The 57,671-nt window shown below is 46.8% G+C and carries 46 protein-coding genes (2 of these 46 cut by a window edge); 13 read left to right on the top strand and 33 right to left on the bottom strand.

Annotated features, from left to right (window positions below):
* The 11 genes from BMZ72_RS03070 to BMZ72_RS03020 form a co-directional block, all read right to left on the bottom strand.
* Positions 1-662: the 5' portion of an SDR family NAD(P)-dependent oxidoreductase gene (locus tag BMZ72_RS03070; protein WP_089805131.1), read on the bottom strand. It extends 160 nt beyond the left edge of the window; 662 of the gene's 822 nt are visible here — the first part of the coding sequence; its start codon is at positions 660-662; its stop codon lies beyond the left edge, outside the window.
* A gap of 103 nt (positions 663-765) precedes the next feature.
* Positions 766-1,188 carry a DUF433 domain-containing protein gene (locus BMZ72_RS03065; RefSeq protein ID WP_177222664.1) on the bottom strand — a complete coding sequence of 141 codons (423 nt, stop codon included), beginning with the start codon at positions 1,186-1,188 and terminating at the stop codon, positions 766-768.
* Between the two features lie 33 nt (positions 1,189-1,221).
* Positions 1,222-1,989, bottom strand: a complete 768-nt coding sequence (locus tag BMZ72_RS03060) for a DUF2310 family Zn-ribbon-containing protein (protein ID WP_089805128.1) — start codon at positions 1,987-1,989, stop codon at positions 1,222-1,224.
* A gap of 40 nt (positions 1,990-2,029) precedes the next feature.
* Positions 2,030-2,686, bottom strand: coding sequence for a hypothetical protein (locus BMZ72_RS03055; protein ID WP_089805126.1), 657 nt, complete (start codon positions 2,684-2,686; stop codon positions 2,030-2,032).
* Positions 2,687-2,831: 145 nt separating this feature from the next.
* Positions 2,832-3,503 (bottom strand): type 1 glutamine amidotransferase domain-containing protein, encoded by a 672-nt coding sequence (locus tag BMZ72_RS03050; RefSeq protein WP_089805125.1) that lies wholly within the window; start codon positions 3,501-3,503, stop codon positions 2,832-2,834.
* Between the two features lie 32 nt (positions 3,504-3,535).
* Positions 3,536-3,826, bottom strand: coding sequence for a putative quinol monooxygenase (locus BMZ72_RS03045; protein ID WP_089805123.1), 291 nt, complete (start codon positions 3,824-3,826; stop codon positions 3,536-3,538).
* Positions 3,827-3,917: 91 nt separating this feature from the next.
* Positions 3,918-4,499 carry a Crp/Fnr family transcriptional regulator gene (locus BMZ72_RS03040; protein ID WP_089805121.1) on the bottom strand — a complete coding sequence of 194 codons (582 nt, stop codon included), beginning with the start codon at positions 4,497-4,499 and terminating at the stop codon, positions 3,918-3,920.
* A 127-nt stretch (positions 4,500-4,626) separates the two neighbouring features.
* A complete protein-coding gene (locus tag BMZ72_RS03035) occupies positions 4,627-6,012 on the bottom strand; it encodes an efflux transporter outer membrane subunit (RefSeq protein ID WP_089807197.1) in 1,386 nt (461 codons plus the stop codon).
* A 1-nt stretch (position 6,013) separates the two neighbouring features.
* A complete protein-coding gene (locus BMZ72_RS03030) occupies positions 6,014-9,193 on the bottom strand; it encodes an efflux RND transporter permease subunit (RefSeq protein ID WP_177222663.1) in 3,180 nt (1,059 codons plus the stop codon).
* A 90-nt stretch (positions 9,194-9,283) separates the two neighbouring features.
* Positions 9,284-10,492, bottom strand: a complete 1,209-nt coding sequence (locus BMZ72_RS03025; RefSeq protein ID WP_089805116.1) for an efflux RND transporter periplasmic adaptor subunit — start codon at positions 10,490-10,492, stop codon at positions 9,284-9,286.
* 133 nt (positions 10,493-10,625) lie between these two features.
* Complete coding sequence (locus BMZ72_RS03020) at positions 10,626-11,345, bottom strand: superoxide dismutase (RefSeq protein WP_089805114.1); 720 nt, start codon at positions 11,343-11,345, stop codon at positions 10,626-10,628.
* Positions 11,346-11,475: 130 nt separating this feature from the next.
* On the opposite strand from BMZ72_RS03020, the gene BMZ72_RS03015 reads away from it, so the two are divergent.
* On the top strand, positions 11,476-12,111 hold the full coding sequence (locus BMZ72_RS03015) for a helix-turn-helix transcriptional regulator (protein ID WP_089807195.1): 636 nt from the start codon (positions 11,476-11,478) through the stop codon (positions 12,109-12,111).
* Positions 12,112-12,144: 33 nt separating this feature from the next.
* Here the strand turns inward: BMZ72_RS03015 and BMZ72_RS03010 are convergent, their stop codons facing one another.
* Complete coding sequence (locus BMZ72_RS03010; RefSeq protein ID WP_089805112.1) at positions 12,145-13,125, bottom strand: aldo/keto reductase; 981 nt, start codon at positions 13,123-13,125, stop codon at positions 12,145-12,147.
* Between the two features lie 204 nt (positions 13,126-13,329).
* Here BMZ72_RS03010 and BMZ72_RS03005 point away from each other — a divergent pair, with 204 nt between their 5' ends.
* The 4 genes from BMZ72_RS03005 to BMZ72_RS02990 all read left to right on the top strand — a co-directional run bounded on the left by BMZ72_RS03005 (position 13,330) and on the right by BMZ72_RS02990 (position 17,058).
* Positions 13,330-13,746, top strand: a complete 417-nt coding sequence (locus BMZ72_RS03005; RefSeq protein ID WP_089805110.1) for a helix-turn-helix domain-containing protein — start codon at positions 13,330-13,332, stop codon at positions 13,744-13,746.
* Between the two features lie 312 nt (positions 13,747-14,058).
* Entirely contained in the window at positions 14,059-14,517 is a 459-nt protein-coding gene (locus BMZ72_RS03000; RefSeq protein WP_089805108.1) for a hypothetical protein, read from the top strand.
* Positions 14,518-14,687: 170 nt separating this feature from the next.
* Positions 14,688-16,061 (top strand): MFS transporter, encoded by a 1,374-nt coding sequence (locus BMZ72_RS02995; protein WP_177222662.1) that lies wholly within the window; start codon positions 14,688-14,690, stop codon positions 16,059-16,061.
* A complete protein-coding gene (locus tag BMZ72_RS02990; protein WP_089805104.1) occupies positions 16,042-17,058 on the top strand; it encodes a GntR family transcriptional regulator in 1,017 nt (338 codons plus the stop codon). The genes BMZ72_RS02995 and BMZ72_RS02990 overlap by 20 nt, the downstream gene beginning before the upstream one ends.
* An 84-nt stretch (positions 17,059-17,142) precedes the next feature.
* On the opposite strand, the gene BMZ72_RS02985 is transcribed toward BMZ72_RS02990, so the two are convergent.
* Entirely contained in the window at positions 17,143-17,886 is a 744-nt protein-coding gene (locus BMZ72_RS02985) for a DUF2625 domain-containing protein (protein ID WP_218155195.1), read from the bottom strand.
* Between the two features lie 53 nt (positions 17,887-17,939).
* Positions 17,940-18,245: a hypothetical protein gene (locus BMZ72_RS02980; RefSeq protein WP_089805102.1), complete on the bottom strand. Its 306-nt coding sequence runs from the start codon at positions 18,243-18,245 to the stop codon at positions 17,940-17,942.
* A 229-nt stretch (positions 18,246-18,474) separates the two neighbouring features.
* On the opposite strand from BMZ72_RS02980, the gene BMZ72_RS02975 reads away from it, so the two are divergent.
* The 3 genes from BMZ72_RS02975 to BMZ72_RS36245 all read left to right on the top strand — a co-directional run bounded on the left by BMZ72_RS02975 (position 18,475) and on the right by BMZ72_RS36245 (position 20,997).
* Positions 18,475-19,380 carry a helix-turn-helix domain-containing protein gene (locus BMZ72_RS02975; RefSeq protein ID WP_089805100.1) on the top strand — a complete coding sequence of 302 codons (906 nt, stop codon included), beginning with the start codon at positions 18,475-18,477 and terminating at the stop codon, positions 19,378-19,380.
* Positions 19,381-19,480: 100 nt separating this feature from the next.
* Positions 19,481-20,530, top strand: coding sequence for an NAD(P)-dependent alcohol dehydrogenase (locus tag BMZ72_RS02970; RefSeq protein WP_089805098.1), 1,050 nt, complete (start codon positions 19,481-19,483; stop codon positions 20,528-20,530).
* A gap of 122 nt (positions 20,531-20,652) precedes the next feature.
* Entirely contained in the window at positions 20,653-20,997 is a 345-nt protein-coding gene (locus BMZ72_RS36245; protein WP_143087577.1) for a hypothetical protein, read from the top strand.
* Positions 20,998-21,001: 4 nt separating this feature from the next.
* Here BMZ72_RS36245 and BMZ72_RS02960 read toward each other — a convergent pair whose 3' ends face one another.
* Positions 21,002-21,436 carry a GNAT family N-acetyltransferase gene (locus BMZ72_RS02960; RefSeq protein WP_089805095.1) on the bottom strand — a complete coding sequence of 145 codons (435 nt, stop codon included), beginning with the start codon at positions 21,434-21,436 and terminating at the stop codon, positions 21,002-21,004.
* Positions 21,437-21,528: 92 nt separating this feature from the next.
* Here BMZ72_RS02960 and BMZ72_RS02955 point away from each other — a divergent pair, with 92 nt between their 5' ends.
* Positions 21,529-22,953 (top strand): aminotransferase-like domain-containing protein, encoded by a 1,425-nt coding sequence (locus BMZ72_RS02955; protein ID WP_089805093.1) that lies wholly within the window; start codon positions 21,529-21,531, stop codon positions 22,951-22,953.
* A 34-nt stretch (positions 22,954-22,987) separates the two neighbouring features.
* Here the strand turns inward: BMZ72_RS02955 and BMZ72_RS02950 are convergent, their stop codons facing one another.
* From BMZ72_RS02950 to BMZ72_RS02870, 17 genes are all read right to left on the bottom strand, one after another.
* A complete protein-coding gene (locus BMZ72_RS02950) occupies positions 22,988-25,903 on the bottom strand; it encodes a discoidin domain-containing protein (protein ID WP_089805090.1) in 2,916 nt (971 codons plus the stop codon).
* 29 nt (positions 25,904-25,932) lie between these two features.
* A complete protein-coding gene (locus BMZ72_RS02945; RefSeq protein WP_177222661.1) occupies positions 25,933-28,992 on the bottom strand; it encodes a SusC/RagA family TonB-linked outer membrane protein in 3,060 nt (1,019 codons plus the stop codon).
* A gap of 31 nt (positions 28,993-29,023) precedes the next feature.
* A complete protein-coding gene (locus BMZ72_RS02940) occupies positions 29,024-30,730 on the bottom strand; it encodes a RagB/SusD family nutrient uptake outer membrane protein (protein ID WP_089805088.1) in 1,707 nt (568 codons plus the stop codon).
* Between the two features lie 22 nt (positions 30,731-30,752).
* A complete protein-coding gene (locus tag BMZ72_RS02935) occupies positions 30,753-33,830 on the bottom strand; it encodes a SusC/RagA family TonB-linked outer membrane protein (protein WP_089805087.1) in 3,078 nt (1,025 codons plus the stop codon).
* A gap of 24 nt (positions 33,831-33,854) precedes the next feature.
* Complete coding sequence (locus tag BMZ72_RS02930; RefSeq protein WP_089805085.1) at positions 33,855-34,817, bottom strand: DUF4961 domain-containing protein; 963 nt, start codon at positions 34,815-34,817, stop codon at positions 33,855-33,857.
* Positions 34,818-34,838: 21 nt separating this feature from the next.
* Entirely contained in the window at positions 34,839-35,267 is a 429-nt protein-coding gene (locus BMZ72_RS02925) for a DUF5004 domain-containing protein (RefSeq protein WP_089805083.1), read from the bottom strand.
* A 10-nt stretch (positions 35,268-35,277) separates the two neighbouring features.
* Positions 35,278-36,987 (bottom strand): RagB/SusD family nutrient uptake outer membrane protein, encoded by a 1,710-nt coding sequence (locus BMZ72_RS02920; protein WP_089805081.1) that lies wholly within the window; start codon positions 36,985-36,987, stop codon positions 35,278-35,280.
* Between the two features lie 137 nt (positions 36,988-37,124).
* Complete coding sequence (locus BMZ72_RS02915; protein ID WP_089805079.1) at positions 37,125-37,466, bottom strand: RagB/SusD family nutrient uptake outer membrane protein; 342 nt, start codon at positions 37,464-37,466, stop codon at positions 37,125-37,127.
* A gap of 278 nt (positions 37,467-37,744) precedes the next feature.
* Positions 37,745-40,054, bottom strand: coding sequence for a GH92 family glycosyl hydrolase (locus BMZ72_RS02910; RefSeq protein WP_255373086.1), 2,310 nt, complete (start codon positions 40,052-40,054; stop codon positions 37,745-37,747).
* A 4-nt stretch (positions 40,055-40,058) separates the two neighbouring features.
* Entirely contained in the window at positions 40,059-41,429 is a 1,371-nt protein-coding gene (locus tag BMZ72_RS02905; protein WP_089805075.1) for an SGNH/GDSL hydrolase family protein, read from the bottom strand.
* A 10-nt stretch (positions 41,430-41,439) separates the two neighbouring features.
* Positions 41,440-43,935: a glycoside hydrolase family 38 C-terminal domain-containing protein gene (locus tag BMZ72_RS02900; RefSeq protein ID WP_089805073.1), complete on the bottom strand. Its 2,496-nt coding sequence runs from the start codon at positions 43,933-43,935 to the stop codon at positions 41,440-41,442.
* 8 nt (positions 43,936-43,943) lie between these two features.
* Positions 43,944-45,431, bottom strand: coding sequence for a RagB/SusD family nutrient uptake outer membrane protein (locus BMZ72_RS02895; protein WP_089805071.1), 1,488 nt, complete (start codon positions 45,429-45,431; stop codon positions 43,944-43,946).
* A 16-nt stretch (positions 45,432-45,447) separates the two neighbouring features.
* Entirely contained in the window at positions 45,448-48,789 is a 3,342-nt protein-coding gene (locus BMZ72_RS02890) for a SusC/RagA family TonB-linked outer membrane protein (RefSeq protein ID WP_089807189.1), read from the bottom strand.
* Positions 48,790-48,818: 29 nt separating this feature from the next.
* Positions 48,819-49,805 (bottom strand): FecR family protein, encoded by a 987-nt coding sequence (locus BMZ72_RS02885; protein ID WP_089805069.1) that lies wholly within the window; start codon positions 49,803-49,805, stop codon positions 48,819-48,821.
* A 47-nt stretch (positions 49,806-49,852) separates the two neighbouring features.
* Positions 49,853-50,470: an RNA polymerase sigma-70 factor gene (locus BMZ72_RS02880; protein ID WP_089805067.1), complete on the bottom strand. Its 618-nt coding sequence runs from the start codon at positions 50,468-50,470 to the stop codon at positions 49,853-49,855.
* A gap of 83 nt (positions 50,471-50,553) precedes the next feature.
* Positions 50,554-52,821 (bottom strand): GH92 family glycosyl hydrolase, encoded by a 2,268-nt coding sequence (locus BMZ72_RS02875; RefSeq protein WP_089805065.1) that lies wholly within the window; start codon positions 52,819-52,821, stop codon positions 50,554-50,556.
* Positions 52,822-52,922: 101 nt separating this feature from the next.
* The gene (locus tag BMZ72_RS02870) at positions 52,923-54,590 is read right to left on the bottom strand and encodes an RICIN domain-containing protein (protein WP_089805062.1); all 1,668 of its coding nucleotides are present in this window, start codon (positions 54,588-54,590) and stop codon (positions 52,923-52,925) included.
* 168 nt (positions 54,591-54,758) lie between these two features.
* On the opposite strand from BMZ72_RS02870, the gene BMZ72_RS02865 reads away from it, so the two are divergent.
* The 3 genes from BMZ72_RS02865 to BMZ72_RS02855 are packed head-to-tail and all read left to right on the top strand — an operon-like array spanning position 54,759 to position 55,959.
* Positions 54,759-55,082, top strand: coding sequence for an ArsR/SmtB family transcription factor (locus BMZ72_RS02865; RefSeq protein WP_012792431.1), 324 nt, complete (start codon positions 54,759-54,761; stop codon positions 55,080-55,082).
* Positions 55,083-55,088: 6 nt separating this feature from the next.
* Positions 55,089-55,571, top strand: coding sequence for an SRPBCC domain-containing protein (locus BMZ72_RS02860; RefSeq protein WP_089805060.1), 483 nt, complete (start codon positions 55,089-55,091; stop codon positions 55,569-55,571).
* Positions 55,564-55,959, top strand: coding sequence for a DoxX family protein (locus BMZ72_RS02855; RefSeq protein ID WP_089805058.1), 396 nt, complete (start codon positions 55,564-55,566; stop codon positions 55,957-55,959). The genes BMZ72_RS02860 and BMZ72_RS02855 overlap by 8 nt, the downstream gene beginning before the upstream one ends.
* Positions 55,960-56,010: 51 nt before the next feature.
* Here the strand turns inward: BMZ72_RS02855 and BMZ72_RS02850 are convergent, their stop codons facing one another.
* Complete coding sequence (locus tag BMZ72_RS02850) at positions 56,011-56,880, bottom strand: DMT family transporter (protein WP_089805056.1); 870 nt, start codon at positions 56,878-56,880, stop codon at positions 56,011-56,013.
* A gap of 285 nt (positions 56,881-57,165) precedes the next feature.
* On the opposite strand from BMZ72_RS02850, the gene BMZ72_RS02845 reads away from it, so the two are divergent.
* Positions 57,166-57,671, top strand: the 5' portion of a protein-coding gene (locus BMZ72_RS02845; protein WP_089805054.1) for a cytochrome c3 family protein. The gene runs 592 nt beyond the window's last position; the window shows 506 of its 1,098 coding nt (coding positions 1-506); the start codon lies at positions 57,166-57,168; its stop codon lies beyond the right edge, outside the window.

Below are 57,671 nucleotides of genomic sequence, written 5' to 3'. Positions count from 1 at the left end.
GCTGCCGGATAACCGATCATTTCAGGGGTAAAGTAATTATACAAAGCCGTTTTCATATCACTGTACAGCTCCAGGGGTTGTGTTCTGATGGCAGAAGCACCGCTCCAGTCTGTTCCGAAGGCATTCGGCTCAACAATGCTCACATTAATACCAAATGCTTTCACTTCTGCCGCCACGCTTTCACTCAAACCTTCCATTGCCCATTTAGAGGCATTATAAACAGACAGGATGGGTGTTGCAGCAATACCGAGTACGCTGGATATCTGGATGATATGGCCAGCGCCCTGCTCTCGCATAACAGGAATAACAGCCTGTGTCATCCATAATAAACCGAATACATTGGTTTCGAACTGAGCCCTGGCTTCCAGTTCGGTTGTTTCCTCCAGGGCACCAAACAGGCCATAACCTGCATTATTGATCAATACATCAATGCGGCCAAAATGTGCTTTCACCTGCTGTATAGCGGCAAAACAATGTTCGCGGTTGTCTACGTTCAGTTCTAAAGGTAGTATTGCGTCGCCATAGGTGTTAACCAGTTCTTTCAGACTATCAATGTTACGTGCGGTACCAATTACCTTGTCTCCACGTTTCAAAAAGGCTTCTGCCCAGATTTTTCCTAATCCTTTCGAAGCACCTGTAATAAAGATCACTTTTGATTTCATATATCAGAGTTGTGACACAAAATTACCGGGCGGCAGGTGCCGAAAAAGATACAAATGGTCGAATTCCGGATACATTTTTGGGAGGAGGTATCATTTCGGCTGACTATTGAGCTGCCAGCCGCTTATCCACCTCTCTGGCCAGCATCCATCCGGATCGCCCGCATTCTAACGCCTCCAGTTCGTCTACTGACTTTAAATATGCAGCCCCGTCAGCACGTGCGCCAAATATGCCGCCAGTACCCTGAAGATTGCTCTTAACTAATGTCCATCCTTCATGAATACTACTTAAAATACAACCATCACAATATTTATCTGAAGGAAGCTGTATATTTTTACATGCTGTATTCATACAATAAGAAACTGCTGACTTCAGCTGATCTATAGAAACATCAAATTCTTCCAGAAAACTTTCAATAGTTCTTTCCCGCCAACTTGTATGGCTGATTATGTTATAAACAAATAATCTCCCTCCTTTGAGCACGGGCTGACCAAAACCCCTATCCTTATTCCGTTCAATGTAATTCATATCTATGCACATTAAATATTGTTGTTTTTAACCTCACTCATCTGAAGCATCATCATAAAGCGCCTTCTGTGATATAATATTACATTTATCACAGCGCAGATCAAACTTATCAAACATTTTCTCCGATAACACCCAGTCACTATGACAGGAAGGACATTTTTCATCATATCGGGTATTATCATAACTAAAAAGATGATAATAACATTTTTTACCGGTCAGTGCCTCTATCCTCCTACATACATTCGATCCCTGCACAGATAAAGGGCTATCTATTAAAGCAAGATAGTCGCTGAACCGCTCTTCCTCTATTTCACTTCGACGCCAGATATCATAAATGGAATCGTAATTCCCCTCCCAAAAATTGATATCATTATGACAGTAGCCATCATGATAGGTATAAGGAAACATATATAGTGGTATCTGCTCAAAACTATCAAAGGACCGTAAAGGAGATGCTCCTCCCCATTGAAGAATAAATGCACTGGATGCAGCGAAGCCATACGCAGGCTCCTCATCATTTGTCAGCACCTCAAAAGAGAACATCAGTCCATAATTCTCCTTTATCCTAATCAGCCTGTCATTCACATACTTATTATTATATTGAGGCAATAATGAATCAGCAGAAAAGGCATGTACATATGACACTACAGCATCCTGCTGAAACAGATAGATATCATTGGCTGAAACAATCTGCCCATTTCGCCTGAATGTTTGTACGAGACTGGAAGCATCGTCTATAAAAGAATCCTTATCATCTTCGGATACTGCTGCTCCTTTGAATGATAATAAACAAGTAACCATAAGATCTACATTATTATATTATTCTTAGATATCACCATATCTATACATCTGAAAGATCAAACCAGTTATCCCGGATCATTACCTCCTGAAGACGTCTGATCGTTACCCCCTTTAGCAGCCACTTATTTTTTTGAGACATACCCTTACCAGTTACCGGAAACGCCATCCGTAATTCTTCATCTGAAACCTGATAATTAAAGTACCACTGCATCTCTTTCATCAGTTCCCTTGCCTCCCGTCGTCCAATGCCCAGATCATCAAACAATACCGTATCTGGTGTAATATTATGCTGCGGAAACTTCTCCTGAAAGAACAGTATCAGCATCTCTACGGAGGGGAGTGCATGAATATACTCATCACTCATTTTCAAAATTTCCTGAAGGAGATCCACCGCTTTTTGCATGGTTGCTTTCAAAGCTTTCAGATCAGGTGGTACATAATATTTGATATATTTCCGGCACTCATTTTTTTTGCCACCAGTTATTTCTACCATGAACTGATTCCGGGGATCACTTAGGTTCCATTTATCTCCATACCATCCCACACCAAGCCAGAAATCAAATTCGCGCAGCGGATAATGTAAGGCTCCCTGGTCACAGTCCAGGAATAATGCCTGGGAAGATAAGGGTACATCTTCTTCAAGAAGAAAAGCGGTGTATATTTTAGCGTCAAAAACTTCTATTCCAAAGTATTCCATAATATAAGGTCAGGGTATCAAAATGGAAATTTTCCCATTCCGGATATTCCATATAAGGGATTATGTCTAAAAGTAATAAAAAAGGGGACGCCGTACCACTAAAAATGATACGGCGTCCCTCTTTCCGGACAAAATTCAGATACCACTAAGCGCCCATCAACGCAATCATCTTCTGTGCAACACCCTTCGCAGAAGCAGGATTCTGTCCTGTCACCAATCTGCCATCTGCAATACTGTTCGAAGACCATGGCGCCGCTGCATGGAACTTAGCGCCCTGATTAGTTAAAGCTGTTTCCAGTTCAAAAGGCACATCATTTTTCGCGTAATTATCTTCTTCTTCATTCGTAAAAGAAGTGATATTCTTTCCGGCAATCAGATAACTGCCATCGCTCAGTTTCACATTCAGCAGAGATACCGGACCATGACACACGGCGCCCACAATTCTACCGCTATCATAGAAATCCGCGATCACTTTCTTTAGTAATGGATCTTCCGGCATATCTACCATCGGCGCTAAACCACCAGGCACAAACACCGCATCATAACCACTGGTATCTACATCCGCCAGTTTACGGTTGTGTTGCATTTTCGCCAGTCCGCCATCTTTGATAAACCGGGCATTGGAACTTTCCTCACTGGCCGTAAGATTATCAACGGCAGGAACGCCACCCGTGATGCTGGCAAAATCTATCTGGTAATGCGCATCGTCAAATTCTACATAGGGATGTGCTACTTCATCCAGGAATACACCTGTTTGTCTATTATTAGGGCCAATAAAACTGGCATTGGATACGATGAATAATATTTTCTTTGACATACAATCAGATTTTAAGGTTAATGAATACTGGTTTACACTATTTTTTTAACAATGATGACTTCGCGTACTTCAAGCTGCGGAACAACCTTACCCACGACGATCTCCTGATAGTGAGCGGAATTCCTGTGCGCCTCTGCGGCTTCCGCATCCACGTAACGCTCATGTAATATCAGTTCGTTAGGATCGCTTTCCGACTGGTAAATGTGATAGGCCGTATTGCCCGGTTCATTCTTTGACTTTTCAGCCAGTTCCGGCAATAACGCCAGAATTTCACTGGTGGCGGCTGCCTTTATTTTCCATTTAACAATGATCTCTTTTTCCATGGGTAAGTGTTTTTGTTGTTAGTAAATGAAGTCCTTACGAATGCAAAGATGCATCCGACACGTCTCAAAAAAATTGATGTATGGTAAGTTCTTATTTACCCCTGGCTAATTCCTTTCTTATTCGGCTGAGGCTCTCCGTAGTAATGCCTAAGTAAGAGGCAAGATGATAATTCTTGATATGCTTCTCGATATTGGGGTAGGTCTTCAAAAAATTGGCGTATTTGTCTTTCGCAGGTAATGCCAGATCAGACAGGATCCTTCGCTGAAAACTGGCAAAGAAGCGCTCCATCTTAATGCGGTAAAAACTTTCGATCTGCGGTACTTCTTTGTACAATTGCTCCATACTGGCTTTGGAGATCTGATGCACCACAGCATCGTACACACAATCAATATGTAAAATAGAATGGCCTTCAGCAAAGAAGGCTGTGTAGTCGCTGATCCACCAGTCCTGGATCGCAAACTGTAGGGTAAACTCCTTGCCCGTATCAGAAATATAGTAGGCACGCAGACACCCTTCTGCCACATAGTACTGATAAGGCACCAGCTGACCTGCACTTAATACAGCATCGCCTTTTTTCAGATTCAGCGTTTTAAACTTGTCTTCCACCAAAGCCGTTTCGGCTGGCGTAAAACTGAATCCTTTAAAGACATCCTCTATACTAAAGTGCTTCATGAAAAGTATTTTAAAAAAAGCGCATAGGCTGATTCCCTGCAAAAGTAGGAAAAAAGAGCACAGGTATAAGAATATACCCGTGATTGCTTAAACCTACAACTGTTACACTTTTAAATCGTTTATCCGCTTACTGCCAGCCACCACCCAGCGCATGATAGAGGCTGATTACCGCCATCCATTGCTCCAGCTGATCATTGGCCTGCTCCAGTTGAGCCGATAAAAGACTCTGTTCTGAGGTCAGTACGTCAATGTAGTTCGTGTTGCTGCTATATTTTAAAAGGGTCTGCGTAAAATCGACCGACTTTTCCAGTGCCTCGATCTGTTTACTACGAAACGCCTTGCGTTCTTCTACGGATGAATAGGTAAACAAGGCATCAGACACCTCCTGCCCCGCTGTCAGCAAAGACTGCTGAAAATTGTAACGGGCAGTTTGCTGTTCCGCCTCAGCCATCTTCAGCCTGGATTTATTCAGACCACGATTGTAGATCGGCTGGAATACACCCGCCGCGACATTGCCGAACAATCCGGTATTCTTCGTAAACCAGTCCCCGAAACTAAAACTGCTGAAACCTCCGGCCGCTGTCAGCGTCAATGAGGGATAGAATGCCGTCCGCGCGATATTGGTCGATTCAAAGGCCACTCTGAAGGCCAGTTCCGCCTGACGCACATCCGGCCGGTTCGCCAGCAGCTGTGCCGGCACCCCGCTATTGACCATCACAGGAACCGGCTGATCTTCCAGACGTCCCCGTTTTATATCACCGGCGGACTTACCCAGTAAAGTACTCAAAGCATTCTCCGTCTGCCAGATCTGCTTTTTCAATACCGGAATAGCCACCCGCGCGGCATACTCATTTGCCTGACTCTGTACCACCGCAGCGCCATTTACGACATTCGACCGCTGTAACTCCGTCATCGCTTCCACATCTGCACTGCGTATGTCCGCCGCCTTCTCCAGGATCAGCAGCTGATGGTCCAGTACCAGCAACGTATAATAATGCCCGGCAATATCAGCGATCAGGCGGGTCAGTACAGCATCTCTCGCCGCCTCTCCGGCAAGCAGGGAAGCATAAGCGGCTCTTTTAGCACTACGTAGCCTGCCCCAGATATCGGCCTCCCAGGAAGCATTCAGATTCATATCGTACTGCGGCGTTGTGGTGACAAATCCGAATCCCTGCGGATAGGCCAGGCGGGATTGCTTATAACCGGCATTAAATCCGGCCTGGGGTAAAAAAGCGGCCTTACTTTGCTGCCAGGCGGCATTGGCAGCCTCAATACGTGTGATGGCCATCTTCAGATCCAGATTCTGTTGCAAGCCTTCAGCAATCAACACCTGAAGATCGCCATCCTGGAAATAAGTACGCCAGGGCAAAGGGGCGATGTTCATCGTATCGGACAACGACTGTCCCCTATATTGCGACACTGTATCTGTAGCCGGCCGCTGGTATGTTTTAGTCACCTTACAGGCCGCCACCACCGTAACACAGGGCAGCAGCAATAAATATCTTCTTTTCATGTCATTCATGCGTTAAAATCAGATCGGCTGTTTCATGTCCCTTCGCCGTATGACGACTATGCGGCTTCGGCGCTCCACTGATACGCTCATGCAACAGCTGAAACAGAATAAATAGAATAGGTATCACAAAGACACCAAACAGCGTCCCTATCAGCATCCCGCCAATAGCGGCTGTACCGATGGACTTATTACTGGCAGCACCTGCGCCACTCGCGAGCATCAGCGGAACCAGTCCGAAGATGAAAGCAAAGGAGGTCATCAGGATCGGACGCAAACGCGCACCCGCACCCGTAATTGCTGCCCTTACCAGGTCTTCTCCACTCCTCCGGTGCATCAGCGCAAACTCCACAATCAGGATAGCGTTCTTCGCCAGCAAGCCAATCAGCATGATCAGACTGATCTGCAAAAAGATATTGTTATCGACGCCAAAGATCTTTGCGAAAATGAATGCGCCCGCCAGTCCTATAGGGAGTGAAAGCAGTACCGCAAAAGGTAGTACGTAACTTTCGTATTGCGCGCAAAGCAGGAAATACACGAATACAAGACACAGCAAAAAGATAAGTAAGGCCTGACTGCCACTGGAAATCTCCTCTTTCGTGATACCCGAAAACTCATACGTATATTGTTTAGGCAGGGTTTGCGCCGCTACTTCCTGGATTGCCCGGATCGCATCTCCGGAACTGTAACCAGGATTGGGCGCACCGGTAACGGAAGCTGAATTAAACAGATTGAAGCGGTTGAGGAACTCCGATCCGTATACGCGTTTCAGTGTAATAAATTCAGAGATCGGCGCCATACGACCTGCCGCATTCCTCACCATGATCTGATGAATACTTTCCGGTGTCGCACGATTCAGGGCATCCCCCTGCACCATCACCCGGTATTGCTTACCGAAACGGTTGAAGTCAGCCGCATAAATACCGCCAAAGTACCCCTGCATCGTACTTAATACAGTATTGACAGGCACACCGGCTTCCTCACAACGGGCTACATTAACATCCAGCTGATACTGCGGGAAACTGTTATTAAAAGAAGTCGCCGCATACTGGATCTCTGGTCGCTGATTCAATGCTCCCAGGAACTTATAGATCGCCCCTCCAAACTCATTCAGATCGCCGGCAGAAAGGTCCTGTAAAGAGAACTCAAAACCATTTGAGCTACCAAACCCCTGAAGGGTCGGCGCTGCAAAAAAGATCACCTGCGCTCCTTTGATATGCGCGGTCCGGCCAAACAGCTGACCGACCACACTACCGATGTCCTGTCCTTTCTTCGCACGCTGTGCCCAGGGTTTTAAGCGGATAAACAAAGCGGCATACGAACCACCAGGACCACTGATCAGGTCCTGCCCTGCCACCCGGCATACAGACTCCACTTCAGGAATACTACCTGCAATACGGGCGACCTCATTGGATAGTTCCGTCGTCCGCTCGAGCGAAGAAGACGGTGGCAATATGATATCTCCGAAGATCGCCCCTCCGTCTTCATTCGGTACGAAACCGGTAGGAATGGTCTTTACCAGGAACCACAAAACCATACTGAATATTACGATAGCACCACCAGCCAGGCATTTACGTTTGATCAGGAAGTGAACCGACCGACGGTATTTACCCGTCATCGCATGAAAAGCGGTATTAAAGCCCGCGTAGAAACGTTGCAATACACCTCTCTTTACTGGTGCATGCGCATCATGCGGTTTAAGGAAAATAGCGCACAACGCCGGACTTAAAGTCAATGCATTCACCGCAGAGATCACAATGGCAATCGCCAGCGTCAGACCAAACTGTTTGTAAAACACCCCGGCAGAACCGCTGATAAAGGAGACCGGCACAAATACTGCCGCCATTACCAGCGTAATAGATACGATCGCACCGCTGATCTCACTCATCGCATGTAATGTCGCCTTCTTTGCAGAAGTAGCGCCCTGGTCCAGTTTGGCATGCACGGCTTCCACCACTACAATGGCATCATCCACCACAATACCGATCGCCAGTACCAATGCGAATAAGGTCAGCAGATTAATACTGAAACCGAAGACCTTCAGAAAAAAGAAAGTCCCGATAATCGCCACCGGTACGGAAATAGCCGGGATCAAAGTAGAACGGAAATCCTGCAGGAAAATAAACACGACAATGAACACGAGTATGAACGCCTCGATCAGTGTATGTACCACCTTTTCAATAGAGGCGTCCAGGAACTCGTTCGCGTTCAGGAAAGGCACATGATAGACGCCCTCCGGAAACTCCTTTGCACTCTCCTCTATAATCTTTTCACATTGGCTGATCAACTCGTGTGCATTCGAACCGGAAGACTGTGACACAGCAATCGCAGTAGCTGCATAACCATCCGTGATCGTTGAACTGGCATAACTCAATGAGCCCATTTCTACCTTTGCAATGTCATTGAGTCGGAGAAACTGTCCGTTCCCGGATGAACGGATAATGATATCGCCAAACTCCTTTGCGGTCTTTAAACGACCTTTATATTTGATCACATACTGAAAAGCCTGTGCACCGTTCTCTCCGAACTTACCAGGCGCTGCTTCAATATTCTGCTCGGAGAGTTTCGCCATCACATCCGCCGGCATCAAACCATGTACCGCCATGACATCTGGCTTTAGCCAGATACGCATGGAATAATCCCTTGCACCATAAATAAACGCATCTCCTACGCCGTTCACCCGCTTTAAACGGGGCATCAGATTAATATTGACATAGTTCTGCAAAAAGGTTTCATCATAAGATTTATTCTTACTGTACACCTCAAAGATGAAGACCTGACTGCTCTGTTTTTTACTGGTGGTTACCCCTGCACGGATCACATCCGCAGGCAATAAACTGGTCGCTTTAGATACCCGGTTCTGTACGTTCACAGCCGCCAGATCGGGATCGGTACCCAGTTTAAAGTAAATGGTGATCGTCGCGCTGCCATCATTACCGGCAGTAGACGTCATGTAACTCATATTCTCCACCCCATTGATCTGTTCCTCCAGCGGAACGATCACAGAATTCATCACCACATCAGCATTGGCCCCCTGAAAGGCAGCCTTTACCTCTACGGTGGGTGGTGCAATCTCCGGATACTGGGAGATCGGCAGGGACAGGAGTCCCAGCAGACCGAGTATCACAATGATCACAGAGATCACTGTTGACAGTACCGGTTTTTCGATAAATTTCCTTAGCATAATTGATAGATTGAAGACAAAGTGATGCCCGTCCCCCGGGTGACGACAGGTCACGGGAGAGCATACATAAAATTTGCCGGTAGAGGTATGTTATTGCTGTGCGAGTGGTTTTGCGGGAACGGGTTTGATCAGCAGACTATCCTTCAGATTGCCCATCCCTTCTGCGACCACCTTATCGCCTGCCTGTAATCCACTTTCGACTACATAGCTATCACCGGTACCAATGTCCATTACATGTACCTCCCGGCTTTTCACCATACCATCCGCCGCTACGACATACACCATCTTCCTGCCCTGCATTTCAAATGTGGCTTTCTGCGGCAGCAGTAATGCGGATGAAAGGTTCATCGGAATTTCCAGGGTAGCACTGCCACCACTACGGATAATACCGGCCGGATTCGGGAATGTAGCCCGGAAACTGATAGCGCCCGTTGATCTGTCGATCATCCCATTCACCGTCTCCACGTGCCCCTGCTCCGGGTAATTAGTCCCGTCAGGAAGTACAAGACTAACTGCCGGCATCTGCTGCAGTTTCTCCTGGATGCTTTGTCCTTTATATTTAGCGGTAAATGCCAGGAACTCTTTTTCATCAAAAGAAAAATAAGCGTAGATGTTGCGGATATTCGACACCATTGTCAGGGCCTGCGGAGCCGAAGGACTCACCAGACTACCAATCTTATTAGGGATGGTACCGACAACGCCGTCTACCGGACTCACAATACGCGTATAACCGATATTGGTATGGGCATTCGCCAGACTGGCCCTTGCCTGCGAGAGGACGGCCTCTTTTGCTTTCAGATTGTATTGTGCAGCTTCCAGCGCGGTAGCCGTAATGATTTCCTTCTTCACCAGCGGCGTCAGATTGCTCACCTGTAATTTTGCGGCGCTTACCTCTGCTTCTGCACTTTGAATGGCCGCGGTAGCTGTTCTGACTTCCTGTTCATATTGTGGCGCATCAATCACAAAAAGCACTTGTCCTTTTTTAACAACCGCTCCTTCATCCACTAATATCTCCCGGATATAACCGTCAATCTTGGGTCTGATCTCGATATTCTGCTGCCCTTCGAGAGAAGCCGGATATTGCACTTTAAGCGTTGTTGGCGCCTGTTGGATTGTATAGATAGGAAACTCCTGCGGACCGTTATTGGCATATCCGTTTTCGGCTTGTCCGCATGAGCCCAGCAATAACAAAGAAAGCGCAGCTGGAATAATATACATAGCAGAGAAGCAGCCAGTAAGGCACAAAGCGCCGCCAGTGCCGGGAGATGCCTGTCTCCCGGCCTTCATATGATTGGTCATTTCGTAAATGTTTAATAGTTGATCCGATCCTCGTCAAACAGGCATGACAATCCCATGCCGCAGCTTTATTTTTTTGCGGCGTTTAAATGCTAACCTGTATCTGAAGGGAAGAAATAGTACTGATCCTAAACGATCAATACCTGCTGGAAAGGTGGGTTATTCTGGCTTTCTGATAACGCTCATTAGCGACATCCCAGTTGACAAGTTTCCAGAAACCGGCGATATAATCAGGACGTTTGTTCTCGTAGTGCAGATAATAGGCGTGCTCCCATACGTCCAGTCCTAATAAGGGTTCGCCCGGAATGATCTCTGGTAATTTCATTAAGGGATTGTCCTGATTCGCAGTAGAAGTGATCTTTAATTTTTTCTCTTCGGATGACCAGATCAGCCATGCCCAACCGGAACCAAAACGCGTAGTTGCTGCTTCGGTGAACTTCGTTTTGAACTGCTCAAAAGAACCGAATTCTTCATTGATCCCAACTGCCAGCTCCCCGACTGGTTGTCTGTTATCAGGCTTCTTGCCCAGGATAGCCGGAAAATCCAGTTCCTTCATCTTTTTAACCTCTTCCAGCGACACATCAGGTAGCGAAGGAGGAGACAGCAAGGACCAGAAAAGACTGTGGTTATAATGTCCGCCCCCATTATTACGGATAGCCACTGGCAGGTCTTTGATAATGGCGAACAGCTCTTCCAGTGACAAAGGCACATAAGGCGTATCTGCCAGGGCTTTATTCAGGTTATCTACATAGGCCTGATGGTGCCTGGAATGATGTATCGTCATGGTCCGGGTATCGAAAACGGGTTCCAGTGCATTATATGCATATGGAAGCGATGGTAGTGAATGAATAGCCATGTTTATGATGATTTATACTACAAAAGTAGACAAAGAAACTATTAAACCAAATAAACACTTGGTTTATTATGATTATTGGCGCATTGATTTTCTCTATATTTGCATTAACCAAATATTTACTTTGTTTTTTATGAAAATGACACTACCGGATAATGAGAGAGCGGTTTGGATTCTGAAGACAAAAGGTCCTCTGCCATTGATCGAACTGGCTAAAGACCTGAATATCACAACGGAAGGAGCTCGTTTTCAGTTAATTAAACTGGCCAATGAAGGGCTTGTAGAGACAAGGAGCGAGTCCAAGGGAAAGGGGCGGCCGCAACAGGTATGGTCGCTTACTTCATTAGGACACGCCCGTTTCCCGGATGCCCATGCTGACCTGACGGTAAAGCTCATCCTGAAAATGCGGGATACTTTGGGTGAAAATGCCCTGCTGGAAGTCATTGAAGCCAATGGCCGGGATGGGAAGGAGAAATACCTGAAAGAACTGGCCAACGTGTCAGACCTGGAAGGAAGGATCGGCGGACTAGCCCATATCAGGGATAATGAGGGATATATGGCTACTTATGTAAAAGATGAAGAAGGCTATCTGCTGATAGAGAATCACTGTCCGATCTGTGCTGCTGCCACAGCATGTATGGGTTTCTGCAAATCGGAACTGGACACATTCAGGGCTGTTCTGGGGGATAAGGTATCTGTTGAAAGAGTAGACCACATCCTGGCAGGCGCCAGACGTTGCGCCTACAGAATAAAGGACCATGCCAGGTAAGCATCGGGCATGATCCTCCAAATATATCTGATATTATTTACCTACCCTGGCCATCAGGTGCTGTGGATACCTCGCTCCCTGAATAGTAATGGCGTCCGTAGCCTTCTCAATGGCGGTTAATTCATCAGCAGATAATTCGATATTGATAGCACCGATATTCTCCTGTAACCTGCTCAGTTTTGTAGTACCTGGAATCGGGACAATCCCTTCTCCCTGCGCCAGCAGCCATGCCAGGGCAATCTGTGCAGGTGTCGCCTGCTTTTCGGCAGCAATATCCTTTAATAAATCTACTACTACCTGATTCAGGCGTCTGTTCTCCTCAGAAAATCTTGGTACGACATTCCTGAAATCTGTGCTGTCAAACTGTGTGCTTTCATTGATCGCACCGGTTAAGAAGCCTTTACCCAGCGGACTAAAAGGCACAAAACCAATATTAAGCTCTTTTAACACAGGTATAATCTCCTGCTCAGGTTCTCTCCACCACAATGAATATTCGCTTTGCAAGGCAGTCACCGGTAATACGGCATGCGCCCTGCGGATCGTAATGGCACCTGCTTCAGAAAGTCCCCAGTGTCTCACCTTGCCCTCTTTGATCAGCTCCGCAACAGTACCTGCCACTTCTTCGATTGGTACATTTGGATCTACCCTATGCTGATAGAAAAGATCGATATAATCGGTTTTCATTCTTTTTAATGCTGCTTCTGCAACAGCCCTGATATTGGCTGGTGTGCTGTCCATGCCCTGATCCGGCTTTCCCTGTTTAAATCCGAATTTTGTAGCAATCACTACTTTATCACGAAACGGTGCCAGCGCCTCTCCTAACAGTTCTTCATTGGCAAAAGGACCATACGCCTCTGCTGTATCAAAGAAAGTGATCCCTGCATCAAAAGCAGCATGTAACAGGGGAATAGCATCTTTTTTATCAGTCGCAGGACCGTAAGCAAAACTCAGTCCCATACAACCCAGACCCAATGCGGATACTTCCAGCCCGTTCCCTAAAATTCTCTTCTTCATAAAAGTATTTTATCAGATAATTATTTATGTTTCGCAAAAGAAACGATGAAGTAGATTTTCCCTTGCAATAATGCAAAGTTCCGTTGCTTTTAGTTGCAGATTGGTATACCAATTACTGTTTTACCTACCAATATTATCTGCAGGAGCCGGCGGTTGAAGATCATATTGATGGGAGAAGTACCTTTATAATGCAAATTGTCTCCAATGGAAGAAATCATCAGACTTGAAAGTGTTGCGCAATACAATGCAATACGTGGGGTAGAAACCCTTCATCCGCTTATTACCATCGTCGATGTAGAAAAATTTGAAACCCTGCTCAGCGAATATTTTCAATCCACACAGCCACAAACAAACGGACTACCTTCAGTCGCCTGGAGTGCCGGACAATTACATTTATCAGCTAATTATTTCGGAGATCTGATCAGGAAAGAAACAGGTAAATCGGCACAGGATTATATCCAGGCGAAGGTGATCGATATAGCAAAAGAGAAGGTATTCGAACGCGACAAATCGATCGGGGAGATCGCATATGAACTGGGCTTTAAATATCCGCAGCACTTTACACGATTATTTAAACAACGCGTTGGCCATACACCAAATGAATACCGCAGACTCAATTAATAAACAGCTAAAGAAAGAGCTTCAGCTACTCCGTCTGATATCGTGTGTACATATAACTACGCTTTTAAATTCAGCCATTTATAAAGTTATCAATAGTCAAGACCATATTCTCCTGCCAGGTCCCAGTATTTTTCAGATATTCCGGCATACAGTTACCCCAAGGAAGCGCAGGGCCTGATTGATTTTCTCCATTTCAGGATCAACATGCTCACTCCCAATAAAAGCATTGGCATGCTGTGAAACCCAAACCGCCGAAGTAGCTATTTCCTGAAAGAGCAGCATGAAATGTTACAACTTCCGTAATTTTACGCCATGGGATTATTCGACTTCTTATTCAAAAAACCTGTTATTGTGAATGACGCACTTTTCGGAGAGCTACGCTTCATAAATACCAGGGATAAAGCCATGAATTTCTTCGAGGCATATACATTCTTCCAACCTTCCAACGGCAACATTGAAATACACATAGAAGGTAATCTGCCTGGTCCGGATGAGGAGCAAAAGCAATTTTTTGTTGCACTTCAGGAAGACTATGACAAATATATTCCGCAGATACAGACGGCGATCGAAACAGAATTCCGCCACTGGGAAAAAGATTTTACAATAAAACATTTCAAACAGGAATTTACCCCTGTATTTCTGGAGATCCCCCGCTTCAACCAGGAACGCTCCATCTGGTCGATCTCTTTTGACACCACAAATGGCAAAGGTCATGAGATCGTGGTATACTTCCATGATGGCGAAATCGATGAAGTCGTTATTGACGGATGATCCGCTAAGATCACTATTTTATACCAGGACGGCAGGCAATTGTCCTGCCAGCAGATCAATTTATAGTCCAAAATAGCACAAATAACTATTTACAGGCAATAAAAACGATTGTTTGTACCAAAATTATTCAAATGGCAATTCAAATGAAATGTCATTTATACTTTTGCAGTATGAAGTTGTTGAATAAAAAATTGATACTGGTCATCGCCTCTATGGGCATTTTTGTAGAAGCACTGGATATCGCAATCATTAATCTGGCGCTGCCAAAGATCGAAAAGGACCTGGGATTAACAAATGATTCAAGCTATAAACTTCAGAGCGTATATGTCCTTATCTATGGATGTTTCCTTATCCTTGGTGGTAAATTATCGGATTTTACAGGCCGAAAAACGGTCTTTTTATGGGGTGCCACAATATTCCTGCTGACCTCCTTAGGCGCCGGCCTATCTCAGACCTACCATTCCCTCCTGCTCTTCAGGACATTACAGGGACTGGGTGCGGCATTGATCATGCCCTCCGCATTCTCCATCGTCAATTATTATTTCACTGAGTCCCGGGAACGCAGCAGGGCCATCGGGATCTTTGGTTCTTTTGCAGCTACAGGGTCGGCAGCCGGCCTGTCCGTCGGAGGGATCATAGCCAGTTACCTCGGCTGGTCATGGGTTTTCCTGATCAATGTACCGATCCTGCTGATCATCATCGTGATCGCTTATCTATACCTGGAAAAGGATGTAAAGTCCAACAGCAAACTGCCCGATATTCCCGCAGCTATTGCCCTGGTCGTATCGATGCTTTCGCTGACCTGGGCCACCGAACTATTATCAAAACCGGTCGAAAACAGGCTGAAAATCGCCGGATTTCTGTTATTACTGGTCGTGACTACTTTATACCTGTATAAACGCCTTAAAACACAGCCTATACCGCTTTTAGACCTGAAAGTACTGGCCCTGCCCTCCCTGAGAAAAGGAAACACGCTTTTCATCCTGTTGGGCGCCCTTTTTACAGGATATCTCTTCATTATGAGCTTCCTTATTCAGCAGAACTTCCATTTCTCTGCCGCTGAATCAGGATTTATCATGATGCCCTTCAACATCCTATCTATACTGATAGGTCGCTTCGGTCTGCCCGTATTATCCCACAGAATGCCCGCCAGAACGATTGCGCTCCTCGGTGCTGCATCTATGCTGGCAGGAACACTCTCACTGGTTGCAGCTGTACAATACCACAGCCTTTTCTTTCTATTGGCAGGCGGCTCCCTGATCGCCGGTGTAGGCATGACACTCTGTTTTACAGGCTATTCTGTTATCGCTATGGACAAAGTGCCTACCGAGCAACTGGGCGTAAGTGGCAGTCTGACCACCACGGCGTATTTTGTAGGAGGCGGTATCGGACTACCCGTGGTTTCCATGTTCATGAGTAATACAGTTGGTGAATGGAATAGCAGACCGGTACTAGTGCTCTGTGCAATTGCATCAGGCAGTATTACATTGCTCTCATTTCCCAATTCTTTGCTATTTTCCCGGAATGAAAGACTTGCAGATTGATACAAATAGCAAAATTCCCGTTTACATCCAGATCGCGGAGTCCATTATGGCTGCCGTACGCGATGGTCTGTTAACCCGCGACCAGCAAATACCCTCTATCAATGAACTGAGTGAACAATACCTCCTTTCCAGAGGTACCGTAGAAAAAGCGTATAAAGAGCTGAGAGATAAGAAGGTCATCATCTCTGTGAAGGGAAAGGGTTATTTCATCAACCGGACCGATATAGCGATCCCGCTGCGCGTCCTACTGCTATTCAACAAAATAAGTAACTATAAAAAACAGGTCTATAATGCTTTTGTAAAGACATTGGGCGACAATGTATTTGTAGACCTGCATATTCATCACCATAGCGTGGCACTCTTTGAGAATCTGATCAGCAATCACCTGGGGGACTATGATTATTATGTCATCATGCCTCACTTTTACGAACAACCGGAAAAAGTGCTGGAAATACTAAAAAAGATACCACCCGGACAACTGATCCTGCTGGACAAAGACGCGCAGGAGCTGAAAGGACAATATGGTATTGTTTTTCAGAACTTTGAAAAAGATATCTACGAAGCCTTACATGAAGCTTTACCAGCGTTGAAGAAATATAACAGCCTTGTCTTTGTAAATCCCGGATTCACCCCCTATCCTCCCGAGATTGAAAAAGGATTCAGGTACTTCTGTCGGATGCAGGATTTCAATTTCTCCGTCATAGAGGGTATTGAAATGCATACGCCGGTGACGCAGGGACAGGCTTATATTATTATCGAAGAAACAGACCTGGTGAACCTGGTCAAGATCTGTCGGAACAATCAGCTGAAGATCGGAGAAGATGTAGGGATCGTTTCTTATAATGAGACACTCCTGAAGGAGATCTTACTGGACGGGATCACGGTTATTTCCACCGATCATGAAGAGATGGGAGCTGCAGCAGCATTGATGATCAAGGATAAGAAACTCGGACGTGTAAAGAATCCTTTCAGACTGATCCTACGGAATTCATTGTAGCCATATTTCCTGCTCAGCAAGGGTAAACGCCGAAAATCTATCTATGATAAATCCGGCGTTTACCCTGGACAAATAACACTATTATTACTTTCCGATGCCCAGTTGCTCCCTGAAACTCATATTCATCTCATACTGCTCCTGCACGGGAACTGCCTTCCTTGACACCTTATTGATATCCTTTCCCTCCTTCGTAAACAGCATCGGTAGGAAATTATAGGTTTCATTCCCATCCAATCTGGCTACTTCCTCTTCCCATTGATTCCATCTCAGTGTCTTGTAAAAATCAGCCAAATCGCCATTAAAGCAGAAAGACAAAAAATCACTATAGGACAGATCGAGCGCTTCCCTGTCCAGGTTATCAGGTGCGAGATAATACACTTTACCAGGATCAGGTCCCAGAGCGCCGCCATTGACAGCAAAGAAGCCTCCTGCAGCATCATCCGCAATCAACAGGAATTGTGGTACTTCTCCTGTTTCTTTGAACGACTTACCAAGATTCCACTCAGGTAATGACCTGTTCAGACGTGCATGGCCGGAACCCAATATCCGTATCCAGCCGTGATCGATCAGCAAACCACCCGTAGCATATATAATAGCGCCCATAGGCGACCGTGTGGTCACCTGTGTCTGGTATAAGGCCGCTTTTGCCTTTGCCGTATCACAAGGCAGGATTTCTACCTTATTTTTCGCTTTACCTATCCATTCCTGTACCAGGTCCCATCCCGGTTCTTTTGTATTGATCAGGTCTTCTATATTTTTCATTTGTCTTTGCGCAAAAATGTTTGCCGAAAAAAAAGTGATCACCAGGATCAAAAATAAGTTTTTCATGATGCAATACATTACGGGAAATTTAATGAAGACTTTTACTGATGGTGGCAGGACTATCGCTGATGCATATCTTCTCCGGGAAGACGGCTGATCTGCCAGGGCCCGCGTGCTGTTCTGCGAATGGCTCTATACCCTGGTGGCAGATCGGCAATATCCAGTAAATCTGGCTCTAGTGAAATAGCCTCTCCTAAGCCTATTATGTTATAGTCCTCATCTTCTATACCCTGTGTCTTACCCGTAAATTCCCACATACCATCCTCCTCATGATGAAACACATATAGAATAGGCTCATACTTATGCATGACCCATTTGGTAACAATAACGACTGTCGTCAGCTTATCGGGGAACTGTTTATTCATAGTTGTTTCTTCAGGGGATTTTTGCCAATAGTGCCTATTTGTTCATTCAGCTCGGCCATCAAAGGAAATGGGATGTTTGAACATACAGCACAGCAGATTTTGTATCCAAAGAAAACTATAACGCTGGTGCAAAGAAGAATGTTCATCTGCCTGATAAATAAATACACCCCGTCATTCTTATTTGATTTTACCAATCCAGTCGCCGCCGGATAACGTAGCTTTGAATAATATGGGCAACAAACAAAAACAGTTAAACTATAAAGCTGCTATAGACACGATACCCGATTCCTTCAGGAAAGAGATCGGCCGCTTCAACGTGTTTTTTATTAACCATGATAATGATGAGCGATTTGACGGTGAATTATATGGCCGGAAGGGCTTGTATAAGATAAGTCTGCTAAAAGGCAATACCAAACTATTCTATGCTGACAAAAATATTGAATTTGAAAAATATGCCCTGCTTTTCTCAAATCCGAATATACCATACTCATGGGAATTCGTCGGTAGCAATCATACCAGCTTCTTTTGTGTGTTTACAGAATCTTTTATAGACCAGTTCGGAATGATAAAGACTTACCCTGTCTTCATGCCAGGAAACTATCCATTATTCGAACTGACGGACACACAATTCATCAGCTTTGAAAAAATCTTTCTGGAGATGCAGCAAGAGATCAGGACAGACTTTCCTTACAAATATGATGTCCTACGTACCAAGGTGCTGGAACTCATACATGCCGCACTTCGCTTACAGCCTGCAGAGCCGCTGAAAATCACAGATACAGGTGGATCAAAGCGCATTGCCTCTCTTTTTACAGAACTTCTCGAAAGACAGTTTCCGATAGAATCTACCCAACAGCAAATGGAAGTACGTCGGCCGGCCGACTTCGCTGATAACTTATCTGTTCATGTGAACCATCTGAACCGCGCCCTCAAAGAAACAACGGGAAGGACCACCTCTCAGCTGATCGCTGAAAGGATCCATCAGGAAGCGAAATCATTGTTGCTGCACACCGAATGGAGTATCGCGGAAATAGCCTGGTGTCTGGGATTTGAAGAACTCTCCAACTTTATCAACTTCTTCAAACGCGTCGAAAAACTCCCGCCCAAGTCATTCAGGACCTCCAACAAACAATAAACAGCGTTTACGCATTGTTTGATTTTAATAACTTTTGATTTGATTGTACCAAGTTCCCCGTGATCACTACGCATAATTTAGCGCTTCTAAATAATACAACATGTTAGCAGCAAAAGGTTATGCGGCGCAAAGCGCCAATGCAACATTAGCACCATGGGACTTTGAAAGAAGAGATGTAGGACCACATGATGTACAGATCGACATTTTATATTGCGGTGTCTGCCATTCTGATCTGGCGCAGATCAACAACGAATGGTTTCCCGGTATCTTCCCGATGATACCTGGTCATGAGATCGTTGGCCGCGTTGTGAAAGTCGGCGAACACGTAAAAAACTTCAAACCGGGAGATCTGGCAGGCGTGGGTACACTGGCTAACTCCTGCGGCAAATGCAGCCATTGTGAAGACGGACTGGAAGTATATTGTGAGAACGGCGTCATCCCCACTTATAATGGTATCGACAGATACAGAGATAATCTCCCGACCTACGGCGGATACTCCAATACCATCGTAACCGATGAATCCTTTACATTACGTATCTCCGAAAAACTGAACCTTGCGGCAGCAGCACCGCTATTGTGTGCCGGTATTACCACCTACTCTCCCATGAAACACTGGAAGGTGGGTAAAGGCCACAAAGTAGCAGTACTCGGCCTGGGTGGACTCGGACATATGGCCGTGAAGTTCGGCATAGCACTCGGCGCAGAAGTGACCATCCTCAGCACCTCTCCCCACAAAGCCAGCGACGCCAAAAAGCTGGGCGCACATCATTTCGTGGTAACCAGCAACGCAGAAGAAGTAGAAAAAGTAAAAGCCTCCTTTGACTTTATCATCGATACTGTAAGCGCAGAACATGACTTCGACTTCTACCTGTCACTGTTAAGACTGAATGGCGTGCATATCCTGGTAGGTATCCCACCTGCAGGCTTCACGATTAAAAGTGTTGGCATGTTCCAGCTGGGACGGAAGAGTGTAGTAGGTTCTGCTAGCGGCGGCTTACCTGAAACACAGGAAATGCTGGACTTCTGCGCGGAACACAACATTGTTTCCGACATTGAACTGATCGATATGAAAGACATTCATACAGCATTTGACAGAATGACCAGAGGAGATGTGAAATACCGCTTTGTAATTGATATGGCTACACTGTAGTACCAGGTAATAACCAGTAAAAAACAACACGCCTCCTGTATAATGCAGGAGGCGTGTTCGCTATGTCATGATACTTTCGGTAATATTCTGTACATTGCCCATACCGCTAAACGGTTTTCTTCATGGGCGCTTATAATATCCTTATTACAGATATAACATGCAGTTACTGCAATACTTCCCACGAAGTAAAAGTACAGTTTAAATATGGACTCACCTGGCAGCTTGACTTCCGTATTGGCGAGCGGATACAATGGGAGACCAGGTACGATATTGGTACCCCTGGTACTGAAAAAGTAAAAGTATACGGAATACGGGAGTCCGATCCGGTATGTCCCCATTGCGGACATCCAGAAGATGAGGAATATGACATTATAGTTGAAAAAGATATCATCAAAAGCATGTCTCCTATGAAAAACCCACAAGACTATCTAAATGATGATGAAGGTTGTTTTGTGATAATAAGCTAATACGCTATTCCCGTACCTGCAAATGAACATCCGGCTGATGTACCTCCAGCACATTAGCAGGATATTTGAGATCCTTAAAATCAAACTGCCTGTACAACCCATGCGCATCACTCGTATTTAACATCTTTCTCCTCAGCCGCTTCGACCATGGCAACCCCATAATATGCCCCACCATTTCTTTGGAAATACCCTGTCCACGATACTCCGGCAATACAAATATATCCGCAAACCATCCGAAGGTATAATAATCCGTAATCACACGCCCGAAGCCTACCTGCTGATCTCCGATAAAAGCACCGACACAAAATGAATTCGCCAGTGACTGTTCCACAAACGTATAAGAGATGCCTTTTGCCCAGTAAGAATCTTCCGATAGAAAACGGTGTATCATCTGTATATCCATATGCTCTATACCAGTTCTGATAATGATCGCTGACATAATAATTGTTTGTTTCTACAAAAGTATAGCTGAGCACTCAATGAATACAGTCTCAGTTTGCACTATCTTTATGGACACAGTTGACATCCTACATGAAAAATGATTTCTTATACATAGAAATATCCAATAGGCTCGGCGAACTGATAAAGAAACAGGTACTGAAACCGGGAGACCGCTTACCGTCTGTCAGAAACCTCTGTCAGGAATATGGTATCAGCATGAATACAGCCAAAAGGATCTTCCTCGAACTGGAAGCCCAGTCACTGATTGAATCCCTTCCGCAATCAGGGTACTATGTATGTCAGCAGCCCACCCGCAGACTCCCCCTACCCGATATCAGCAACCCCTCTGGAAGGGTCAGCAACAAAGAACCGGAAGAACTGATCAGCAGGGTCTATGCGAATATCGGCAATACCGCACTAACGCGCTTCTCCGTAGGGGTACCGGCAAATGAATTACTACCATTGGCGAAGCTCAGCAAAGAACTGATCAACGCAACAAGAAACCTGACTGATGGTGGCACTGCTTATGAAACACTACAGGGCAATGAGAAACTGAGAAGAGCGATTGCAGCCCGTTCCATCTACTGGGGTGGTAACCTGCAGCACGATGACCTTATCACCACTGCCGGTGGTATGAACGCCCTCTCCTTCTGTATAATGGCGCTGGCAAAACCCGGAGACACTATCGCTATAGAAAGTCCCTGTTATCCCGGTACGCTCCAACTCGCCAAAAGCCTGGGCCTGAAGGTCCTGGAATTACCAACACACCCTACCACGGGTATCGAGATCTCCGCACTGAAAAAAGTCGTTGGCAAAATCGATCTCTGTCTGCTGGTCCCGAATTTCAACACACCTCTCGGCAGTTACATGCCGGAAGAAAACAAGCAGGCGATCGTCGAATTGCTCGCCAGACATAAAGTCCCGCTCATAGAAGACGATATCTATGGAGACCTGTATTTCAGCGGACACAGACCTGGTTGTTGCAAAGCATTTGATAAGGAAGGAATGGTACTCTGGTGCAGCTCTGTCTCTAAAACACTCGCTCCCGGATACCGGGTAGGCTGGGTGGCGCCCGGAAAATTCAAAGACAAAATATTGAAACTAAAACTGGTCCACGCGATCTCTGCTCCTGCCATCACACAAGAGGCAGTCGCCAACTTTCTTACCAGCGGGCATTACGAAAATCATCTCCGGAAATTCAGAAGAATACTGCATAACAATTATCAGCAGTATGCAGCATGTATCGCAGCTTATTTCCCGGAGGGAACAAAAACCAGCAGACCTCAGGGAGGCCTCTCTATCTGGGTGGAATTAGATAAAGAGATTAACACAACGGAACTCTTCGACCTGGCCATGAAACAGAAAATAAGCATTGCCCCAGGCCGGATGTTTTCTTTACAGGATCAGTTTGAAAACTGCATGCGACTTTCTATCGGATTAAGCTGGTCCGAAGACATCAAACGGAACCTAAAACTCCTCGGCAACCTGGCAAAACAAATCAAAGCTTCCCGATAAGGGGAAGCTTTGATGCAATGGAACAAAAGACCAGCTATTTATGATTATAAGGTGTAACGATCAGTTTATACTTTCCATTCTCCAGCAATTGCTTTTCAAAAGTGATCTCCAGCTGCTTACTCTCGCCTTTCAGCAAAGTGAAATAGTTGTCACTCATTAACACCGGCAATACCCGCTCATTGTTATCCGCCCTTACCAGCTGCGCACATACTGCGAATGCTGGTCCTGCAGCATTAGAAGGGTTGCTCACCGTCGCCGTAATACGGGTACTATCACCCACCTGCACCGCCTTCGAACTCACTTTCAGCTGTACAGCCGGCAGTTGATTCAAAGCTGTATAGTCTCCATTCCGGCTACCTCTCCAGTAGAAATTATCAGATTGCAGATTGCCTTTCGCATCACTCAGCCGCAGCCGTATAAACTGCACATCTGAAAGCGTGGCGCTACGTTTACCATATACCTCAAACTCATACAAAGAATAACCCCACTGTGATGCCCGCTTACGTCCCAGCATCCTTACATAACGCGCCTTTACCGGCTGTAAAGAGAGGGTTTCCGTACCGCCTTTACTGGTATCCGTCTGATAGACGTCTCTCCAGGATTGTGCATCATCGGAGACCTGTAAACTATATGCCGCCGCATGTGCATCCTCCCATACCAATACGACATTTCTGATCTCCTGCGTTACACCCAGATCCACATAGATCCATTCATTGTCATTATAGTTACTGCTCCAGCGGGAACCTACACTACCATCCACCACCGCAGCTGCGCCAGCACTCTCTGGTGATGAAGAGGAAGCAACTACTGATTTTTTAAACGCCAGATTATCCGCATTAAAATTCAGGTCGAAACAAGGTGTTGTATTGTTCGCAGGAGCACTGATAGTCGCCGTCTGACCAATCTGTTTAGCAACCGTTCCATCCATATTATAGACAATCGCTTCCGCCTTCAGATGACTATAATTCTGTAAAGTAGTATTCACCACCTTCACAGAATTATCTGCCGCACTCCACTGGATATGTAAAGGCTCACAGGCCTTTTTCACCCCCCAGTAAGCACCTGTCAGGTCATAGTAATAGTCGTAGGTCTGCCATACCATACTCGGATAAGCAGACTGACTCATCCAGGTCATGATACCCGAAGCATCATTCCACATATTATGTAACCAACCCTCATACATCGCCTTATTGACTTCAATATTCACCAGCTGGGCCTTGCGGCAATAGTCTTCAATACCACTGGCGGTACCGTATCCTTTATTGATCGCGTCGTCATATCTGTCCGGACCGGCATTAGCTGCCGACGGGCCAAAGAAGTGCATATCCCACATTTTATTACGCGGCCACCAGCTGCTATCAGGCATAAACTGTTTAAAGCTTTCAAAAGAAGGGAATACCGCTGTACCGATCTCTGTACGAAGTCCCCATCCGGGCGTACCGCCAAATCCACCGGGGAATCTGGTAAAATACCAGGCTGGTGCAAAGTTCGTCCACGGACCACTACCTGTCAAACCATCAGAATGGGAGTTCGCCTGATACAAACGGTCATTACCATCAAAGGTACTGACGTCCTCCTTCAACCAGTTATTCAGTGGCGGTAAAGGATAGCCCTCATTGTCGCCACACCATACCGCAATACTCACATGATTACGCAACCGCCTGATCTTCTCCACCGCATTCTTATTGAAAGCGAAGATATCTTTCGGCAGATTCGGATGCGAATTCAGCCAGAAATCATCCCATACCAGCAAGCCATATTTATCACAGGCCTCGTAGAATTCTTCATCTGTCGTGCTCCCGATCCAGTTCCGCACCATATTAAAATTCATCTCTTTGTGCAGCTTTAGCTTTGTATCATACTCGCTGCCACGGCAACGTAACAGATACTCTGACATACCCCAGTTACCACCTTTGATAAAGATCGGCTGGCCATTGATATGTATATGCAATACACCTCCAATCGTATCATAGCTGAAACGTCTCACACCGAAAGTCACTTTACGACTATCTGAGACACTGTCTTTTTCAGTGAATTGCAGGTCACAGGTATATAACGGCTGACTACCATACCCATTAGGCCACCAAAGTGCAGGATGGGCTATTTCAGGCTGAAAGGAGACCTGTTCCGTCTGTCCGGCAGATAGCTTTACATTTTTGGAGAAACGGATATTACCGGGCTGAATAGTGCCGGAAATCGTACCCTCCCTTAGCTGTGCTGAATGATTGTCCAGTTCCATCGAAACGCTCAATTTAGCCAGTGAGCTATCAGCAGTACTGGTACGTACCCACGGGTCCTGAATAGTAACCGCCCCGGAGCCGGTAATGTATACATCATCCGTAATACCCATGTTCAGTCCGGGCACATAAGGCATCCAGTCCCAGCTGGCGCTGGAGATATACGTCGGACTGGAATAGTTCACGATGGGCGTACCGGGCCAGCTGACCAGTAAAGCCAGCACATTTGGCTGATCATAGCGTAAAATGTCTGTCACATCAAAGTGTCCTCTGTCCATAAATCCATCCAGTAAACCCAGGCGATGACCATTCAGAAAAACTTCCGCCTTCCGGTTCACGCCTTCAAAGTTGAGCCATTGCTGCTCCCCTGCCTTCCGGCGCGAAAAGGTAAAAGTACTGCGATACCAGAAATCCCGGTCATACTTCGCTTTATCTACCTTATAAATATTATCCGCATAATTGGGATCCTTCTCCAGTCCGGCGGCTACAAATGAGCCAAATACCGTCCCTGGCACAATACCTTTCACCCAGTTCTGGTCATTATAAGTACTGGTATGAATATCCGTCGTCTGTCCCAGCTCCGCTGCCGCTTTTACTTTCCAGGTCACGGCCGCATTGCTGCTGTTTAAGGTCATGATCTTCTCCTGTCCCTTTGCTGCCAGGCATAATATCCCTAAGACCGCTGACAGCGCCCATCGTTTGTTTCTGAACATTTTAGCAAATTTTCCTCGTTAGTTTGTGTTTATTTAAAACCGATCTGAACCCCCAGATTGACAACGCGCTGATTGATATACGCATCACCGGCAGAGTTGCTGGATACCTCAGGGTCCTGCTGGTATTTATCGTAGTTGGTCCATGTCAGCAGGTTATAGGCACTCAGATACAGTCGTGCGTTGTTAAGGCGTTGTGGCAACCAGCGGCTGGGCAACTGATAGCCCAGATCCACCGTTTTCAGACGTACATAGCGCGCATCGATCAGCCAGAAATCTGACATATAGGTGTGTGCACTATTCACCGTGGTCGGGTTGCTGGTCAGACGGGGGAATTGCGCATTATCCGCATTATCTGGTGTCCATCTCTCCTGATGTATAGGCTGGAACTGGCTCTGGAATGTTTCAATACCGGTACCTACCACACTGAAGCTGTAGCCAAATGATCCCTGGAACAATACACTCACACTAAATCCTTTATAGTTGGCCGCCAATGTCATACCCAATACTGTATTTGCCAGGTTCGGACGACCGATTGGTCCGCGGTCATTATTGTCAATAATACCATCGTTGTTGAGATCCTTATATTTCAGATCACCTGCCTGGATCGGATATTCACTCAGCGGCGTAGCTGGTTTATCATGCGTATTCGCCTGAATTTTCTGAATATCCTCCGGGGTATAGTAGCCGATAAAAGTATAACCGAATGGCTGATCGATCGGACGGCCTGTTTCTCTCAACCAGGGAAATGCCGGTTGTGCTTCATCCTTGAACAATACCTTGTTTTTGAAATGCTGGAATACCAGACTGGTGGTAAAGTTGACACGGTGGATGTTACCACGGTAGTTGATCTGTCCGTCGAAACCTTTGTTGCTTGTTCTGGCCACATTCGTCGGACTAAAACCAATACCAATGATCCCAGGAATAGACCCTTTCCGTACCAGCTGATCATAGCGGATATCATGGAAATAATCTACCGTCACAGAAAGCTTGTCTTTAAACAGGTTCATATCGATCCCCACATCTGCTTTCCTCGCCTTTTCCCAGCTTACATCCATATTGCCCAGTTCTCCTTCATAGATGGAACCCTGCTGCGAATCGTTTTCTCCGAAGGAATAACCGCCGCTATAGTAATACTCCTGCCGATAGAGATAGCGGTTGCCCGAGGTAACATCTGATCCTACTACACCATAGGAGCCACGCAGTTTAAGCAGACTGAATGGCAGGTTACGCTCCTTGAAGAACGACTCCTGCGATATATTCCAGCCCACTCCCACTGCCGGGAAGAACCCGTTTCTCTTCTTCGCCTGAAAACGGTCAGAACCATTATAAGCCCCGTTAAAATCGATCAGATATTTCTGTTGATAGTTGTAGCCTGCCTTGAAGGAAAGTCCGCGGAAATTGGCCGGAACATCGGATTTAAAGGCATAACTCTGCTTATTGTACAGTATGAGTGAGTTAAAGGTATGCGCGCCAAAGGTGCGGTCATAACTGAGGAATGCCTGCGTGTTCACATTCCGGCTGTACAGGTCCGTATTGCCCGTCACACGATAAGCCTGCAAACGGTAGTTTCCTCGGGGATCCAGCGTATAAGACCCATCCACCGGATTATAGTGATAAGAAGGCGGATCAGCTGAACGGAACAGGTTCCTGGAATACTGCTCCACACCAGCATATGCCACACGGGCTGTCAGAGACAAGCCTTTCGTCATAAAGTCCAGTTGCTGGGTAGCGCCAAATAAGGCATTGAAGTCCGTACGCTTACTACGGGTATAACCTCCATTCGCTAACCTTGCATTGATCGTCGGCAGCTTATCCTTTGTATCCGCCGCAAACGCATAACTCCCGTCAGGATTCATGATAGGCGCTGAATAAGGATGTATCTTTTCAAAATTATAGACTTCGGATACCACATTCGCCGCATGTGGCTCATTGATGTCACCAAAACGTGCCGTCAGATCAAGTCGCAGTGTCAGCGTCTTGTTAGCCCGCATATCAAGGTTGGAGCGGAAGTTGTATCTGCGGAAAAAGTAGTTTGTATTCACCTCATTACGGGGATCAGAAAAGTCCTTTACAAGTCCGTTCTGTGTTAAAAATCCTCCGGAGATAAAATACTTCACCGCCTCCGTTCCACCGGAGATATCGACGTTGGTATTGGCCTGTTGTGCGAACTTTTTAAACACCGTTTCATACCAGTTGATATTGGGATGGCCATAAGGGTCTTTACCATTTCTGAACAGCTCGAGATCTGCATCTGTAAACAAGGGCGTCAAACCGTCATTCTTATACGCCTCATTTACCAATAACCCCGTATTGTAAGCATCCAGTAGCCGGGGTGTCTTTACCGGCGCCTGTAAGCCTGATTCTGCACGTACGTTTACCTGCGGACGACCACTCTTACCTCTGCGGGTCGTCACAACCAATACGCCGTTAGCACCCTTAATACCATAGATCGCGGTAGTAGAAGCATCTTTCAGAATAGAGATACTTTCTATTTCATTGACGTTGATCTGCTGCAACTGGTCATAGGAATATTCAATATCATCTACGATGATCAGCGGTTTATTACCCTCGCTGTTCAGTGAACTCACACCACGGATAAAGAAATCAGAAGCATCTCTTCCCGGCTGACCGGAACGCTGCTGCGACACAAATCCAGGCAGTTTACCCATCAGTGTATTCTGCACGTTGGCAGTAGGTACATTTCTGATCTCAGCACCGGTAATACCACTTACCGCACCAGTATTTGTAATACGCCTGGTCTGTGTAAAACCTACCACCACCACTTCATCGATCCCCTGCGTAGCAGGTTGCAATATCACATCCAATGTCACTAAACCCGTTACACTGATCTCCTGGGTCGTAAACCCGATCAGCTTAATGATCACCGTATTTGACTTCCCCTTCAGGGTCAGTTTAAAACGGCCATCCGCATCTGTAATTGCCCCATTGGTGGGCACACCTTTCTCCACAACTGCCGCACCAGGCAAGACGCCATTCAGGTCCTTCACAGTACCGCTTATGCTTTTTTGCTGTGCCATCGAAGACAGGGAAATGGCCAACAGCAGCAACAGTAAAATATGTTTCATCATCAATCAGTTGATTTCATGTCAGGAATAAAGCTTACCATCCGGGATTCTGGCGCATATTGTCGTTTTTCACCACCTCGTCGTATGGTATCGGATACAGGTACATTTTCGGTGCACTGAATACCGGTTTGAAGACTTCCGCCACGGTATAAGACAGATCGCCGCCATTACGGATAATGCTCATCCCATGTAATGGCTGACCATACACCTGCTGTGCGATCTTCCAGCGACGAATATCCCAGAAACGATGCTCCTCAAAAGCCAGTTCGATACGACGCTCATTGCGTATCTGCTGACGCATCTCATCCTGTGATAAACCCGGACGTAATCCATACAGGCCATTATCACCCGGTGTGATACCGGCACGTGCACGCAGGTCCTTTAACACCTGGTACACTTCTCCCGTTGGACCATTGTATTCGTTTTCCGCTTCCGCGAAATTGAGCAGCACTTCAGTATAGCGTAACAGTATCCAGTCGTGACTGGTATTACTGTATTGGGTCGCGTTTTCGAAATTGCCCATGAACTTGCGCATGTAGTAACCTGTCTTTGTACCAGGCTCCGCACCACCGGGTCTGTGCTGACCGCCTTCATACGTCTGGATCTCAGTATTCAGCCATCTGGCGCCATTGTAAATAATGCTCATCGTCAGACGTGGATCACGATGCGCATAAGGAGCATTCGGATCATAACCTGACGCAGGGTCAGTAACTGGAAGACCCGCATCTGTAGGAAAAGCATCTATCAGTTCCTGTGTCGGATTGGTACGGCCACGGGCTACCTGTGCAAAACCAACAGGGCCGTTCGTCGATTCAATATCTGTTGTATTACCTCCCTGACGGAAAAAGATGACCTCACTGTTGTTTTGTGTAATGAAGATATCTTTGAAGTTAGGCAGCAAGGCAAATGTCTTTTCATCTATCAATGCACGGGCTGCATCTGCTGCCAGTTTCCAGCGCTCCTTATTATAGCCGGTGTAACCGGTCAGCGGATTACCGGCGTCGATATTCTCTCCGTTAAACAGCGGACTCGCAGCATATAACAGGACCTTTGCTTTCAATGCCAGTGCAGCGCCTCTCGTAGCACGGTGACTGTTCAGTTCCGGTGCCACAACCGGATTCGGACGCAGACTATCCTTTATCGCATCACACTCTCCAACGATATACTGTACACATTCTTCAAAAGAACTGCGTGGCACCTGGACATCATCACCTAGTTCACGTACCTCATCTCCCATCAATGGTACACCACCATAACGCTTTAATAATTCGAAGTAGAATAAAGCCCTGATAAACCGTGCCTCCGCCTTCCAGGCATAACGCACTGAATTACCATTGGGCAACTTATCCTTCACCGGAGAAATATTAATATTTGATACAAAGATGCTCGCTGCGCGGATAGCCGAATAAGCACTGTTCCAGGGCGTTTCTTCCGCAATCGTCTCAAAAGAGGTATAAGCACCCGTCGCCAGTTTCGATACGCTGGTCGTACCTGTAAAACCGGAAATAGCATCATCAGAAGCTGCATCCAGCAGATCACCGCCTACGCGGTTGTACCCACCAGGCAGTTTGGAATAAACCGTATTCAGGAACTTATTCGCATAAGTTCCCAGCGAATCATCTTTATCAAAAACATATTCTATCGTCACTTTCTCAAGCGGTACCGCTTCGTAATCCTTTCGGCAGGCCACCAGCACTGTAAGGAAGCCGGCCAGGAGAAATATAGTTGGGAATTGCTTCATGTTACTTTATTTAAATGGCTGACTAGAACTTAATATTGAGACCTGTATTCAGTACCCGTTGAATCGGATAAGCACCTACGCCTACCTCAGGATCTACAAAGTCATAAGCAGCATGTGTAAACAGGTTCAGACCATTGGCAAAAACTTTCACACCACCCAGTTTCAACCGCTGTACCCATACATAAGGCAGGTTGTAGGCGATACTTACATTCTTCAGACGGAAATAATTCCCGTTGCGTACCCAGAAAGTAGAACTGGCTTTATTGTAGTTGTAGTTGGCGTCAGCGCTCAAACGGGGATAGGTAGCAGTACCAGCTGTCTCAGGTGTCCAACGTCCTGTGATCTGCTCGTAAGCCTGTCCGTAAGTGAAGTTGAGGAACTGGAAACCTAACTCCGTCGCGAAGTTGGCTACGTAGTTGGTCCGATTGCTCACTCCCTGCAACAGGGCGCTTAACTCCAGTCCTTTCCAGGAAATACCGGCATTGACGCCATAGTAAATACGTGGACTGGACTTCCCGATAGGCGCCTCATCAAACTGATTGATCGAACCGTCCCCATTCAGGTCTTTATACTTAATATCACCGGGCAATGGCTGGTAACCGGTAATGATAGGCGCAGCTGCCGCCTCTTCGGCCGACTGCAAAAATCCATCTGCAATATATCCGAAACGCATACCTACCGGCTGTCCTGTTCTTTTATTCCATTCATAGTCGCGACGCTGTTCATCCATATAAATCACCCTGCTCTGTTCAATGCTGCCATTCGCAGTGATGAAATAATGAAAGTCGTTGATATCAGACTGCCAGGTCACCGTCAGCTCTCCTCCTTTGTAAAGGTTGATGCCGATGTTTTCCGGTGGATAGGCAGCGCCTGATAAACCAATATTCTTACCTCTTATCTGCAGGAGATCCGCATAGCGGTCATGATAATAATCACCTGTTACCTGGAGCTGATTATTGAGCAGGGAGATGTCAACGCCTACATCGATCTTGCGGGCTGTCTCCCATGAAATGTTTGTATTGGCCAGTCCGTTTTCCTGGAAACCGGAACCGGGTGAACGGGCAGTACCCTGTTCATAAATACCACCACCTATACCGTTGTTCTCACTGAAGCCCTGTCGCCAGATATAGTACCCTGAATTATCAATTCCATTACCTGTCTGTGCATAGGTAGCCCGTAGCTTCAACTGATTCAGCCAGCCTGCCTGGTCCTGCATAAACGCTTCCCTGGCAATATCCCAGCCAATACCACCTGCATAGAAAGTACCATATTGTCTGCCGGGCATATAGCGGTTAAAACCGCTTCTGTTGATGGCAGCTTCCGCAAAGTATCTGTTGCCATAGTTATACGTAGCCTTCGCTGACAGGTTCGTTGCTTTACCCGGAAGATCATAGTTGAAAATAGTCTGTCTTCTGTCGGCCAGTACAATAGCACTCAGACCATGCGCACCAAACTGACGATCATAATTCAGGGATATCTGTCCGAAGAAATACTGTGCATTAAAAACAGAGATAAAATCATTATGCTGGGTAACGGCCTGTCCGAATCTCGCATAAGTGGTATCACTCTGCGTAACATTCATTTTGTAGACAAGGTCCTGTTTGCTGCGATTGATCGCATTCGCGGACTGGATCGACAGATTACCTTTGCCTTTCAGCGATAAACCAGGCAGCCAGTCACCGAGGTCATAACGTAAGTCCACATTCGCCATTACGTCTTTACTATTGTCCTGGATGTAACCACTGTTAAGAGCAGATGACAGCAGGTTGGTGGTCAGGTTACCTGTACCACCCCAGCTGCCGTTGATATTGGTGATAGGATAGGCTGCATTGGGCGTATTAAGCAGATCGTTCAGTATTTTACCGGTACCTGCTCCTGGTTGTGTACCTTCCTGTAAACGGCCGAATAACTGCATGCCGACATTCAGGTTACTGGTCACGTCAATATTGACGTCTGTATTGATCAGGTATCTTTTCAGACCTGCATTTGTCGTATAACTATTCTCTGGTGATGATTTGAAGATGCCCTGTTGACCGGTATAGTTCAGTGACACGGAATAACGGGCTACATCACCCCCACCGTTGATGTTCAGGTTATATCGTGACAAAGGCGCATTATCTCTCAATACCTGGTCATACCAGTTCACATCAGGGTGACCATAAGGATCGGAATGATCGCGGAATGCACGTATATCTGCCTCTTTGTATAAAGGCGCCTTACCATCATTCTGTAAAGCTTCATTTAAGAGATATGCATACTGCCAGGCGGGTAAGGCTTTCGGCATACTTAATGACTGCTGTATAGCTGTCTGTGCCGTAAATGACAATCGTGGTTTACCTGCACGGGCGCGTTTGGTGGTCACCAGTAATACGCCCCGGGAACTACGCTGTCCTAATAAGATAGTAGACAATCCATCTTTCAGTACAGAGATCGATTCAATGTTTTCCGGATCTATTGAAAACACATCACGCTGTACCCCATCTACGATGGTCACAGGTGTTTGTCCGCGCAACCACAGATTGATCTCCGAGTTATCATTTGCTTCCAGTGCGCCCGGCCTGGGAATGTTCCCTACAAACGCGTCCACATCAAAGTTATTACCGGTGCCAGGATTACGGAAACCACTGGTTTGCTGGGTATACAGGCCGGCAAGCCGTCCCGGTAATGCATAGGCATATAAAGTAGCAGGTGTTGCTGACAACTGACTGGTATATACTGTACCTATCGCTCCTACACTACTGCGGCGATCCGCCTCACCATATAACACAGGGATATGGTTCGGATTGGGAATAAAAACTTCTTCCATCCGCAACACGACCGTATTGTCTTTCACGATATGTTGCAGCTGTTTATAACCGGGATATTGCATCACAAGGACGCTGTTACGCCCGGCCGGCAAGGTGAATTTTCCTGCCGCATCCGTAAATGTGCTATCGCCTGTTCCCTTTACATAAACAAGTGCTTTTGCCAGCGGCTGACCATAAGCATCTACCAGTCTGCCGTCAATACCGGCCGACTGTTGACCATATACACTGCCACAAAGCAGGCATAGCAGACAGCTAAGCGCAGAGATATATCGTTGAATATAATTGAGTGCCATTGTATAATTTTTATGCGACATGTTTTACTGGCATTTGAACGTGTAGACGAATGGATTGGCAGTATTACTGAAACCCACTTTTGTAGTACCACTGGCATCCGTAAAGAAGTATTCTATCTTCTCCAGTATATCTCCCTCCTGCATGCTGAAATAAGCGCGGGGCCAGAATGTAATAGCGGACTTCCGTCCGGTGTAAGGTTTCAGCTTTGACTGGTCGGTCTGTACACATACGTCCAGCACTTTGCCGGTATTGGTATAGGCTTTGGCACAGAAATAGATATTCGCTTCTCCGCTGAGAGCCGTAGATACTACATCCGGATCAAAAGAGATGGTCAGCAGGTCATTGTCTGTCGCTACCCCCGGTGTTACCGCACCGATCTGCGGATTACAGAAATCTGTCAGATCGCTGATGCCATCACTCACCGTAAAGCAATCCATAAAACGGCTTTTATACACGTTGTTGGAACCGAACACATCGCTGAGTCCTTCTGAACTGGTACCCACGAAATAGCCGGTTTTAAACTGTACGCTTTCCTGACCAGGCATTGTTTTAATCGTTACATTGATCGTCTCTTTCACGCCCTGTGGCACGTTATAAGATTGTTCTGTCCAGAATACCACCCATTCCAGGTCATCTGCCATAAAGTTGCCGCCCATACCAAAACGGTTCTTCAGGGCTGCCGGCCAGTTTTGTCCGCCGCCAGCATCTACACTCAGCGGTACAGGTATCATTTTGCCGCTACCATAGGTGGTAGTGGTGTAAGTAATGGAAGAATTCGCATTGGCCTGCCAGTTCTTAGGCGCCAGGAAACCAATGATCAGCCGCACATTAGAACGTCCGCCATCTGCTACATCGATGCGTGTTTCCATCTTAATGGTCATCTCTTCGCCAGGTCTGGCATCAGCAGGTTGCTCTACTTTTTCAAGGAACACGCAGCCTGCCAGGAACAACAGCATCCCGCTTATAATCCATATATATTTTTTCATATCGTGTCGTGTTGAATCAGGTTAGGGAGCCACTCTTTCAAGTGTGTACAGATAAGTATTGGATGCGCAACCGGGACTGAAGGAAAACACCATGTTCCTTTTACCATTCACTACGGGGTAGGTAAAACCGGTACTGATCGCTTTATCGGTGCCCGTTTGCAGGAATGAGATACGTAAAGGATACGCAGGATCATCCAATGAATAACTCCCGTTTTTGTTCACGACAAAAGGCATCGGATTGTCAATATTGTACTGTCCCTCTTTAAAATGTATCCTGAATCTTGTAAAATCTGTCAGGGTGGTAATTTCTACGCCATTGCGGACTGCCTTGACGATCCGCCATTCACCCGAAATATCTTTTATCTGCTCAGGCACAGATATTTCCTGCCGTTTGCAGGCATTGATACTAAGCAACAGTATCAGTAAACAAAAGGAGATGCTTACTTTCATGGTGGTTGTTTTACCAGTTTGGATTTTGCGCCAGTTCGGGAGATTTGGCGGTTTCACTTTGTGGAATTGCCCACAGGTACATAGCCTTGCGGAAATTATGTTTACGTACGGAAAAGACGGTATAGGTGGCATTGTTACCATTGCGGATCACTTTCATACCGGTCATCGTTTTGTTCTGTGTTGTTTCAGCTGTTTTCCATCTTCTCACATCCCAGAAACGATGTCCTTCAAATGCCAGTTCCACTCTCCTTTCCGCCTGTATGGCTTCCCGCATCTGATCTTTTGAGAGTCCGGCAGGCAATTCATAGGGCAGCAGTCCGGCCCTTCTGCGCACTAACTGTATCGCATCATAGACAGCTTGTGTCGGACCATCAAATTCATTAGTCGCTTCGGCGAAATTCAGCAGTACTTCCGCATAACGGATCAACGGGAAACAACGCTGACTACCATGGATAAAGTTGGCGCTGATATTTTCATCCAGCATCTTCTTTGTATAGTAACCGGTAGGCGTTCCTGCCAGCACAGCGTCCTGGCTCACGCCACTACCTGCTGTGGTGAGATAGATATTGACCGGTTCTTTTAATCCATTATTCTGTATCAATGGTGTCTGGTCACGGATGACAGAATAGGCAAGGCGTGGATCCCTGTCCTTATATGGATCGGTCGCAGCATAACCCGAAGCCGGATCGGTGATGGGTTTACCATTTGCCATACCAAAAGCGTCTACGAATTCCTGGTAGGGAAATCCGCCTTGTCCGCCGCCACGGGAAGGTGGTTGCCAGGCGGTTTCCAGTTCGCGGTTCAGCCCCTGCATCTTCGCCAGGATATACTCTGAATTCACACGGAGGGTAAACACTTTATAAAAGCCATAACCCGGCGCCGTGGCATTGTCCTCATACAGGGAATAGGCATTGGAATTCATTACCATAGCCGCCGCATCTGCTGCGAGTTTCCATCTTTCCTGCACATTGTCGGTATAACCGGTCAGTGCATTCTGCGGGTCTACATTTCCGCCATTGAACAGCGGACTGGCAGCATACAGCAACACCCTTGCTTTCAGGGCCATTGCAGCGCCACCACTGGCACGGCCATAGTCCTCACGTACACGCTCCAATGGCAATGCGCCGGCGGCTGCATCACACTCGGAAACAATATAGTCCACACATGCTTTAAAAGTATGGCGGGTGGCTGGTATCTGATCCGTAACATTATACACGGAATCACCGGCCAGCGGTATACCCCCGTAATGCTTCAGGAGGATGGCATAGTACCATGCCCGCAGGAAACGGGCCTCCGCCCCCATAACATTACGGATATAGGGAGGAATAGGCGTGCCGGGAAGATGTTTCAGCAGCAGATTGACCCGCCGGATATTGGTATAACACAGGCTCCAGGCATCACCGCTGATAATGGAAGGATTGACGGTTCCCGTGGCAAACTGGACAGAGGTGGTGATAGAAGCCGATTTCTGCGGCTCCGCCTCATCACAGGCAGCGTCCAGTCCACCGTTCCCGAAACGGGTGGCATTCTCGGTAAAACCGATGTCAATGTAAATGTTGGTAAGGAATTGTACTGTCCTGGCACTGTCGGAAAAGACCGATTTTTCGTCCAGGTTGCTTGTCTCCGTCTGATCGAGGAAATTCTTGTCACTGCAGGATACCAGTGTAAGAATTCCCATGCACAGGCCCAGGGAAGCTGCGAATAGGAAGGTCAGTTTCATAACGTAATACGTGGTAGCGTTCAGTTTTTGGTGATAAAATCTATGTCCCCATTTTTATAATGACACCTCAAAAAGACGCTACCGCCATCCGGATCCTGATTTTATCAAAAATGACCTCCCTGTGCCTGTACAGGGTATTAATAACCCGGATTCTGCCGTAGTAGTCCGTTACTTAACTGAATCTCCCTCAATGGTATAGGCAGGTGATTGTGTACGCCTTCCTTATACCCGGGTAATGTGCCGGCCGCCTTGCCGGTCCGCACCAGCTCAAAAAAGCGGATATGATCCCCCAGAGCAGTTTCTACCCGCTGTTCATGGTAAATGTTCTCCAGGGTCACGGTCCCATAGGCAGGCAGGATACTCATATCGGTATTACCGCCGCTTTTACGCGCCCGTTCCCTTACTTTGTTGACCAGGTCCGTCGAATATTCGCAGTGGATGTCTGTGAAAAAAGCAGTAACAGGCAAAAACAACTGCATAAATGGAATAGCTGAACAAAAGAAAAGCCGGCAAAAGCCCTACGCTGCTGACAACGCTTAACGGGCGCATAGGAGGAAACTGTGGAATACATACATGACCGTTTGAATTAACAAAAACGGGAGAAGCGGTTAACGTGGACTTCATTTCATAACGCCGGCATGCATATTTATTGGTTGGGTAACGACATGGCAGTACCGGTGCGTACAAAGCAGCTTGCTGCTCTCCCTTGTTGTATTGACACGCTACAACACCGGTACCGCCATTCGTTGAGCTGGATTTATTCTACGCCCCATGTTTTATTGGGCGTTGCCCCCATTTCCAGCAGCAGGGTACCTCCGCTGGCAATGTCCGCATGATCGATATACGCATGCTGATAGGGCTTACCATTTAACCAGGCCTTCTGGATATAACGGTTGGCAGTACTGTTGTTACGCGCAACAATACTGAACGTCTTTCCTTTTGCATATGCAGGATCAAGCTTCAAAGTAATGGACTCAAACACCGGACTGGTGATCTCATAACGGGTGCTACCCGGACAAACCGGATGCAGACCACTCGCTGCCAGTACATACCAGGCAGACATTTGTCCGACGTCCTCATTACCCACCAGCCCCTCTACGGAATTATGATAAGCGCGTGCGCAGATATCGCGCGTCCACTTTTGCGTCAGCCATGGCGTACCAAGATAATTGAACAGGAAAGGTACATGATGTACCGGCTCATTCGCATGATTATAATAATCATTCCACATCATGTTTTCAGGCACCTTATCAAAGAAATTAGTCAGATCGGCCAGTACCTTTTCCTTTCCGCCCATTAACGCGATCATACCAGGTATATCCTGCGGCACAAACCATCCCTGCTGATAGGGACTACTTTCAATCGTGCCATAGCCCTGACGCATACGGCCATCTTCCGGCCAGTCCTGCCAGCTGCCATCATCATTGCGTGGACGGAACCAGGCTTTTGAAGGATCATACACGTTACGGTAATTGCCGCCACGCGCGGTATACGTCTGCGCATCCTCTTTTTTATCCAGCATACCTGCCAGACGTCCCAAACACCATTCCGTATACGCATATTCCAGTGTTAAAGAGACACTCAGTCCGCCGGTAGAATACCCTTTACTACCATTCCCGAATTTCTCTGTTGTATTCTTTGCAAAGTCATACGCTTTCTGTACATCGAAGTTGCGGATACCCTTTGCATAGGCATCCGTGATCACAGATACAGCAGGATTGCCGATCATACATCCACTATAAGCATTCAATATTTCCCAACGTTCCAGATAATGGTTACCGCTTTCATCTGCGAGTGTGACCAATGAATTGATCTCATCATTCACAACAGCCGGATTGATGATCGTCTGCAAAGGCATCTGACTACGGAATACATCCCATCCACTGAAGATGGTACGTCTGCGGAAGTTTTTATCTGTATACACTTTTCCATCAGCACCCATATATTTACCATCTACGTCTGCACACTGACGCGGATCGATCATCGTATGATACAGCGCACTATAGAATACTTTGCGCTCTTCCGCTGTACCACCTTTGACTGCGATCTTACCCAGTGCCTGGTTCCACAAGGCCTTTGTATGCTGCTGCACACCGTCAAAATCCCAGCCTTTTATCTCTGCTTGCAGATTCGCTTTTGCACCATCGATACTCACGAAAGAGATCCCCGCCTTCATCAGTACTTTTTCATTCGCAGTGGTCGCAAACTCTGTGTAGAAACCCAGGTGTTTACCTGCCTTTTCCTTTACACCAGGTAATATAGCTGCTTTGGCGATCTGCTGCTGATAACGGTCGCTTTCAATATCCTCACGTTTGCGGGACCAGTCATCCGGAATATCAGCGCTCCATACACCCGACTTGCTAAGCGGCTTACTGAACTGCGCATAGAAGTATACCGTGTAATTCGCCTTTCCATCGCCATTACCCCAGCCGCCACCATCAGGTGTACAACGCATATAACCTGCGATCGTATGATCATCGATCACCTTCACTTCCTGCCAGACAGACGTACCACCTACCCTGCGGGCCAGATCGATCTGTATACGCGATTGCTGATTGGCAGGAAAAGTAAAGCGCAGAATACCACTATGCGGCGCAGCTGTCATCTCTGCTTTGATATTATTTTCCGTCAGTTTTACACTGTAATAACCTGCACTGGCTTTCTCCTCTTTTTTTGCATAGGAAGAACGATAACCCTGCTCCGGATGTTCCGGTTTACCGGCAACAGTCTGCAGCGGACCAGTCGTGGGCATCACCAGGAAATTACCCAGATCGCCATACCAGCCGATACCACTCATCTGTGTAAAAGCAAAGCCCTCGATAGTTGTATGCTCATAACTATATCCCGAGCCGTTGTCTCCACCGGTGATCGTATTAGGACTCAGCTGTACCATCCCAAATGGCGTAGCAGCGCCCGGAAAGGTCTTACCCAGTCCGTGGTAAGTACCAGCCGCACCGACACTGGTACTGGCCCCTATAAACGGATTGACATAGTCAGCAGGCTGTTGTGCTAAACTGATGAAAGGCGCCATGAGTATGGCGCCTGTTAATAGCTTACTATTCTTCACTATATTAAATTTTAACGATCTCAATTTTGTGGCTGACAGGCTTATTCAAACGATATACCAGGTTAATGATCAGGTCTATCTCTTCCTGCCAGTGCGTACGTAATTCCTTGTACATGGCTGTTTCATAATTCTCTTCGTGGTAACGCAGCATGCCGTCCTTCTGTGCCTGCTTACGAACACTATCCAGTGCCGCCGCATCATCCTGCATCCGCATGTTCTTTTTATCAAAGAAATTACCCTGTACCCAGTAATAACGACGCAGGCGCGATTCCGCTTCCATACGACGCATATTCAGTTGCATGATAGAAAGCGCCTGCTTATACTGTGGCGTCTCCTGTTGTGTAGCCAGATTGATACCTTTGGCAAATGCAGCGGCAGACCATTTCCCGATCGGCTGACCATCTATCAGCAAATTGTATTCTCCAGCTGACAATCCTGCAACAGTTAACATCTCACGATTAAAGTCTTCCGTAAAAGGGATCCAGTTCAGGGCGTCAGACTGCTTCTGGTCATTCCCCCAGATACGGGACACCGTATCCATCGGGAAAGGTAAAGCGGCTGCCAGGTAGTCAAAACTGACTTTTCCTGCTGTCGCACTCAGACCACTTACTTTACAGTTCTGTGCCTGTTTCAGTTTACCGCCATCGATACGAACATCTGCCACCGGTTGACCACTCAGGCCCTGATTTTTCAGGAACAGGGAAGCCATGACAAGATGCCCCGCATTACCCGGATGGATCCTGTCCGGACCGATCATTGTAAATGTAGAATCTTTCTCCTGAAGACGGGCATTTAAAGCCGTCATCGGACGGAAAAGATCCACAAATGGCCATTTATTTTTTTGTGCGGCAGCTTCCTGAAAAGCCACCACTTCCTGCATCGCCTTAGACTTGCCTTTAAAATAGTTGCCTTTGATCTTTGCTTCTTCATCATAAGGTGGAGAAGACATCAGGATCTTCTGCAGATCAGGCAGTTGCAGCAAGCGCTGTTCTATCTGCTCATAACTGCGGCGGGAAGCGGCAATACGTTCGCGCGCGGTATTATCCGCATCATCACTGTTAAACTCAAAATAACCGGTATCATTCATCCCGAATGTCAGCACCAGCGTATTGGGTTTCTTGGCAAGGATATCATAGTCCAGCCTTCTGTACATATCAGCTGCTTTGTCACCACCAATACCGCCATTCATAATGACCAGTTTTCTGTCGGGGAAATGCGTCATGTAATAGAGATAAACATAAGACACATAAGCACCGGCTTCTGTGATACTGTTTCCTACAAAGATCACGCGGTCATTCTGCTGGAAGGGTTTCACCTGGGCAGCAGCAGACAGTGATGCCAGACAAAGCGAAACGGAATAGAGTACTTTCTTCATATGGAGCGGATTAATGTTGAATGTTTATATTTTTTAAACGGATCGTGCGGATACCAAAGCGGGGTATCGCTAAACGGATGACCGTCTTACCAATCTGTTGCTGTGTGGGCAATTTCTCCAGTGACTGACCATCCAGTCGTTCCAGGATGACAGCCGAAGCAGTACCGGAAACAGACAGGGTATGTTCCTGATCATCACCGGCAGCATTATACAGCCTGACCAACAGATCATTTCCATCCATCATTATCGCTGGTACCTGCCAGCGTTGATCTGCTACGGAGAGCAGGGAAAACGCGGATTCGTTATTGCCTGGCAACAGCTCCAGCGGTTCACACCAGCGAACAGCCTCCTCACTCACACCACCGGCATCCCAGGCGTCACTGTGTGGTACAATGACATAGTGTACATTTGTCGGCCCTGTTACATTATAATTACGCCCCCATAATGCAGTACCGGTGAATTGTACTATAAAGCCCAGGGGATAATTTTCTCCGTGTACATAACTCGTCGTATGATCTGTGAACAATGCCAGCCCCGTCTTACCATCCGTCACATCTGCCCAGTGTAACATTACATTATTCTTAATGCTATCCCAGCTACTGAAAAAAGTATTTGTCAGGCGGCTGGCTGTTACATCATACGGCGCATCTTTACTGACCTGCTGCTGTGCGAGATTGAGCGGCAACAGGACCTGCAACTTGAAACTATCATTATAAAATGCCTTGTGATAATCTTCCACACGGTAATGTATCGCAGGAGGTGCACCTATACCCGGCTCACCCTGCCAGTCAATGGTCAGCTGCATATCTATTCTGCGGGTAGCATTTGCTAAAGTGATCAGCTGTGTAAACGGATGACCGCCAATCGCGCCTTTGATTGCTACTACCGTCCGTGCCGGATTATCTTCTTTCAAGCTTACCGTAGCCGCTGTATCCGTACTGGAACGCCAGGCCGATTGCTGATAGAAATATCCTCTCAGTTCATTGAAACTGCGCGCATGTTTACGATCTACCATCTCCCGGTTGTTCAGTTGCTTCGCGATCAGACTGGTAATAACACCTCCTCTGGCAGGATCGATCGTCATCTTATATTGATCTGTCTCTATCTGGTAACGTCCATCTGCCAGTTGTTTGTTGCGTGTGGCGACAGGGACTGTCTTTGTACCTTCACCGATATGATAGACATTATATCCCATCGGTGCTACACTGGCCTTAAATATCAGCGAACTATCCCGCTGTACATAGGCCTTTACCGGTTTGCCTTTGCTATCAGTCACCTTTACAGAACGGCCTTTATAGCCGGGTACCACAACCCATTCTTCTCTTGCAGTAGCGGTTGTATTGAGCACACGCACGGCACGACCCGTTTCCGCTCCCTGCATAAGTATACTATCACTCACACGTAAGGTATTATCCGTCCAGTGCTGCACCTTATCTATCCAGGTATCCCCTTTACGGCCATTATAAGGCACGATCCAGCAGTCATGATGTTGTGAGAGTAATAAAGACTTCCAGGCGCTATCTAAGGCTGCCTTTGGCCAGACGCTCCCTTGTACAAGCGAACTGATAACTGCGTACTTTTCTGCCGCCGTCAGTTTATTCTCTGCCTGTCGTACCTGCTGCGCGATCTGCTGCAGGACCTGCGCGCCCCATACAAGACTTACCTGCACATCTTCCTGACTGAATGCCCATACAGCAGCATGCTGTGTATCTGCAACATGCCCGATATAATTCCGCCAGGTTTCATATTTCGCCTGTCGCTTCAACCAGGGACCGTTCCGCCAGCCGGCATCCTGTAAACACATACCAACTGGTTGCCGGATACCGGCAGCAAGAGCGGATTGTATATACTCACTGCTGTTATTCCACGCAGTTGACTGCCAGGTAGAATTAGGCAACAATGCTTCTACGCCATATCTTGGAACTGTTGGCAATTTACTCCCATCAGGTCCCTGCCATTGTACCACTTCACCACCAAAGGCACGGGTATAACCACCCCAGCAGGTATTGGGGTTCTTCAGAGAGGCGTATTTAAATCCAAAGGATAACAGGACCTGTGGCAATGCACTGGTAAAACAAGGTTCTTCACTGGAATAAGTACTGAAAACCGCTCCCGGAAAATGCTGCCGGATATGCTGCATGCCATAACTGAACTGCCGGATCATACTCTCACCGGAACCCGTATACAGATAGCTCTGTCCATAACCCGGATTGACATATTCTATTCTGCCCGCATCTGACTGATCGGCAAATAACTGTTTGAAAGCAGCATATGCCGCAGGCTCTTCCACCTTTGCCACATCCCAGGTTTCAGGCTCTATTTCCAGATTGATCTTCCAGTCAGGATGTGCCTGTAACTGTTCAACAATGTACTGTGTATAGCCTGCCGGGTAGTGTCCGTACTTTCCGCCATGATAACCATCGATAAAATAATGTTGTTGCTGGGCAAAGGACCGCCCTGCCCCAACGGTGCATAACACCGCGAGACAAAGAATAGTATGTTTCATCTTGTCGTTTAAAGTGCTAAATCCGGATTTTTCTGAACTTCCGCTAATGGCAGCGGAAACGCAAGGTCTTTCAGTTCAAAGGCCCGTAGGTGATTCGGTGCTTTGTATCCGATCAGGTTGGTCATCGTACCATTGGCTACATCAAAAGCTTTACGCGTGCGTAGCATATCATACCATGTCTGAAATTCAAAACAAAGCTCCCAGTATCGCTCTTTCAGAATATCATCTGTTGTTAATGTAGCTGGTTGCACCGCTGCCGGAAAGGCCCGCTGACGTACCGCATAATAAGCAGCGATCGCCGCCGCATCTGTTGTACTACCGCCATCCAGCTGACTCTTTGCCTCTGCGCATAACAGCAATACATCAGCATAACGTATCAGCGGAAAATTAGCGCCCGAACGGCCTGTCTTTTCTGCATCCGCATCCCAGAACTTAAAAATATAAGGATCAGGAAATGTGATGATCTCCGTCGGATTGTCATACCGCGGATAACGGGTATAATAAAACGCCTGCTCCTGTTTGCGCGCATCATTCGCAGCATAGGAATTATAAAAAGCCAATGTCGGCGCCATCGCTCCACCATAAGCAGGTTGTATGGAAATGGGCTCCGTAGGATAAGGCAGATATGCCCCATGAATATTACTTTCCGCCATTGTCGGATGACGTTGTAACATAAAGATGTGCTCACCTGTATTCATCTTTGCCGGATCACGCAGGTCTTTATAGTGCTCAAACAGATTGAACTGTCTGCTGTTGATCACCTCCAGTGCCTTGTCGTATGCCTTTCCGTAATAAGTCACCCCGCGCTGCATCGGATAACCTGCCATTGTCAGGTATACTTTCGCCAGTAATGATTTCACGGTCCCCAGACTAACATGCCCGCTATGATCTACCCAGGGCAGACCGCTATTCTCTGCTTTTAGCAGGTCTTTCACGATCTGATCATACACCGCTTCTTTTGGTGAACGACGGATCTTCACATCATTCGGATCTTTCGTAGTCGTCAGTTTTAAGGGTATATCCCCGAAGAGCTGTACCCCCTGAAAATAGTACCAGGCGCGCATGAAATACGCCTGACCAAGATAACGTTGTTTAGTGGCGTCATCTATCAGCGTACTGATACTCACATTTTCTATCACACTGTTACAGTTCTCTACCGGATAATACGTCGCATTCCACCATGCCTGTAACCTGGAATTAGCGGCATCCAGTCTGTCCAGCCGCAGGAACTGATCATCTTCAAAACCCGAAGGCCTTGGGCGTCGGCTGTAGCCGGTGATATACTCCAGAGAATACACCGGACTAACAGCTACGCCAATATTCTCAGCATAGGGAAGCGACAGGCCCTCATAAGTGCCATTGACAGCCGCTTTGATCTGTTCTGCCGTTTTATAGTAGTCATCAAGCCCCAGCGAACCAGATGGTTGTTCATCCAGGAAATTGACGCAGGACGTTAAGACCGTCAGCAACGGCAGCAGAAAGCGCATTCGTTTCATATCTCAATTCCTTTATTCAAAATGTAACATTTAGTGTGACCGCCATCGTCTTTGCCTTCGGATACTGGTAGAGATCTACCCCCTGGTTAAAGTCTCCATCAAAAGAAGACGCTTCCGGATCATAACCCTTGTATTTCGTGAAGAGAAAATAATTCTCCGCACTCACACCCAGCACCGCCGACCGCAGGTGACATCGTTTCAGCCATACCGATGGCAACCGATAACCCAGTGTGATATTACGCACCCTTAAGAATGATCCTTTCTCAATATTATAACTGTCGATCTCACTGTCAAATCCATCTCCTGGTAAACGTAATGCCGCATTCATTGCACCCTGATGATCTGGTGTCCAGGCATCCAGCAGACTGCTATAGCTATTGGTGACCGGCGCAGCATTCTCCATGATTAAGCGTGTCAGGTTCGCCAGACTATGCCCATATATCACCTGCAGATCAACTGCCAGGGAGAAATTGCGATAGTTGACCGTATTCACAATACTGCCTTCAAAATCAGGCATCCCGTTGCCCAATACGGTACGGTCACCCGCGTCTTTTACTTTATTATGATTCAGATCGGCATATTTAAGATCACCCGGTTTCTTCCCATATACAGCTGCTTCCGCAGCTTCATTTGTCCCCCAGGTACCCAGCCGCTGATAACCATAGAATTCATTTAATGGCCTTCCCTCCATGATACGTCCTGCCCAGGGATACATGATATCTCCATTCAGATTTAGCACCAGCGAGCGGTTCATGGAATAGATCAGCGAAGTATTCCAGGAGAAATTCTTTCTGCGGATGTTCTCTGTCGTCAGCGATAATTCAAGTCCCCTGTTACGGATAGATCCTATATTATCAAATACGCCCTCATATCCGGAAGTAGATGGCAACAGCTTAAAGTATAGCAGGTCTTTGGTGATCCTGTTATAGACATCTGCGGTGAACTGCACTCTTCTGTCCAGTAAAATAGCATCTACCCCCAGATTCAGCTGATGCGCCCTCTCCCATTTGAGATCCCGGTTGCCCAATACGCCGAGTGTGGCAGAAGGTTCTACCTGTCCGCCAAAAGGCGTCTGCCCGCTATTGATCCTGCTTTGCGTCACATAATCCCCGATATCGGAATTACCCACGATACCATAGCTGACACGCAGTTTCAGACTGTTAATGCTACGCACGTCCCGCAGGAACGGTTCTGACGATAAACGCCAGGCAGCTGAAAAACTGGGGAAGTAACCATAGCGGTTATTGGCGCCAAAACGCGAGGACCCGTCTGCCCGCAGGGAGATCCCGAGCAGGTAGCGATTGTCATAGTCATAATTGAACCGCATGTAGAACGAATTCATCGCATTTCTGCTTGATCCGGACGTTGGCCGCTGTGGCACCAGACCTGTCTGCAGACTGTTATACGAGAAGAAGTCATCAAAGAATCCCTCGCTGCCTGCCTGTGTATTCATACTGGCAAAGTAATACCAGCTGGCGCCGGCTACGCCTGTCAGATGATGTTTCCCGAAGCTGTCCTTCCAGGTAAAATAATCTTCTGAGGTCCAGGAGCCGGTCTGACCATGCCCCCGTGTAGCCACCCCCTGTTGTACATCGGAATAACCGATGATATCCCTGCCGGAGAAATATAAATTATAGCTGGCACCTGTTTGTCCGCTGATACCTGCTGTAAACTGCAGCTTGGGACTCAGGTAAAACGTCGCCAGCAGATTGCCCATGGTATAGGTACGTCCTGCGACAGACTGTACCTCATTCATCAGCCTCACCGGATTCTCAGAACTCTCCGCACCCGGATAATCTGCTTTCCGGGAATAAGTGCCATCCGGGTATCTCACCGGGAAAAAAGGCAGGAATTCATAGATCTGACGCACGGCATTCAGGCCAAACGTATTAATGTCAACGTTATTCTGTTTGAATGCGCCGCTGTTCAGCACCGTCTGAATGTGCAGCCACTTCTTTACGTTCCAGCCAAGATTGATAAATCCATTCACCTGACGGGAATAACTGTTGATCAGAATTCCCTGTTGATCACTATAGGAAAGTCCTGCCAACGCAGAAATATCTTCTTTACCCAACGAAAACGACAACGCATGTTCGTGCGATACTGCCAGCCGGCTGGCTTCTTTCTGCCAGTCCGTATTATACTTCGGCGTACCATCCGGATTGAACAGATCTTCCTTCCGGGAGAACTGTCTGTCCGGATCAAGGTGCGGTGCAATACGTCCCGGCTGATATTCGTACTCACGTTTGAACATCTCCAGTGATTCATTAGCATCCATCAGATCTATTTCCCTGGCCAGTGTGGCAAAACTGAGTGTATTCCGGAAAGAGATCGCGGGTGTATTTTTACCGCCTTTCTTCGTCGTAATGGCAATCACCCCGTTTGAACCCCTGGCCCCATAGATGGCGGAAGCTGCCGCATCTTTGAGCACATCCACCGATTCAACGATGTTCGGATCTATGTTCATGGGATCAGCGCCTACAATACCATCGACCACATACAGCGGACCATTATAGGCATTGATAGAACCCGTCCCCCTGATCTTTACAATAGGATTACCACCCGGTTTACCGGAATTGATCATCACACTGACACCTGCCACTTTACCGGCCAGTCCCTGCATGACGTTCAAAGTTGTAGCTCTTTCATTCAGCTGCTCTCCCTTGACGGTACCGATGGCTGTAGTCAGGTTCTCTTTATTTGCAGACCCATAACCGATCACCACCACTTCCCGGAGGGCAGATGAACCAGGCTGCAGGACAATGTCCTGCGGAGCTGCCAGTGAAACAGGGACTTCCTGGTCCTGAAAACCCAGCAGGGAGAATCGTAAGGTATCCCCCATACCGGCTTCAATACGGAACACGCCTTCCTCGTCTGTGATCACCCTGCGGACCGTACGCTTGACGATGATACTGACACCGGGCAGCACATGCCCTTCCGCATCTGACACACGACCCGTGTGCAACAGCCGTGGAGCGGGACTGTTCACAGGCCTCCTTTCCTCAAGGATCAATATGTTACTACCCCTCAGCTCATATTGCAAAGGCGGCGGCAGCAGTCTGAGCACCTGCTCAACTGAAATATTTTTTTTGCTGATGGTGACCTTACCGCTACGGGCAATTTCCGATGGATTGAATACAAACCGGAATGCAGTAGTGGCTTCGATCTGTTCAAATACTTTATCGAAGGACTGATTGACGACCTGTATGTCAACCATTGTACGTTTCAGATCTCTTTCTGTACCCGTTTGGGCAGAGACATTTCCAACCCTCACTAAAGCGCATAGGAATAACAGGCAGGCCATTTTTATGGCGCGCACATGCAGGCACTCCGCAATTCTCTTTTCATAACTTCCCATTATCACTTCATCCGAACAGTTGGATCCGGTCAATGATGTGGCTGCGCATCATACACCAGGTATTCCTCACTACCTGGTTCCTGCCGGTAGTTGAAACCATATATATCGCATAACATGCGTAGAATGTCCTTTATTGGCTCATCCTTGCCGAATCTGGCAGAAAGCAGGGCGGAAGCTGTTTTTTGTCCGTCGAAGCGGATATGCGCCTTGTAACGGCGTTCCAGCGTACGGGCAATACTTTCAAAACTGGCATTCTTAAATACCAGCAGCCCCTCCCTCCAGGCGCCAAAATCAGCCGCACTGATATCGTATCTGTTTATTTTATCAGCCGCCGCCTTATAAACCGCCTGTTGATTGGCAGTAACAGCGACGTCAGTATTTTGCTCTGTTCTCACGGCCACCTTACCACTACTGACGGTAACGGTGATCGAATCACCAGGGGTATAGGCATCAATATTAAAACTGGTACCCAATACCTGTACATCGAGCTGGCCGGTATGTACCAGGAAACCTTCTTCCTGCCGCGGAGCGACCTCAAAGTATCCTTCCCCTTCCAGCCATATCTCCCGGCCGTTCTGCTGCGCATAGCGTATTTTGCTGTCCGCATTCAGCCAGATGATACTGCTGTCCGGCAGGGTGATCTTCCTGATAGTCCCCTTCTCCGCCGTTGCTGTGATCATCATACCGGAAACACCCTGCTCAGTCGTGCGGTTAACTGTATAATACACGCCCCCCGCTATGAGCAGTACCGCTACACTGGCAGCTGCCCACCAGTAACGTACACGGGACCTGACCACCTGTAATGGCGCCTGCGTCTGACTGATCTCCCGGTGAATACGGGAAAAGAGCAGTTGCTCAAGTGCCACCTGCTGATCTGCGTTTAATTGCTCCGTGACACCCTTATGGGACTCGAAGGCCCCATACCACGCATCTACCTCACTGATCTCCTCCGCAGAGGCCGTACCATCGAGATATTTATCCAATAATTCTTTTAACCTGGTGTTGCTTATGTCCATAGTTTCTACACATTAGACACCTGAAAAGCGTCCTACCGCCACTGTAATTAAAATTTGCTGAAAATTTCCCATCCCAGCAGTACCAACAGCACCAGCCAGAACAGTGTAAAGTTATATTCTTTCAGGCGTGAACGCAGTATTTTCAAGGCTTTCACCATGTGTTTCTCCACGGTGTTCACCGAGATCCCTAGCCTTTGTGCGATATGCTGATAGGACAAATGTTCCTTCCGGCTCAGGAAAAACACCTCCCGGCATTTTTCCGGCATACCCGCACAGGAAGCGTCTATCTGCTCCTGTAACTCCTTCAGTTGCAGATTCGTGGCGGCATCAGCCTGATACAGGCCATTGTCTGCCAGCATATGCTGCTGATAAGTGTTACGCACAACTTCAGCCCGTACTGCGTTCAGTACTTTATTTTTTAATGAGATATGCAGATAATTGCGGAGAGAGGTACGGAGTTCAATCGTTTCCCTTTTCAGATATAGGTTCACAAGCAGGCTTTGAACCAGTTCCATAGCAGTTTCCTGTACTTTTACGCGGCGATAGGCCGCATCCAGCAACTCCTGCCAGAAACGTCTGAAAATATCTTCGAATGCTTTATCGTCCCCCTTCTTCACGAGGAGAAATACCTCTTCATCGGTAAACGTGGAATAATCTTGTCGCATCGCCTGAGTTCAAACTACCAGCTAATATAATCGTTTTAGCACAAGTTTCTAAATCTCCCGGGAAATTAGCGATGCGGAGATCTTCAACGCCTGCTGATGGAATAAGGCTTGTCCGCTGCATCCAGTCCACGGCCCTTTGCCGGCGCTTTTCCCATTTCCAGTACCAGTACCCCGCCATTGGTGATATCGGTGTGCCGGATCCAGTTATGGGGATACGGACGGCCATTAAGGGTGGCTGACTGGATATACACATTCTCCGGACTGTTATTGCGTGCCTCCACGACAAACTGTTTCCCGTTTTCCAGGGTGAGCGTCACTTTCGGGAACACCGGACTGCCAATCACATATTCATCCGTACCCGGACAGACACTGTAGAAACCCAGCGCGCTCATCACGTACCAGGAAGACATCTGTCCCTGATCCTCATCACCGGGATAGCCGTCCGGACCGGCATTATACAGGCGTTTCATGACGTCTCTCGCGTGTGACTGTGCCTTCCACGGCTGACCAGCATAATTGTACAGGTAGATCATATGCTGTACCGGCTGATTACCATGCGCATATTGTCCCATATCCGCATTCACCATCTCCGTCATCTCGTGGATCATCTGACCATAATAACCTGGATCAACCTTATTAGAAGAACTAAACACGGCATCCAGTCTGGCAATAAAACGGGCTTCCCCTCCCATCAGATCTATCAGCCCCTGCACATCATGAAAAACAGACCATTGCCAGTGCCAGGCATTACCCTCTGTGTACGGTCCGCCCCATTTAACAGGGTCAAAATCTTCTACCCAGCTGCCATCCAGTTTGCGGCCACGCATAAAACCGGTGGTACTGTCATACTGGTTTTTATAATTGTAAAGACTACGCCCAAATACATACTGGTAGAATTGATTCCCCGTCAGTTTAGCCAGCTGATAGGCACAGAAATCATCATACGCATATTCCAATGTCTGGGAAGTACTGCCATGTGACTCCGGAAAGCTGACATAGCCCAGCTGATAATACTCCTTCCAGCCCGCACGACCGTTAGCACCGCCCCAGGGGCCTTTATTCATTGCCTCATGGAAATACGCGTCGAGGGCTTTCTTCGGATCAAATGTCCGGATACCCTTGACCCAGGCATCCGTCAACAGGGAGATCGCATGATTACCCAGCATGCCGCCTGTTTCTCCGGGAAAAGACCAGGCCGGAAACCAGCCACATTGTTGCTGCGCATCAAGTAAGGCCTGCATGTAACGCCCTTCCATCGTCGGATGCAAAATTGTATTCAGCGGAAACTGCGCGCGGAAAGTATCCCAGAAACCATTGTCCGTATACATATAACCACGATGTACCTTCCCATCATAAGGACTGAAATAGTGAGGTGCACCCTGCGCATCATATTCGAAGAACTGATGTGAAAACAGATTCGCGCGGAACAGACAGGAATAGAAAGTCGCCTTATCTTCTTCTGAACCACCTTCCACCAGTACACGATTGAAAAGCGTATTCCAGGTTTTATTGGCAACAGCCCTTGTCTGTTCCAGATTCTTACATCCACCCAGTTCTTTTTGCCAGGTCAGCTCCGCCTGTTCTGCACTGATATAAGAGGAAGCGACTCTCGCCTGAACTTTAGCGCCCTTACGGAAGCGTATAAATGCGCCCGTGCCCTTCCCTTCGCCGGAAAGAGAATCAGCGAAGATCTGTCCTTTCACATTCTCCCAGGTACCGGCAGCTTCAAAAGGCTGATCAAAAACGATCACAAAATAGTTCCTGAAATTCTGCGGAATAAACCGTCCATTTGTAACAAACCCTGTGATCTTTCTCTCCGCAGGATAGATCTTTACGCCACTCAGCGCATTATAACCATCCAGTACCACATACGCCGGTGTCTTTGCCGGAAAAGAGAAACGCAGATGCGCCCCTCTCTCTGTCGGCGTCACTTCCGCACTTGTCTTATTGTCGAAAGTCACTTTATAGTAATCCGGTCTGGCTGTTTCGTCTTTATGACTAAAAGTAGCCGCCCGTTGCTCCTCATTTACCTTTAATTCACCAGCCACCGGCATCAGACTAAATACCGCATAATCCCCTACCCACGGACTACACTGATGCACCTGCTGAAAACCACGGATCTTTGTCGCCTTATACTGGTATTTCCAACCATCGCCATTACTGCCGGTCTGCGCGGACCAGGCATGCATCCCGAAAGGAAGGCCTGTCGTCGGATAAGTATTCCCATGACTAAGCGCATATTCAGAATTTGTACCCTGTAAAGTATTCGCGTAACTGACCAGATCCTTTTGTTGTGCAGACGCCATTATACCAGCTCCGCATAACAACGTTGTAATAATTTCCCTAAGCATAAAATGAAATAATGTTTTGTCGTCGTTGAGACACCTGTTTATATAGGACACCTGAGAGGGCGGTTACCGCCAGTGAGAATTAGGAGAGCGCCCTATACACCCTACAGCCCTATCTTCGAATAAGGCACTCTGATACCCTTCAGCCGATAGTAATACGGGTCCAGCCAGGCACCTTCACAACCATCCAGTCCGCAGGCAGAGAAGTTGACACTATATGTCAGCAGCAATTCATTCCTGCCATTGTTAAACTCCGGGTGGATCACCGGTGTATAGTAACGCGTGTATTGCTCTTTAAAATACTCCAGGATCGTATATACCTTGATCTGTGCCGTAAATGGACCTGTCGGAGAAGTAGCAGTCGCAATGTATACGCTTCTGTCAGGATCACAGTTGAACCCCTGGTCCAGTGTCATCAGGACATACTTTCCATTTACATAGGCGACACTGTTGCTGCCTCTTGCGTCTGCAATCTTTGATGCAGCTCCTGCCGTCGGACTGGATGTCCATGCAGATCCACTCCAGTACTGCCATTGTAACGGAGTGCTTTCCGGGAATCTGGCGACATGTATATAACTGCCATAGCCGAAGCTGGTTGCTTCACTACCAAAAGCATACACATATCCATCACCTGGTTTTACCAGACCTGTAGAATAACTGATAGCGGTGTAATTGTTAAACCCATTCGGTTGTAAGCGCTCGGCAGTCCATTGTGTGCCTGCGCTTTGTGTGAGTCTGTAGAGGGATTGATTGGTCGCATTCAGACCATTCCCTTCACCGCAATGCATATAGACCTTATCACCAATTTCTACGCCCGGACCAGGCCAGCTCCAGGTAGTACCAGACTGTATATTACAGATCTGTTTGGGTTTACCGGAAGTACTATTGGGAATGGTCATGTTAGGCGAGTTATTAGGGTTCCAGTCTGTTTTCGATGGCTGTATGAATATAGAGTTATTATAACTAAAGAAGTGGCCACAGTTGAACATCCCATTAGACTGTACCTGCGATCCATCCCAGGCGTCCTGCGTTACCCAGAGGACTTTCCCATTGTTAGATCCCCAGGTCAATGGAATGGTATTTCCCTGATCAAAGGCAGCAGATCCCAGACTGGCGCTGTTGCGGTTAAAGAAGCGTACCACCTGATCATCACGATAGGTATCTGGTGTGATCTCAGTGATCGTCCAGTACTGTTTATTATCACTCACAGTAGTTTCCTGTATCACCTGCGCACCATTGCCGGTAGCGCCACCTGCGACTGACAACGATAAGCTATTACCTTTATTAACGATACGGTATTGTCCGCCGCCAATATCTGTAAGACTCCATAACTGCTGATCAGCCAGCAGCGGGAACGCCGCATATTGCTGTAAGACAGTACCGGATGTACCGGAAGCGGAAGGAACGTCGATCAGTTTACCGCTGTGGAGATTACGGATGTGATAATATCTTGTACCATTAACGGTTGTCTGATAGATCAGGTGCCATTTCTGCCACCTGTTTGTTTCTGTACCAGAGAGGGAAGTCTCCCATTGTTGTAAAAGTGCGTTGTCTTTAAATTTAGCGTTTTGCACAGGATTTCCTGCTACTTCCAGGAATTTACTGCTCTTGACATTTTTGATACTGACAGTGATATAATCAGCTGTAATTGCCTGGGTAATACCAACCGTATTATCGGCGTTCTGTGGTTTTTCAACAGGGGTCAGCAAACTTTGTTTGCAGGCCATGAATGTCAGCAGACTCATTACCAGCAATGCTGGACTCTTTTTCATAATGTGGATTTTAAAGGTTAAGTACGAGGTTGATAACAAGTGTATAGGCGCTCTCCACATTATTAGACACGTGTGATCGTAACATCCGCCATTTTTTTATAATTCTTCCAAAAATAAATTTGCGTAGCCAAATAACTACACATATATTTGTAGTCAAATAGCTACATAATGAACCTAAGACGCGATGTATTTCAGGCAATAGCAGACCCTACCAGACGGGCAATACTGCTCTTAGTGGCTTCGCAGTCCCTGACAGCAGGCGCAATAGCTGCGAATTTCGATACAGCAAGACCAACGGTATCGAAACATCTCCAGATATTGATTGAATGCGAATTACTGGAACAGGAACAAAGCGGCAGAGAGATCTACTATCACCTGAACCCTAAGAAGATAAAAGAGATTGCAGACTTCATCGAACCATTCCGGCAATTATGGGACGACAGGTTCAATAAATTAGAAGCGATTATGAAAAACTACAAACCTAAAAAATAGCATACGATGGAACCGAAAACCAAAGTCCACGCCGAAGACGGCAGACAGGAAGTCATCATCACCAGGGATTTTGACTTACCCGTAGAGCTGCTTTTCACTGCATATGTAGAACCCGAAATCATCGAACAATGGATGAATACTAAAGTGCTGAAGCTGGAAAACCAGAAGTATGGCAGCTGGGAATTTCAAACCTCAGATCCTAAAGGGAATGTAGTTTTTACTGCGAATGGCGTCTACCATGAATTCATTCCCAACGAGAAGATCACCCGCACATTTGAAATGGATAATATGTCATTGGGCGCACAGCTGGAATTTCTCGAATTCCAGAAACTGAGCGACGACACCAGCAGACTGACCATGCATGTAGTATATAAATCTGTTGCTGTCAGAGATCAGCTGATGCAGCTACCTTTCCGTCAGGGTATCAATATGGCACACAATAAATTACAGGAAATCGTAAACAAATTAAAAATTGCACGTCATGAGTAAGCGTAATAAAATCATCTATTGGGTAGCCACCCTTTGGCTTTCACTGGGAATGGTATCTACAGGTATTGTACAACTAATGAAAGTAGATAAAGAAGTAGACGCATTCACGCACCTGGGGTATCCGGTGTATCTGATGACTATACTAGGTATCTGGAAATTACTGGGTGTAGTGGCAGTATTGGCGCCACGCTTTCCTTTGTTGAAAGAATGGGCTTATGCCGGCTTCTTCTTTGCCATGTCAGGCGCCATCGTTTCACATATTACATTGGGCGACCCGATCACACAGATATTGCCTTCTATGTTATTGCTCACATTGACGATCGTATCGTGGTATTTCAGACCAGCAGAAAGAAGAGTACCTGTCAAAACATTACAACCTGCTTTCTAATAACAAGTCCTCCTGCAATACGCAGGAGGACTTGCCTTTTATACTATGATATTATTTGTGATCACGCATGGAAATGTAAGTCTGCAACACCACCGAAGCCATTACAAACAACAACCCCACGTAAAAAGAAACATTCAACTCCTTCCCTTCATTAAAAAACAGGAATGCTAATATAATCGCATAGATCGGCTCCAGATTAAAACTAAGATTCACCGTAAAAGCAGAGAGCTTTTTCAATGACTCCGCAAATAAAATATACAAACCCACTGTACAAACAGAAGCCAGCAATAACAGATACAAGGTATCCTTCAGATCAGGTATCAGACTCTCCACCGGAAAGAAATGCAGATACACCGGCATGAGTAATCCCAGTCCGATAGTCGCTCCCATCATCTGGTAATAATTGATCTGTTTACTATCATACCGCTTTACCAGCCGCTCGTTGTAAATGGTATACAACGCAGCAAAAGCCGAGGATATTACTCCCAGCCCAATACCCAGCTGATAAGAAGTATCAAAGTGAAAGATCAGACTGATGCCCAGTAAGGTCAGGCCGCTCAGGACCAGCGACGAAAGCATAAATTTCTTTTTGTTGATCAGCGGTTCAAAAACGGCCGTAAAGAAACCGGTCAAAGAATAACAAACCACCCCGATCGAAATATTGGAATATTTAATACTGGCATAAAAGAATACCCAATGTATCGCAATGAACATCCCGATCTTTGCAATATCAAATTTCTCTTTTAAAGGAAGATGGATTGTATTCTTAAATAATCTGAGGATAAAAAAGAGGATTGCGAAGGAGAAAAACACCCTGTACCATACCAGCAATCCTTCATTGAGAGAGATGAGTTTACCAAAAACACCTGTAAAACCTGCGAGGATCACCGCGAGGTGTAACACTAAAAATGACTTTTTCATAAAAGACTGACCTGCCCGTCCCGAAGACGGGATATATTTTAATATTTAAAACAAATGAAACTTTGAAGCATAACATATCATCCGGCAGAGAGCCGGCATGTCCACTTCATCCAAACGTTGAAGAATATTAAAATTAAGGAGGTGAAAGACAGCCTTTTTTGTTCATATTTTGCGTTAATGTGCTCCCAATTTAATAAAACATATTGAGTTTTTCTTACTAAAAATCTGTTGTTATACATTTGCGGTCCTATCGCTGTGCAATAAATAGCGATCGGTCAGCAGTATATGTATCGTATCACTACCTTTGAAACTGTAGAACAGAAAATAAACGAAATACCCGGAACACCAACAGTACTGGAAGCCATATGGGACGGAGACAGCGATGGATGGCATTTACTGTTGTATCTATACACGGTTGCCACAGCACCATCAGCGCAAGCCGATGAAACACATTATCTGGGACAAGTGGTGCTACCGGAAGGAAGCCCCTCTTTCACGGGTGACCGGTGGAACGAATGCATTGTTGCCGAAGAAATAGGTAATAAAGCCGCGAAAAAGTACAACCTGACATTTTACTTTCCCTCAAACATGCATCCGGATGACGACTGCCCTAGCTGGCCAGACAAACACCTGGGTGTGTCTTGTACGGAATGCGGAAAGTTATTGCTTCCCGGAAAGAGCGAATATATACCTGATGATATCTGTCAACATTGTCATGGTGAACAGGAAGACAACAAGGATATAAAAGAACAACGTCCTCTTCAACCTTCGGCCCGGTTATATCTCCTTAA

The sequence above is a fragment of the Chitinophaga sp. YR627 genome (genome assembly GCF_900114995.1).
Classification (GTDB): domain Bacteria; phylum Bacteroidota; class Bacteroidia; order Chitinophagales; family Chitinophagaceae; genus Chitinophaga.
This window is presented reverse-complemented; position numbering and strand designations above follow the sequence as displayed.

Coding starts and splice junctions, on each gene's coding strand:
- BMZ72_RS02915 (WP_089805079.1), bottom strand. CDS start 37,466: ATGCAGTTGTTTTTGCCTGTTACTGCTTTTTTCACAGACATCCACTGC.
- BMZ72_RS03050 (WP_089805125.1), bottom strand. CDS start 3,503: ATGTCAAAGAAAATATTATTCATCGTATCCAATGCCAGTTTTATTGGC.
- BMZ72_RS03020 (WP_089805114.1), bottom strand. CDS start 11,345: ATGGCTATTCATTCACTACCATCGCTTCCATATGCATATAATGCACTG.
- BMZ72_RS36245 (WP_143087577.1), top strand. CDS start 20,653: ATGGGCGCTTATAATATCCTTATTACAGATATAACATGCAGTTACTGC.
- BMZ72_RS03030 (WP_177222663.1), bottom strand. CDS start 9,193: ATGCTAAGGAAATTTATCGAAAAACCGGTACTGTCAACAGTGATCTCT.
- BMZ72_RS02905 (WP_089805075.1), bottom strand. CDS start 41,429: ATGAAGAAAGTACTCTATTCCGTTTCGCTTTGTCTGGCATCACTGTCT.
- BMZ72_RS02890 (WP_089807189.1), bottom strand. CDS start 48,789: ATGGGAAGTTATGAAAAGAGAATTGCGGAGTGCCTGCATGTGCGCGCC.
- BMZ72_RS02945 (WP_177222661.1), bottom strand. CDS start 28,992: ATGATGAAACATATTTTACTGTTGCTGCTGTTGGCCATTTCCCTGTCT.
- BMZ72_RS02980 (WP_089805102.1), bottom strand. CDS start 18,245: ATGAATAAACAGTTCCCCGATAAGCTGACGACAGTCGTTATTGTTACC.
- BMZ72_RS03040 (WP_089805121.1), bottom strand. CDS start 4,499: ATGAAGCACTTTAGTATAGAGGATGTCTTTAAAGGATTCAGTTTTACG.
- BMZ72_RS03025 (WP_089805116.1), bottom strand. CDS start 10,492: ATGACCAATCATATGAAGGCCGGGAGACAGGCATCTCCCGGCACTGGC.
- BMZ72_RS03035 (WP_089807197.1), bottom strand. CDS start 6,012: ATGAAAAGAAGATATTTATTGCTGCTGCCCTGTGTTACGGTGGTGGCG.
- BMZ72_RS02975 (WP_089805100.1), top strand. CDS start 18,475: ATGGGCAACAAACAAAAACAGTTAAACTATAAAGCTGCTATAGACACG.
- BMZ72_RS02860 (WP_089805060.1), top strand. CDS start 55,089: ATGGAACCGAAAACCAAAGTCCACGCCGAAGACGGCAGACAGGAAGTC.
- BMZ72_RS03010 (WP_089805112.1), bottom strand. CDS start 13,125: ATGAAGAAGAGAATTTTAGGGAACGGGCTGGAAGTATCCGCATTGGGT.
- BMZ72_RS02895 (WP_089805071.1), bottom strand. CDS start 45,431: ATGAAACGAATGCGCTTTCTGCTGCCGTTGCTGACGGTCTTAACGTCC.
- BMZ72_RS02925 (WP_089805083.1), bottom strand. CDS start 35,267: ATGAAAGTAAGCATCTCCTTTTGTTTACTGATACTGTTGCTTAGTATC.
- BMZ72_RS03060 (WP_089805128.1), bottom strand. CDS start 1,989: ATGGTTACTTGTTTATTATCATTCAAAGGAGCAGCAGTATCCGAAGAT.
- BMZ72_RS02950 (WP_089805090.1), bottom strand. CDS start 25,903: ATGTTCAGAAACAAACGATGGGCGCTGTCAGCGGTCTTAGGGATATTA.
- BMZ72_RS02900 (WP_089805073.1), bottom strand. CDS start 43,935: ATGAAACATACTATTCTTTGTCTCGCGGTGTTATGCACCGTTGGGGCA.
- BMZ72_RS03000 (WP_089805108.1), top strand. CDS start 14,059: ATGGGATTATTCGACTTCTTATTCAAAAAACCTGTTATTGTGAATGAC.
- BMZ72_RS02880 (WP_089805067.1), bottom strand. CDS start 50,470: ATGCGACAAGATTATTCCACGTTTACCGATGAAGAGGTATTTCTCCTC.
- BMZ72_RS02850 (WP_089805056.1), bottom strand. CDS start 56,880: ATGAAAAAGTCATTTTTAGTGTTACACCTCGCGGTGATCCTCGCAGGT.
- BMZ72_RS02930 (WP_089805085.1), bottom strand. CDS start 34,817: ATGAAAAAATATATATGGATTATAAGCGGGATGCTGTTGTTCCTGGCA.
- BMZ72_RS03045 (WP_089805123.1), bottom strand. CDS start 3,826: ATGGAAAAAGAGATCATTGTTAAATGGAAAATAAAGGCAGCCGCCACC.
- BMZ72_RS02855 (WP_089805058.1), top strand. CDS start 55,564: ATGAGTAAGCGTAATAAAATCATCTATTGGGTAGCCACCCTTTGGCTT.
- BMZ72_RS02875 (WP_089805065.1), bottom strand. CDS start 52,821: ATGCTTAGGGAAATTATTACAACGTTGTTATGCGGAGCTGGTATAATG.
- BMZ72_RS02870 (WP_089805062.1), bottom strand. CDS start 54,590: ATGAAAAAGAGTCCAGCATTGCTGGTAATGAGTCTGCTGACATTCATG.
- BMZ72_RS02885 (WP_089805069.1), bottom strand. CDS start 49,805: ATGGACATAAGCAACACCAGGTTAAAAGAATTATTGGATAAATATCTC.
- BMZ72_RS02920 (WP_089805081.1), bottom strand. CDS start 36,987: ATGAAACTGACCTTCCTATTCGCAGCTTCCCTGGGCCTGTGCATGGGA.
- BMZ72_RS03065 (WP_177222664.1), bottom strand. CDS start 1,188: ATGAATTACATTGAACGGAATAAGGATAGGGGTTTTGGTCAGCCCGTG.
- BMZ72_RS02985 (WP_218155195.1), bottom strand. CDS start 17,886: ATGAAAAACTTATTTTTGATCCTGGTGATCACTTTTTTTTCGGCAAAC.
- BMZ72_RS02995 (WP_177222662.1), top strand. CDS start 14,688: ATGAAGTTGTTGAATAAAAAATTGATACTGGTCATCGCCTCTATGGGC.
- BMZ72_RS03015 (WP_089807195.1), top strand. CDS start 11,476: ATGAAAATGACACTACCGGATAATGAGAGAGCGGTTTGGATTCTGAAG.
- BMZ72_RS03005 (WP_089805110.1), top strand. CDS start 13,330: ATGGAAGAAATCATCAGACTTGAAAGTGTTGCGCAATACAATGCAATA.
- BMZ72_RS02970 (WP_089805098.1), top strand. CDS start 19,481: ATGTTAGCAGCAAAAGGTTATGCGGCGCAAAGCGCCAATGCAACATTA.
- BMZ72_RS02990 (WP_089805104.1), top strand. CDS start 16,042: ATGAAAGACTTGCAGATTGATACAAATAGCAAAATTCCCGTTTACATC.
- BMZ72_RS02960 (WP_089805095.1), bottom strand. CDS start 21,436: ATGTCAGCGATCATTATCAGAACTGGTATAGAGCATATGGATATACAG.
- BMZ72_RS03055 (WP_089805126.1), bottom strand. CDS start 2,686: ATGGAATACTTTGGAATAGAAGTTTTTGACGCTAAAATATACACCGCT.
- BMZ72_RS02940 (WP_089805088.1), bottom strand. CDS start 30,730: ATGAAGCAATTCCCAACTATATTTCTCCTGGCCGGCTTCCTTACAGTG.
- BMZ72_RS02865 (WP_012792431.1), top strand. CDS start 54,759: ATGAACCTAAGACGCGATGTATTTCAGGCAATAGCAGACCCTACCAGA.
- BMZ72_RS02935 (WP_089805087.1), bottom strand. CDS start 33,830: ATGGCACTCAATTATATTCAACGATATATCTCTGCGCTTAGCTGTCTG.
- BMZ72_RS02955 (WP_089805093.1), top strand. CDS start 21,529: ATGAAAAATGATTTCTTATACATAGAAATATCCAATAGGCTCGGCGAA.